We start from the raw sequence: 55,513 nt of genomic DNA, 5'->3' as shown, positions 1-55,513 counted from the left end.
CAGGCGTCCATGGTCCTTGAGCAAGGCGCTGGTGGCCTTGAAGCAACTGACCTGGGCGGCCTGGGACAGCAGCAGGAACAATGAACTGAAGGTGCAGAAGGCCAGGCTGAACGGACCGCCCCCGACCCCTTCCAGGGTGGCGAAATCCGCCTCGGTCAGGGGAATGCCGGCCGCACCGGGCTTGGCCCGCAGCTTCTCCAGCATCGACGGTGATGCATCGACGCCATGCACCTGCACACCGCGTGCACGCATCGGCAAGGCGAAACGCCCGGTGCCGATCCCCAGCTCCAGCACCGGCTCGCGGGTGCCGGCCATTGCCACCAGGACCTCGATGGCATTGGCCGGAGCATCGCCGTACAGGTCGTCATAGATATCGGCCAGGGTTTCGCCGTAAGTGCTGGCATCGTTCATGTGCTCATTCCACTCTGTGGTTTTTTCAGGGCAATAAGGTCCCGTGCGGGGGATATGATCCCCCGCAGGAAACAACCGTTAGTTAGGTGTTCAGTTCAAAAGACTATTGAGTGATTGCTTGCCTTACATAATCAGCAAGATGCTTCTTTTGAACATCCGATACAGCAAACAACTTGATATGCCTGCGAAACTTTCCAGAGCCTTCGAGCACCCCGTGCGGGTCTTCGAACAGATAGCCCTGACCAAACTCCACCGATACATGGTCGGTATAGGCATAGACCCCGCAGAACGGCGCTGCACGGGAAAACATGATGCCCCCGTACTTGACCATTTCCTCGACGCCGCCGCAGGTTTCCTCCACCACCTGGCGCACACGCTGGACGATGTCCAGCAAGGCTCCGTGGGTGCTGCCGATGTCCTCGAGCAACGCCAGGACCGCATCCTCGGTTTTAACCATGACCGCGTACTCCCTGGCAGCCCGCAACCTCAAGCCCGGTGCTCACTGGCCCACCGGAGTGCACAACTCGACCAGGGTTCCGGCCGGGCAACGCACATAGGAAACCACCTGCCCCCAAGGCTTGTGCTGAATAGCCGCGTGCTCGGTGGCGCCGGCGGCCAGGGCCTTGGCATGGGCCTTGGGCACATCATCGGTGACCAGGGCGATCTCGATGCCCAGAGGTTTGTGCTGAGGGCTGCAGAACTGGTAGCCGCCTTCACAATTGGAGTCCGCCAGGCCGCGGCTGGCGAAGGCCAGGGTCGTGGCGCCACTGTCGAGTTCACCGTAATCACCGGACTCGTCGAGGAAACGACGGGAGAAACCGAAGGCGTCCTCGAAGAAACGGATCGAGGCTTCAACATCGGGAACATAAACAATCGTGTATCCAAACTTCACAGTGTCACTCCTTTAATTACCCTGTTTATGAGGCTCCTGGCGCCTGGGTGGCAGCCTTGGAGCCGAGGCGAATTTTCCCGGTTAGCGGGGCGATCCGCCAGTGCAGAATCAGCCTGGAACAGCACTTTCAGACACTCCACATCATGGCCCGCAGCCACTAGTGAGCCGCCTGCCGGGGTGGCCACTGGGCGCGCACGCCTGTGTTCACCAGCGTTCATGTCCCTGCCTGGCGGTCATCCGCCGCGCTGACTTCGCGCACCGCCGCCGCCAGGCTCAGCAAAATCTGCTCCAGGGCCGCCCCGGAAAGAATGCTGTAGTGGTCACCAGCCAGGGTCAGGCAATGGGCGTCCCGGTCCTGTCCGGCCAAGGGACGCAGCCCGCTGGACGGCTGCTCGACGCTGGCCTGCAGGTGCCAGGTCGGGCAAGCCGGCGCTCGGTAGCGATAATCGAGCAAGGCGGCGTAGTGCCGACAGAACAAGGCAAAGCGTTCCTGGGTGGCGCTCTCGCAGACTTCGGCTACCGCCTGGCCCGTGGCCTGGATCTGGGCGCAATGCTCCAGGTCGTCCTGAAACAGTTGCTGCAACAGGCTCGGCGGCAATTGCACCACGCTGTCCAGCGGCGCGCCCGCATCGAGGGTCACCAGCGCCAGTTGCTGACGGCCGCGGTCACTGAGCAAGCGGGCCATTTCCACCGCCAGCACGCCACCGAACGACCAACCGGCCAGCACCACCGGACGTGCTGCCTGCAGGCTGTCCTGCAATTGCTCCAGGTACTCCAGAGCCTGATCCTCAAGCGTATCGAAACGCTGGCCGGCGTCGGCACACAGGCCAATCACCTGGAAGTCCTCGCGGGTGGCACGAATCATCGGCCAATAGCACGACAACGCCCCGCCCACCGGGTGCACCAGCACCAGCAAGGGTTGCGGCTCACCGCTGCCGGCGCAGAAATCCACCCGGTTGCGGTGCCGCCGGCCCGTGCCCTGCACATGCCCGAGCAAGGCACTGACCGAGGGATAGGCGTAGATGTCCGCCAGGCTCAGGTCCAGCCCCAGCTCAGTGTTCAACCCCAACAGAATGTGCACCGCGTGCAGTGACGAGGCGCCCATGTCGAACCATGAATCAGCCGCGCCACGTACCGCCGGCAACACCCGCTGGACGCAGCTCAGCAGCAGTTCCTGCCGGGCCGAGAAGCCCACCTCCTGCACCGGCTCGCCGGGCTCGCAAAGCCCTGGCAGCAAGGCCACCAGCGCCCCCCGATCCACCTTGCCGTTGGCGCTCAGCGGCATCTGCGCCAGCGCGAACAACTGCACCGGCAGCATGTAGGGATTGAGGTACTGCGCCGCGAAGGCCAGCAACTGCGGGCCACTGGGTGCCGGCTGACCGGCGACGAAAAACCCGTACAAGGCCCCGGCAGCGTCTACACACACCGCCACCTGTTCAACCCCGGGGGCGCGTCCCAGCACCGCATCGATCTCCGCCAGTTCCACACGCATGCCATTGAGCTTGACCTGCAAGTCCTCGCGGCCGAGAAACTCGATCTCCCCGTCCATTCGCAGCCGTCCCATGTCACCGGTGCGGTAGACCCGCTGCTGCAACCCGGGCTCGATGAAGAAGGCCTGCTCGGTCCGTTGCCGATCATGGATGTAGCCCGCTGCCAGGCCGTCGCCGGCGATGTACAGCATGCCCTTGACCCCAGGCGGGCAACGCCGGCCCAGCGCGTCGAGAATGTAGAACCGCTGGTTGCTCAGCGGTCGGCCATAGGGAATGCTCGGCCACTCGGGGTGCACTTGCTGGACCTCGAAGCAGTTGGACCAGATGGCCGCCTCGGTGGCGCCCCCCAAGGCCACGAAGCGCGAACCCGGTGTAAGCTCCCGCAGGCGCTCGGGCAACCCCAGGGCGATCCAGTCGCCGCTGGCCATCCACAGGCGCACACTCGCCGCCGGCGTCGGCAGGCCCACCGCCCTGGCGTAGCCCAGGGCCATTTCCATGATCGCCGGGACCGAGTTCCAGACAGTCGCCCCATGGGTCCGTGCCGCGTCGAGCCAGGCCTGGGGCTCGGCCCGCTCGCCATTGGCCGGCAGGATCAGCGCACAGCCGCACAATGCCGGCATGAACAGGTCGAACACCGACAGGTCGAAGCTGAACTCACTAACCCCCAGCAGCCGGTCCTGGGCGTCGATGGCAAAGCGCTCGCGACAGTCCAGCAGGGTATTGAACGCGGCGCGATGGCTGACCGCTACCCCCTTGGGCGTGCCCGTGGTGCCGGAGGTGAACATCAGGTAGGCCAGGGAACTGTCCACCGCCGGATAAGCCGGTGCGATAGCGGCGCCCTGCGCCTCCGGCGACGCCAGCCAGTGCCGGTAGTCGAGCGACCAGTTCACCGGCGATGCGAGCACCGCCGCGATGTCCGCAGCATCGTCGCCCAGCACCGTGGTGGCCGCTGCCTGGGTGATGATCGAATGCACCCGGCGCACCGGAGAACTCTTGCTCACCGGAACATAGGTCGCCCCGGCCATCAGTACCGCGTAGATCGCCACCACATTGGCGCTGTCCCGACTGCCGCGCACCACCACATGGTCACTGGGCCCCACGCCGTTTTCATTCAGGTGGCTGGCCAGACGACTGGCCAGGCGCAACAGCTCGGCAAAACTCAGACTGCTGCCAGCGCTCAACAGCGCCGGCGCATCCGGGCGCAGCGCCGCTTGCCTGGACAGGCCCTGATGCAGAGCCTGCCGAGGCAGCGGCCGCGTGCAGTGATTGAAGGCATCGACCCGGGCCAGCAGTGACTCAGGCAAGGCCAGCTCGGTCAGCTCCCAGGTCGACGGCTGGTTGGCCAGGCGCTCCAGGGCGCCATGAAAATGCTCGAAGGCCTGGGCGACAAGCCCGGGCTCGAACAAGCCCTCGCGCTCGTCCCAGGACAGGCACAGGCCCGCCTCGCTTGCGAAGGCCTGGGCGTCGATCCAGATCTGCGGCGTCATCATCGCGTGATCGGTCTGTTGCAGCGGTGGCGCCGGCAGGTCCATTTCCAGCAACGAGGAAAACACATAAGGCATCGGCGGCTCGCTGCTGTCGAGACGCTGGTCGTGTTCGCGAATCCATTCGCGGACCACTGACACGCCATCGTAGGCGGCATGCTGCAGCGCACCGTACAGGTCCTGCTGGACTCGCTGGGCGCAGGCGGCAAAGGCCAGGGGTTGGGATGGCAGATCGAGCAGCAGGGTATCGGCGAAATTGCCGATGGTGCGGGCGAACTCCGGCCCCAGCAGCGTCCGAGTGCTGTACATGACGCTGCAGGTCACCGTGGTCCTGCCCGACCAGCGTGCCAGGGTCTGCAGATACACCGTCAGCAGGACCGCATTGAGCGACACCCGATGATGCCGTGCCGCCGCACTCAGCGCCTGCTGCAGCGCCGGCGTCAGGACCACCCGATGCTCGATGAAGCGCGCCGGTGTTGCACTCGCCTGCCGACGCCGAGCCAGCGGCAGGTCCGGACCCGCAGCCAGTTGGGGAATCTTTTGCAGCCAGTAGTGCCGGGCCTTGAAACGCGCCAGGCGTTGGGCCCGGCTCCACGCCGCGACTTGCGCCGGGGCATAGCCCTGCGCTTGCAGAGGACTGTCTCCGGCGACCAGTGCCAGCAAGTCACCGATAAAAATCTGCACCGCCGGGGCATCGAACAGCGCCAGCCGATAGACCACATGCAAACAGCGCTCATGGGGACCTGCCACCAGCACCAGGCGAAACAGCGGCTGCTCCGCGGTCAACGGCGCAATCGGCATGGCGCTGTTCGCCAGGGCCGTGCAACGCCGTGGGTCCGTCCCCTCTGCAGCGACCTGCTGCTCGACCATCAGCTGCGGCGCGACCAGCGGCTTGAAGCGCGGGGCCTGGGCGTCCAGGGTGTACGCCAGGATCGGGTGCAAGGCCAGCAGGCGGGGCAATGCCGCTTGCAATTGCGCGGCCGTGGGCACCGCGCCGGCATAGACCAGGTGCAGATAGGCAGCACTGCCCTGGCTGAAAGCCGAATGCTCACCCAGCCAGTAGGCCTGGCGCAGCCCGCCAAGGTGAGACGCCAGTGGGTCCGTTGGGGCCAGGTACGCCAGCAAGCGACTCCTCTCATGACCCACTAAATGGCGGATATCTTCAGGCAGTCCGTCTGCGCCGCAGTAGTAGCGCAGGCGCCCGCCATCTTCATAGAGGTGCACACCGCGCTGCTCCCAATGCTCGATCAATGTCGCCATCGCCTGGCTCATAGTTCGCCCTCGCAGATTGCCCCGGCACGCCGGCCGGCCGCCCCCTGCAGCACGGCGGCAACAAACTCGCCGAGGGTCGCGGTGCCGACGATCAGGGTCAGGTCAATCCCGTCCTCGCCGCACAGTTGCGGATGCAGCTGTTCGAGCAGTGCACACAGTTGCAGGGCCTGCAACGAGCTGCCCCCGATGGCGAAGAAGTTCTGCCCGGCATGCAACTGCTCCTGCGCCACCTTCAGCAAACGGGCGCAGAGGCCCAGCACGTCGTCCATCACCTGAGTCTGCAGCGGTACCGCCGTTGCACTACACATGGCGGGCTCCCACCAGTGCCGCGGCGGCCAGGGCATAGCCATCAGTGCCCAGACCGGCAATGAAGCCGTGGCACAGGGGCGCCAGCAACGAACTGTGACGGAAGCTCTCGCGGGCAAACAGGTTGGAAATGTGCACCTCCATCCAGCGCCCCGGGTAGTCCTGCAAGGCATCGCGCAAGGCCCAGCCGGACATCATCAGCGCCCCCGGATTGATGATCATCGCCTCGGCCTGATGCTGGCTCTCGATGAAGTCGATCAACTCGCCCTCATGGTTGCTTTGTCGGGCCAGCACCGTCCAGCCACGGGAGGCGGCGACCGCGGTGACCTCAGCGGTGATCTGGTCCAGGGTCTTGGTGCCATAGACCTGCGGTTCGCGCAGCCCCAGGCGCCCCAGGTTGGGGCCGTTAAGCAGGAGTAATGTCGGCATGGCGAGCCACCTCCAGCAAGGCCAGGATCTGGCCTGGCGCAGTCAGTTGATAGGTGCTGGGATAGCGCCGGATCTCCTCGCCGGGATGATCCCAGAGCGCCAGCGCGGTCTGCATGCCCGACGCCTGGCCGCACTGCAGGTCAGCCAGGGCATCGCCCACGAACAGGCAGCTCGCCGGGTCCAGATGCAACTGTTCGACAATCATCCGGGCCATGTCCGGCGCCGGCTTGGGATTGGCCACGTCGTCGCTGCCGACGATGCAGGAGAAATACTTCAGCAGGCCCAGGTACTCGAGAATCGCCACCGTGCGCCCATGGTCCTTGCCCGTGGCGATCGCCATGGGAATGCCCCTGGCATGCAAGCTCGCCAAGAGTCCCCCGACGCCTTCGAACACGCGGATGCGCTGCATTCGCGCGTTGCTTTCACGCATGAACACCGGGTGCATCTGCGCCGGCAGCCCCATGATCTTCATGATCTGCACAAAGCTGCGTCCCAGGTGCTTGCAGTACTCGCTGAACGGTGGTGGCTCGACGTCCGCCCCTACCACCTGGGCATGGGCCGCGTGGTAGGCCTCGCGAATCACTTGCTTGCTGTCGATCAAGGTTCCGTCGAGGTCGAAGATGACTGCACGGATGGGCAATTCAGACATGGCTCGCAGCCTCCATCGCCGCTTGATGATTCAGACCTCGATCCACGGTGGCCGCCATCGACTGCACCGCCAGGGGCAAGGGTGAGAGGAATGCCGCAACCCGGGTGAATTCGCCGTCAGGGTCTTGCAGCACCCGTTGATAATCCAGTTCCAGCAGTTGCATGTTCGGCCGCGAACGGACCCATGCCAGCACCTGGGCCACATGCTCGCGATACAGCCGCGCCAGTTCCTCGACCTCCTGCCCTCCCCAGACCTGACCGCTGTGGTGCTCGGCCATGTCTCGCTGGGAACGGATCACCGCATCGATATCACGGTGCATGAACAACACCCGATACCCGTGGGTCGCTGGCAGGTGCTGGAGAAAGCGCGACACCAGCTTGACCGCACGGCCGCGGGCCTGGTCCATCCACCCCAGGTAGCCGTCGCGGGACTTGACCGCTTCCCATTCGAAATAGCCATGGGGATTGCGTTCATCGCCCTGGCGCAGGTTGTCAGTCAGCGGCGCCAGGCCGGCACTGGCCAGGGCACGCATCATCATAGAGGTGCCGCTGCGCGGCAGCCCGGAGACCACGGACACGAAGCCGCCATCGCCAGCAACGCAGTCCGGTACATTCATGCATTCATATTGCTTAAGCATCCCAGCTCCTTACTCGTTCTTTCCCGGCTGCCCGGTATCCCGGACAGCGGCCTGCGGGCTGCACTGGACCAGGCCCAGGCGGTTGCCGAACGGGTCCTCGATCACCGCCTTGTAACTGCCCCACAGGGTCGGCCCTGGCGCCTCGACAAGGGTCACCTGCGGCGGCATCCGGGCAACCAGCGCATCCAGCTCAGGCACCATCAGGTCAAGCATGCTGGCCGGCGACGGTCGGGCCATCAGCGGGTCTTCGATCAGGCCGAGTCCGGCACCGCCCTGCTCATCCACATCCAGGCTGATCCAGCGGGTCGGGGCAAAGCGCCGGCTGACCTGCAGACCCAGGACCTGCACATAGAAGGCTTCGGCAGCCGCCAGGTCGGGAACCGCCAGGGTGGCGAAACACAGGGTCGACTGATTCAGCATGGCTGGCACTCGCGGGCATCCTCGGGCAGCGGCCGGGCACCGACCTGGAACTCGAAACCCACCCGATGGCGAATCAGGGCACACACCACCGAGGCCTCGATGCTCGCCGCCAGCTGTTGCATCAGCGTCGCCAACTGGGCGGCCGGCCAGCCTTCGACTTGCAGTTCAAGCTCGATGTCCTGTAGGTGAACCGGGGTCGGCGCCACTTCACACATGCCGCGGATGTCCACCATGGCCCGCACGTCCAGGTGCACCGCACCCGGCAACTGCTGGCGACGGTTGAGCTGCGCCAGGACATCGGCGGCAATCGCCATCAGCAGGTATTCCTGGGGGTTGGGGCCCCAGTCGATACCGGCCAGCTGCTTGGGCTGGTCGATAGGAAAGCTGCGCAGGTCCTGAGGGTCCTGGTGGACGAAGTCCGCCCGCAGTTGAGTGCCATAGAGCCACTGGCAATCCAGGGACAGGGCCTGGGTCTTGGTCTGGACCGCCGCAGTATCCGCAGGCGCCTGCTCGAAGGGGCAAAACCTGTGCCAGGGGCCAGCGCCCTCGGCATCCACCAGACGTGCCGAAAGCCCCAGGGGCTGGACGAAAGTCTGGTGATTGGGACTGTGGCTCTTCACCGCCTCGATCACCTCCAGGGCTTCGCTGATCTTCTTGTCGGTGCCCGAACGGATCTCGTAGCGCACTTGGGGAGCAGCAGCGGCCGCTTCCTGCAGGATCGCGCTGGTGGTCATGGACAGATGATCGACCGTGGTCCGTCGCGCGGAAAACCCCGACACCGCGGACACCAGGAAACAGCCGGAGAGCGCCGCCAGGGCCAATTCCTGGGGCCAGGCCGGGTCCAGCAGCCCTTGGCATTGCAACGCCGGGCTGGGGCGGATCGGTACTTCGAAATGCCGCGGCGCGCGCAACAGGCCGATCAAGGCCGGAGCCACGCCGGCCAGCATGCCGCCGGCCGGCGAACAGTGCGCATAGGCGGCGTAACGGAAGATCGCCTGGGCCGGCTCTTGCTGGATCTCGTGGACAATCTCACTGAAGCCCGAGATGTTCATTCCGTTTCTCATGGCTGACTCCTTCCTTGGTAGACCTGACGCAACGCCTGCTCGAGATCGGCACACAGGTCATCAGGGTTCTCGATTCCCACCGACAGCCGGACCAGCCCGGGGTTGAGCCCGATCTTTTTCTGCTGCTCGCGAGTCAGGCCGCTGTGGGAGGTGTTGAACGGCAGGCTCACCAGCGACTCGACACCGCCCAGGCTGGTGGCACAGGTGATCAGCTTGAGGTGTTCCAGCAGTTGCAGGGCCGCCGGATCGCCGCCCCGCAGCTCAAAACCGAGCATGCCGCAGGTGGCCTGGGCGGCGTACTGGTACAGATGGGGGTGGGCATACTCCTCGGCATAGACCGAATGCACCGCGGTCACCTGTGGATGGCGTTCGAGAAAACGCGTCACCTGCCGGGCCCCTGCGGCATGAGCCTGCATGCGCACGGCCAGGGTCTTCATGCCCCGTTCCAGAAGGAAGCACACGAAGGGGTCCAGGTTACCGCCAAAGCGCAACAGCTGTGCCCAGACCCGGTCCACCAGCTTGCGACTGCCCGCAACCGCGCCACAGGTGGCGTCACTGTGCCCGTTGAGGTACTTGGTCGCCGAGTGGATGACGATATCGGCCCCCCACTCCAGGGGACGGCAACTGATGGGTGAAAGGAAGGTGTTGTCCACCACCAGAAGAATGTTCTCCTGCTTGCACAAGGCAGCGATGGCCAGCAGATCGATGGCCTTCATCAGCGGGTTGGACAGCAGCTCGAAAAACATGATCTGGGTCTGCGGGCGGATCGCCCGGCGAATCGCCTGCAGATCCAGCGGGTCGACATAGCTCACCGAGCGCCCGGCCTGGCTGATGTCGGCGTGCAGCAGGCTGTAGCTGCCACCGTAGAGATCGTAGGAAGAGATGATATGGCCATTGCGGTTGGTCAGGGCGAACAGGGTCGAGGCGATCGCCGCCATGCCCGATGACAGAACCAAGGCACTTTGCGCCCCCTCCATGGCCGCCACCTTCAACTGCACCGACCACTGCCCCGGGTTGCCGTAGCGGCTGTAGGTGGGAATGTCACGCACGTAGCCTTCCAGGAACGACTCGTAGGTGGACTGGCTGAAGCGAAAGGTGGTGCTGGGAAATATCGGCGTGCCCACGGCCCCGGTCACCGGGTCCTCGTAGGTGCCGGCGTGCACGCAGAGTGTCGCCGGGGCCTCGCCTTCGGTCAGCCAGCGATTGTTCTCCATCGCCGGCCCGGCCAGACGCTGGCGGTTGAGCTGGTTGAGCCAGGGCAACTGGGCATCGGTGCCGGGACGATTGGCAAACATTGCCTCAGTCTTTTTTGCATCGTTCACACGAATTCCCTCGTCGTTCGGTTCTTCCGGGCGGCCCGGCGGGCGCCGGGCCGCCCAGGTCGGCGCGCACTGCAAAGCGCGCGGCCGACGTTGGCAAAGAGACACATGCCGTCATCGTCCTCAGACGACCCGGGCCTGGGTCTTGTCGGCGACGAAGGCTTCCAGGCGCTCCAGCGAGTTGACCAGTTCAATGGACAGCTCGTTGTCCTCGATGGAAAAGCCGAACTCGGTTTCCACCTGGATCAGCAACTGCAAGGCGTCGATCGAGTTCAGGCCCAGGGTGCCGATCAGGTCGCCCCCCGAAAGGTCTTCGCGGCTCAGCTCACGGCCCACGGTGCTGGAGAACACTTTGATCAAGCGGTCGGTATCGGTCATTTTCTAGCTCCTGCTGAATAACATCGTGCATTGATAAATCATCGATTCGCGGCGCCAGATTTGCTCGCCGACGAACCCCAGGCGCGCCAGCGCCGCAACCACCTCGTCCTGCCTCGGGTACTGGCAGCCGCCATGGGTCAGCCAATCCACGCCGACAGCTGCCGAGGCCGTGTCGCAAAAGAAAATCTCGTCAATGATCAGCCGGCCACCTGCCCCCAGGCGCTCCAGCAAGGCAGGCAGGGCCTGGGCTACGCTGGGCTGGTGCAAGGTGTTGTCGAGCACGATGACGTCGAACCGGCACTCATCGAGCTCGGCCAATGTCTCCCGGCTGTGCACCGGAATATCCGCCGCCACAGGGTTGAGCCCCCCCAGTGGCACGATCCGGCTGGCGTTGCAGTCAAGGCGTCGGCGACCAAGCAACGCCTGGGTGTACACCGCGCCGGTGGCACAGACATCGAGCAGGCGAATGGCGCCCGTCGTGTGGAGCAAGGCCTTGCGCCAGGTCAGTTGCGCAGCCAGTTGCTTGTCCGCCCCGGACACTGCGCGCTGGTAGCGCCGAAGCAATTGCGGATGCTTGGGACTCTGCTCGAAAGCGCGCCGGTCGAGGCCGTCATGCAGCACCGCCAGCAGCTCGTCCAGACGGTTCCAGTGGCGGTTGTTGAAAGCTTCCAGATCGAGCACCGGAGCCAGGGCCTCAAGGTCCTGCGCATGCGCCTCGACGCCTGCGGCTTCCTGCACCAATCCGTTGGCCTGGGCGGTGTCGAAGGCCACCGCCAGAGTCTGCGCATGCAGCCCGGTACGCTGGGCAATCTGATCGACGCTCAAGCCCTGGGCACTGAGTTGCAAGGCGCCGCAATCCCACAATGCCAACAGCAATTGCGAACGCTTGTAAGCGTGGGCCGCGTCGAGCAATACCCGGCTGGCAGCCGGGCGGTAGCGGCGACTGAGCAGCGGCTTGCCATTACTGCTACGAGCAATCAATGCCGTGCGCTCGAAGCGGTCGGGGACCTTGGCCGAAGCCAGGTTCGCCTGACAGTATTCGCGCAGCAGTCCCGGGTTCCAGGGCCGCTCGGCACTCCAGACCACGAAGGCGAAAATATGGTCGTTGCCTGCCCGGGCCGACTTCACTGCCCGCACCGAGCAATCCAGTACGTCGGGGTGGCTGGTCAGTACCGATTCAATCTCGAACGGCGAAATCCAGCGTTCGCCCCGACGGATCGCACTGCTTTCACGACCGACAATGCTGTAGCCGGCCGGACTCTGTTCGGCGATGTCGCCGGTGTCGTAAAGGCGGCCATCCTCCAATCGCACCTTGAGGGCAAACGGCTGACCCGCCGCCGGCTCCACGACTTCGATCCCCGGCATTGGAAAGCCGATGGACAACGGCGGCAATGGCGCGACGCCGGCAAACACGGCACCGCTTTCGGTACTGCCATAGTTGCGCGACAGTCCGATGCCGAAGGCCTGCTGGAATTGCTGGTCGAGCTGTCCGTCCACCGGGCCGGCGCCGGACATCACCACCTTGAGCTGGGGCGGACGCTCACCCTGGCCAACCCGCTGGGCCATCAGGGTCGCCAGCATCGGCGTGACCACGCAATGGCTGGCGCGCAGACGCAGCGCCTGCAGCGCCGCCCCCAGTTCCGTGGGCTTGCAGATTTCCACCTGGGACCCGGCCAGCAACGCGCCCCACAACCAGCCCAGTGCATAGGCGTGATACACCGGGGCAATGAACAGTACCCGGTCCTCGTGGCTCAGTTGCAACAGCCGGCAATAGCGCAAGCCTTCGTCGCGCCAGCTGTGCAGGTCGCGAAAAACCAGCGACGGTTCCCCCGTGGTGCCCGACGTCAGCAGATAGATGCCACGCCGGTGTGGCTGCACTGCCGGATCGCCAGGCAGTGCAGCGCCAGGCTCAAGCGATGTCACCCGCAGTTCGCCCTGCTCCAGATGGACGCTGTGGCTGATCGCCCCCTGGGCGGCATAGCGCTGCAGTTCCTGGGGCTTGGCATCGCTGGCCACCAGCAACGGCGACAAGCCCTGCTCCAGCAGCACCAGCAACAGCGCGGCATGCTCAAGCGTACTGTCGAACACCAGCAGCAGGCGCTGCTGGCCGCTGCTGGCCAGTTCACCAAGCTGCCGGGCCCACTCACTGCGCCGGGTTGCCGGCAGCGAAGCCAGTACCGGCCCCGCGCTCAGTTGGGCAAACCAGCGGTCATCGGTCCGTGACTCAGGCGCCATGTTGATACGCTTCCTTGGCTTGTTCGAGCAGCTTCCTGACGGCCTGGGGCGCGTAGGAAGGCGCACGGCACAACTCGTCCAGGCTGATAGCGTCTTCGAAATACAGGCTCAGGGTGTCCCAGGGCGTGAAGCACCCCTTGCAGGCATCCAGCCGTGGTCGTTCAGCCAGCAGCAACTGATAGAACGGTGAGCGGTTCACCGGCGCCAGAGCCTTGTTCCAGTCCTGCTCCAGCACGTTGCCCATGTTGTGGAACCAGATGTTCGGACAGGGCGTGGCCACGCCGTCGCTGAAGGTCGACAGCACCAGGCGCGGCAGGTGACAGCGCCAGGTGCGCCGCCCCTGGTGATAGAACGAACTGAGGCGGTCCAGGTAGGCCTTGGGTGGCAGGATCTGCGGGTAACGCTCGCGCAGCTCGAACAACGCGTCGATGAAGGGATACTGCTCGGGGCGCACCTTGAACTTCTCGCTGTCCGGGCCGCGGACGGGGAACGGAAACAGCTGCGGCGGGTTGTCTGCAAACCCGGAGCACCACTCCACGAACTCGCGCATATACGGCGCACTGCGGTCATTGAGCACGCCGTAGACTTCCAGCGGCAGGCCGGCCTCCAGGACCATCGCGATACGCTCCATGATCATCTCGTGGATGCGTGGCGACAGGACCCGATAGCTGTTGCCCTGATAGTTGCTGCTGTCGAGTGAGATCTGCACCACGACATTGCCCAGTTGGGCCAGGCGCCGCACTTTGTCCCGGGTCAACGGCAGGCCGTTGGTCTGTACAATCAGCACTTCATGCAGGGGCGACATGCTCTCGATGAAGCTCATGATGCCCTTGATGATGAAAATCTCGCCGCCGGTGAGTTTCAGCAGCGGTGGCTTGAAGGTGCGGTTGACCCGCTCGACGATGGTCTGCAGACGCCGGCCCAGGTCACTGTCTTGGCTGTAGACGTCGTGCACCGGCGGCTGGAAGATCAGCTTGCCTTCGTGGGACGACTTCATGTTGCTCTGCCCGGTCAGGCAGTAGGTGCACCCCAGGTTGCAGGAGTCCTCGTTGATGACCAGGTCATTGCCCAGCAACTGGCTGTGACCGAGAAAGTTCACCGGTTCGGCATTCGTCATGGCTCAAGCCCCTTTGCTGAACTGGATGTCGCGCAGGCTCAGCCCGGCGCGGTGGAGTTGCATGCTGATACCCAACTGGACCTGGCGCAGCTCGCCGAGCTTGACCCGGTAGAACTGCTCGACCTGGGGTCGCCGTTCATGGGCATAGGCCTCGTCGAGGGTCCCCTGCTCGGCCAGGTCGGTCATCTCGGAAATCAGCGCATAGTTGAAATCGCTCATGAGCCGGCGCAATTCGGCGGCCTTGGCTTCGCCGGCTTCGAGAATCGCCATGCCCCGGGCGTCGCCGAGCACCGCACGCCGCAAGCGCGACATGAAGGTGTGCATGACAATGTCGTAGGTCTCGAACTCGAACACCGCCGGTTCCTTTTCGATGACCATTTCCGAGGCGTACTTCTCGCCGTAGAGCAAGGCACTGATGGTCGACAACTGACGCACTCGCGGGTCTTCGAAGTCGTAGCTCAGGGCATTGAGCGACACATCGAAGTCGTCATGCAGCTTGCCCTCGGCGCGCAGGGTCTCGACCGCCTCCGCCCCGGGATAGAGCTCCAGGCGCACGGTGTAGCGGCGCAGGTTGTAGCCCATGTATTCGCGCAGGAAGAGGTTGTTGTCACGGATCTCCTGGAAGGTCGACCAGGGGTGATAGGCAATGAATCCGAAGGCCACGTAGATGCCGGCACCACGCACCAGCTCGATGGCCCGCTTGTTGTCCTCGACCGTGGACTTCTTCTTCCAGCGGTCCAGGCCGATCTGTGAACCCGACTCGATGCCGATCAGCACCTTCTCCAGGCCGGAGCGGTACAGCAGGTCCAGCAGCGGCTGGTCTTCGGGGTGCCAGTTCTTGGCCTGCATGCAGCAGTTGTAATAGATCTTCAGCCCACGATCGAGCACGCCCTGGGCGATGTCGGCAATCCGCTGCTTGGCGAACGGCGCACCGCCCGGGTCTTCGAAGGTCGAGTCGACGAAGTCGAAGGTGTTGAAGTTGTACTTGTGATAAAGCCGCTCGATTTCATCGACGATATTGTCCGGGGTCCTGGCCCGCCAGAGCTTGCCGGGGTTGATCTTGTTGCCGGCGTGAGGCGCGTTGCAGAAGGTGCAGCGCGCAGTGCAGCCACGGGTGGTGGCCAGGCGCAGGTAGGGCAGCTTGCCACTGTTGAGCTCGAACTGATCCCGCGCCGGCTCAGGCAGCATGTCCAGCTCCGGCACCGGCTTGCCAATGGGGTTGTCGATGACGAACCCGCCCTCCTCGCGCCAGCTCAGGCTCGGCACCCGGGCGTAGTCGCCGTGATCCCAGAAGGCCTCGACGTAGCGCACCAGCGGCACGTCGCCCTCACCGCGCACCAGGGCGTCAAGGAAGCTCCAGTTGGGGTTGCTCAGCAACTTGGAGCCCAGGAAGGTGGCCAGCGGGCCACCGGCCAGAAACGCCACCTGCTCGGGCAGGGCCGCACGCAATGCCGAACCGAAAGCGGTGGCATGACTGACGGTGACCGTGGTCAGGGAGAAACCAATGAGGTCGGGCTTGAAGGCCACCACTTCAGCAATGGCAATCTCGTCGCCGTGCTGGATCGACTTGACCTCGACCACCTGGCACTCGGCTCCCAGGTCCCGCAGGATCGACACCAGGTAACTGACGCCCAGGTGTTCGGAACTCATCACCAGGTCGCCATCGAGCAACACCGGAAAGCACACGCGCATCGGCTGCGGCTTGCGGAAGTCGACAGTGGAATGCAGCGGATTGGTCGGTGGCGCGTCGATCGGCTCAGCCAGGTTGGCGAGCGGAATCAACCCGTCGGCGGCGTTGGTGAACTGCACGGTTTCCATTAAAAATACCCAATTTGTTGTAATTGGCTGTCCATGAAGCGCTGTTCTTCTTCACTCATTCGTTGCCCGCCACAGCCTTTGCGGCCGGGCTCGCGCTGCGGCTCGTGGGCCGGTTCCAGCAACCAGTGGCCTTCCAGTCCTTCAGGGACCGGCAGCCCCAGATGGGCCAGGATCGTCGGGTAGATGTCTTCGATCCGCGCTTGCAGCGCGGCGTCCTCGGGAAAGGTCGAGCCACGGATAAACACGATGCCGTCGGGCCGATGCACGCCACGCTGGGCCGGTGTACTCCAGACCCGGCCGGTAAGTGCCGGCGTCGGCATGACGCTGAAATCCCTGGGGATCAGCAGGTAGTCGGGAGCGTCCTGCAGGCGTGCGCCGGCATACACCTGATCGGCCTTGACCAGCGTGAACCAGGGGCGCCCCTGTTCGTCGAGCACCTGCGCCAGGGCTTGCTGCAAACGCGCTTCGGCCTCCGGCAACTGCTCGGCGCGCAGCACCCCCTGGGCCTCGCGCCCCATCAGATTGGCATTGACACCGAAGCAGCCAGGGGTGGGCATGTAGAACTCGGTGCGCGACCAATCCACCACACGTCGGTAGCTTCCGGGGGCGTCGAACCAGGAACGCGCCCCCGGGTCGTCGTGGGAGGCCTCGGCGCCCGAGCCCTGGAGTTCATAGCGGGTCGCCAGCAGGCCCTGTTGTTCGAGGAACTCGTGCACGCTGAAGTCCGCTTCACACAGGCCAAAGCCATGGTCGGAAGCCACCACCACCAGGGTGTCGTCATCGGCCAGGGTCAATACCATGCCCAGCGCCTGATCAATATCGATATAACACTGTTCCACTACTGAACTTGGCGCCGAGTGATCGCCCCAATAATAGTGACTGACGCGATCAACTTCGGTGAAGACTACAAACAGTGCATCCACTGGTCGGGCCTGCTGCAGAAAACAGCAAGTATCGGCACGCCCCTTGATAAACTTTCGCGCCTGCTCACAGTAGTCTTCCTGACCGCGATACATAGTGACAATGTCTGAATGATAGTGCAGTCCCGCCTGCATCAACTCATGCATCAAGTTGGCGGGCGAGGTATATCTAAGGGTTTTGGCCAATGGCCAGCTGATCATATAGCCGCCCTGAAGATCTGCCGGCGGATGAGTCATGGGGATGTTGTAGGCACCGACTTTCAGCCCCTGGCGTTCCAGGGTCAGCCAGCAGGGTTCACGCCCATAGTCGGCAGCGTTCATTGCCCGGAAACGATAGTCCGCAGACTGGGTCGACCAGAACTGGTAGATCCCGTGTTCACCCGGAGAAACCCCCGTAAACATGGAGGCCCAGCCCGGTGCCGTGTGCGGTGGGAAGGTCGATTGCAGTACCCCATGGGAGGCGCGCCGGCGCAGTGCGCTGAAGTTCGGCAGCAATCCCCGAGCCATCAGTTGCTGGAGGACAGCATGGGACGCCCCGTCGATACCGAAGACCAACAACTTCAACTTCTGATCTTCCATGATCACCCACCTCCGACACTAAAGTTCAACCAGATAAACTTTCATCAACATTGCAGAACAACATTTCAAACAGCAGCGACGTATAAGAAGCGCTATTGCGACGCCATTCGAAAACCAACCGACAAAGTTCGAGACCCACAACTACCAGGCACAGCCGGAACAGCAGCGAAAACAAGCTAACACCGACATCAAACAAAGAACTCCGAAAATAATTTCAGACTTGTAACAAAATCAATCCGAGTATGAATCGATATTTCCAGCAACTAATAAAGGAACAGATTCGCCCCCGGACAGCACGGCGACGCCTGCCGATGGCGATAGCTGAACCGATGAGTGAGTTGATCAAGGCCCATGAATCATTGCCGGTGCCGTGCGCCGCCTTGCCTCGGGGCCTGCGCGCCAGGTGCTGATCGCTCCGCCAGGGCCTGCGAAACAATTGGTATCAACCTCTTACATACTCAAATAACCCGCCGGCAATTTGCCTGGAAATCGAGTACCGGCTATCCCATCATCGGCGCCTGCAATCAGGCCTGCGCAGCCTGTCACTCACCGACCCGCGCCATCCGTACTGGTGTCGAAACAGGGAAGTCCTATGAACCCGAACGCCAATGCTTTTTTTGGCAGGCACACGCTGGGCGAGCTCTATCAGATCGCCCCCGAAAAGCTCAATGACCTGGATGCCTTGACCCAACTGCTGTGTGCCGCTTCCGCCGAAGCCGGCGCGACGGTCTGTGGCACGCTGACAAAACGCTTCGAGCCACAAGGCGCAACGGTCCTGGTGATGCTGGAGGAGTCCCATGCCTCCTTCCACACCTACCCCGAGCATGGCGCGCTGTTTCTCGACATTTTTACCTGCGGCACAACCTGCGACCCGGTCAAGGCATTCGACTACATCTGTTCGAACCTGGGCTGCGATGTACGGGCGATGAAGATCGTTGAGCGGGGAGCGACGCAAGCATCCCCTCACCTGCCAGCCAGCCATGCAGCGCCGGTGGTACGGCACCAGGCAGAGTCGGTCGATCCCTAGGCTTTGTACGAAGAGCCTTGATACTCGGTGATGCTGCGTGGAAAACGGCCTCGTGCGCGAGTCCGATCGGAAGGCTCATCTACACCCCGTAAAGTCGAACGCGCCCCCCCGGCCGTTCCTCGACCGTTTTCGCCTTGCCTGACCTTCGTCTTGAAACTTTTCGTACAGAGCCTAGCGAACGCCGGCCCGAGCTGAAGCCCCGGGCCTCATGCACCGCCGACAGGGGCTGCCGGCACCTGTGCCCGGTGTCTACTGGGGTTCTGTAAAAAAAATCAGACACTTCTGGCAACCAGAAAGCACCGCTCTAGCTCGCACCTCTCCCCGTGGGTGCAGGGCACCCGCCAGGGCACTGGAGCCGTTTACCCCCCTTACATTGGCGGACGGATTCTTGCAGTATTGATCCGCCCTGGGACAACGGCTCCATTGCTCTGCCCCAGCAGCGCCCGGTTCCCATAACCAATAACTACAACGAACTCGACAGCGAGATCACCCGGCGATGTACCCCCTGAGCCCGTTTCACGGATTCGACAGATCAGCTCCCGCGCCCCTGCCCTGTGGCCGCGGTGGTGATGTCGACGCTCGGCTCTCGCTGCCCCGCTCACGCCCCGCCACGCCTCGTGAGGTTCATGAGGACCGCGCCGCCGTTATCGGCTTGTACTTGCTGGGCAGGTCCTGCCCATGAAGCTAATGGTCAACCTGCCCATGGCCCTGTGCCGCTCCCGTCTGCGCCACTCCTCACGTCCTCCGGATCGCTCGCCTGCGGCCTGATCGCGCGCCTCTGCGCGTAACGCCCCAGAACTGATTTCTGCCCTTGCAACCGAGCCGCACACGGCGTTGTTGCAGGACCTGAAAACCTGCGCGCCCCAATGGCGCAAGCGAGAATCCTGATGAAATTTGCCGCCCTCGACGAAGCCCGTGACTTCCTGGCCGCCAACCCTGACATCGACATGATCGAGCTGTTCATCCTCGACGCCAACGGCGTGCCCCGAGGCAAGCTGCTGCACCGCGAAGAACTGCTGGCGGTGTATGAAAGCGGCCGGCCCCTGCCCAGCACCATCCTCGGCCTGACTCTCAACGGCGACGACGTGGAGAACTCCGGCCTGGTGTGGGACGTCGGTGATATCGACTGCCGCGCCTACCCGCTGGCCGGCAGCCTGGTGCGCCTGCCCTGGCGGCAGATTCCCACCGCGGCGGTGCAGGTCAGCATGCATCCGCAGGAGGGCATGCCCGCCAGCATCGCCGACCCGCGCCACCTGCTGATCAAGGTGATCGACAGCCTCAAGGCCGAGGGTTACCACCCGGTGATGGCCTGCGAGCTGGAGTTCTACCTGCTGGACGCCAAGCGTGACGGCAACGGCCGACCGCAACCGGCCCTGGACGCCGACGGCGGTCGTCCGCGCAGCACCCAGGTCTATGGCCTGCGCGAGCTGGAGCAGATCGAGCCGTTCCTCGCCGATCTCTACGCCGCCTGCAAACTGCAAGGTATTCCGGCACGCACGGCGATCTCCGAATACGCCCCGGGCCAGGTGGAAATCACCCTGGAACACGGCGATGCCCTGCAGGCCATGGACCAGGCGGTGCGCTACAAGCGCCTGGTCAAGGCCGTGGCTCACAAGCACGGGATGCAGGCCACCTTCATGGCCAAGCCCTTCGATCACCTGGCCGGCACCGGCATGCACATGCACGTGAGCATTGCCGATGCGGCGGGCCGTAACCTGTTCGCCTCCGAGGACCCGGCCGGCACCCCGCTGCTGCGCCAGGCGGTGGGCGGGATGCTCGCTTCCCTGCTGGAATCGCTGCTGCTGTTCTGCCCCAACGCCAACTCCTACCGGCGCTTCCAGGCCAACAGCTACGCGCCCCTCGCGCCGACCTGGGGCGTCGACAATCGCACCGTGAGCCTGCGGGTGCCCGGTGGCCCGGCCAACAGTCGGCACATCGAACACCGCATCTGCGGCGCCGATGCCAACCCTTATCTTGCGGCGGCGGCGATCCTCGCCGGCGTCCATCGTGGCCTGCGCGAACAGCTCGATCCGGGCGATCCAGTGCAGGGCAATGGCTACGCCCAGGCCACCGAGCTGCTGCCCACCGACTGGCTGACCTCGCTGATCGCCCTGGAGCAATCGGCCTGGGCCCGGGATGCCCTGGGCCATGAGTTCCTCGGCGTGTACCTGGCGGTCAAGCGTGCCGAATACCGCCAGTTCATGGCCGAAGTCGGCGAGCAGGACTGGCGCTGGTACCTGACCCAGGCCTGAGCCCAAGCACGATCTGCGACGCCTGCTGCATCCAGGCGGCAGTGGCAGATCGCCGACACGTTATCCAGCGCTGGCGGCTGCCCACAGGCAGCCGCCCGGTTGAATTTTTTAAGGATATTGTTCATGACAACTGCTCTCGATCCGCGGACCCCGGCAGCCGAGCGCTGCCCCAGCTACTACAGCGCCACCCTGAACCAGGAAACCCATTACCCGACCCTGCAAGGCAGCCATCAGGTGGATGTGGTGATCATCGGCGGCGGCTTCACCGGCGTCGCCAGCGCGGTGGAATTGGCCGAACGCGGCCTGAAAGTCGCCATCGTCGAAAGCCACAAGATCGGCTGGGGCGCCACCGGGCGCAACGGTGGCCAGGTCACCGGCAGCCTTTCCGGCGATGCGGCCATGCGCAAGCAGATGCGCCGCGAACTGGGCGACGAGGTCGACGATTTCATCTGGAACCTGCGTTGGCGCGGACACCGGATCATCCAGCAACGGGTGGAGAAATACGCCATCGCCTGCGACCTCAAGCACGGCCACCTGCACGCGGCCTACAAGCCTAGCCACCTGCCCGGCCTGCGCGCCGACTACGACGAAGCGCTGCGCCGCGGCATGGGCGACGAAGTCAGCCTGCTGGACCGGGCCCAGGTGCGCGGCCTGCTGGAAAGCGACCTCTATCACGGCGCGATCAAGAACACCCGCAACCTGCACCTGCACCCGCTGAACCTGTGCATCGGCGAAGCCCGGGCCGCCGAAAGCCTGGGGGCGCTGATTTTCGAGCACAGCGAAGTGCTGCAGATCGTCCACGGCGAACACCCGGCAGTGATCACCGCCCAAGGCCGAATCGACGCCAAGCAAGTGCTGCTGGCCGGCGACGTCTACCACAAGCTGGAGCCGAAGAAGCTCAAGGGCAAGATCTTCCCGGCCATGGGCGGCATCGTCACCACCGAGCCGTTGGGCGACCTGGCCAAGCGCCTGAACCCCGAAGACCTGGCGGTCTACGACTGCCGCTTCGTCCTCGACTACTACCGCATGACCGCCGACGGCCGCCTGCTGTTCGGCGGCGGCGCCAACTACAGCGGCAAGGACTCGCGGGACATCGCCGGCGAACTGCGCCCGTGCATCGAACGCACCTTCCCGGCGCTCAAGGGCGTGGGGATCGACTTCCAGTGGAGTTGCGCCATGGGCATCGTGATCAACCGCATCCCCCAGTTGGGCAAGCTTTCGGACAACGTCTGGTACTGCCAGGGCTACTCCGGGCACGGCGTGGCCACCAGCCACATCATGGGCGAGATCATGGCCGAAGCCCTGACCGGCCACCTCGGCCACTACGACACCTTCGCCGCCTGCCAACACATCCGCGTGCCCTTTGGCGACCAGTTGGGCAACCCGATGCTGGCGGCGGGCATGTGGTACTACCAGATGCTGGAGAAACTGCGCTGAGGGTTCGGTCAATAGGCCTCCCTCTGGTCAATGTCACTGGCCGCAACTACCCAAAGCCCAACCGATTCCGTACCATCGCGCCGCTCACGAGCGGCGCCAGGGAAGGCCATGTACAGACACTCATGCCTCCCTCCCTGCCTGCGCCTTGTCCAAAGTCACTTTCAGGGTTCCCCATGTTCCGCGTACTCAAGGCTTCGTCCTTGCTGCTGGCCACCAGCATAATTTCTGGCTGCATCAGCCAACCCGCCGCCATCGTCAGCGCCCCTCTGCAACCCGCAGCCAACGAACCCACGACCTATCTGGTGGGCGCTATTGGCCCGCAGTACCTGGGCGGCGGCGGTGCCGCCACCAACCTGCGCCTGCTGATTCGCAAGCGCGGCTCAATCAATGGCGCCGCGGCACTCTGGGAGGGCGACCCACGGCCAACGCCTGAGGACATCCATGAACCCCGCGCAGCCGGCAGTGTATTTGTCATGCCGCTCAAACCGGGTGATTACGAGTTCTACAACTTCCAGTTCTGGTCCATGGTCTACACCCCGGGGCTCGGCTCACGCCTGCAATCCCAGGAAGCGCGCGAAGAGTTCGTACTGCCGCTGCGCCTGGAGGCGGGCAAGGCGTATTACATCGGCGAGTTTCGCTCGGTCTGCAGCCAAGTGACCCAGTGCTTCTTTGCCTGGAGCAATCAGATGCCCCGTGACGCCGTGATTGCCCAGCGCCAGGTGCCGGGGCTGCCGGACCTGCAATGGATGCCGCTGGATCTGGACAAGGCCAAGCCCTTCATCCTTCCCGTCGACAAGCAAACCAGCCCAGCCAACGCCACTGCGGAGATTCATCCATGAAATCCTGCCTGACCCTTTGCGCCCTCCTGCTGCTCGCGGGCTGCACGGCAACCGACACCTTGCCGGACCGTCCGCTGACGGATGGCCAAGCCTATTTGATGCCCCTGCATGTGATGGTCGATGACCCATTGCGCGCCGCTGAGTTACGTAACGCCTTGCGTGCCACCGGGGTGTTCGCAGATGTCCAGACCGGCGCCGGACAAGCTGGCGACTACAGCGCCCGCATTCAGTTCAAGTCCGAGCGGGACATGCCGCCTATGCCGTTGATCTTCCTCAGTGCCGCCACTCTGTTCCTGATGCCGCTCTCCAATGGCATCGACACCCACACCGACATCAGCCTGCTGCACGAGGGCAAGCTCCTCAAGCGCTACAGCTATCGCAACCTGACGCATAAATACACCTGGTTGCTGGATCAAGGCGGTGAAATGCAAGAACAGAATATCCAGCGCATCGCCCGCGCCTTTGCTGGCGACCTGCGTCAGGATCAACTGTTGCCAACCGCGAGTCAGGCCCAATGAACCCCATAGGTTTGACCACCCTGCTGTGCAGCGCACTGATCATCACCGGTTGTGGCACCCGAATGGCACCGCTGGACTACCGCAGTCAACATCCCTATGTACCGCTGACCCTGGACCTGGGCCCGGTGAAAAGTCGCTTCGACGAACAGGAGCAACGGGAAACCATCGCCGCCCTGCGTCAAACCGGAGCCTTCTCCTTTCTCGATGGTGGCTACAGCCGCAGCGGTTACCGCCTGCTGATCAGCGAGCCAGGCGGCAAGAGCGCGGGGTTGCTTGGCGCGTTGAATGCCATCACCCTGCTGACCTTCCCCATGCCCTACTCCTACCAGAGCAACTTGCGCGGCAGCCTGCTCAAGGACGGCCAACTGCTCAAGACCTACGACTACCGTCGTGAAGGCTATAGCGTAGCGGCCTGGTATGTTCCGCCGGTGCAGGTCGAAAGCCGCAGACAGATGCTCGATGAACTGCTGCATGACTTGGAAAAGGACCGTTTGATTCCTCAGGAGAACCCACGCTGATGACTGCCAGCCTGTACCGGGGCGGCTGCCTGTGCGGGCAGATTCGCTTCGAGGCCCGCGGGCCTGCCGCCAACCCCCACACCTGCTCGTGCAAACTGTGCCAGCGCCACAGCGGCGCCCTGACCCTGGCCTGGGTCGAGTTCCCCAGCACCCAGGTGACCTGGACCGGCCCCGCCGGCGCTCCGGCGACCTTCAGGTCTTCGGACTATTCGAGCCGGGCCTTCTGCCGGGCCTGCGGCAGCTCCCTGGGGGCCATCGATGATCAACCGACCATTGCCTTGCTCCTGGGCTGCTTCGACGACAACCGCGACCCGGCGCTGATGCCGCACAGCCATTCGTTCAGCGACCGCTGGCCCGAGGGCTGGCAGCCCGCGCCGACAACGCAGGATAAAGGTGGACAGCATGAGTGAATCACCGTCGCACTGCTGCGCGCCCCTCGCCTCGAATGTCTGGACCTGGTACGGCCAGGACGAGTACCGAAAGATCATCCTGCTGGGATGAGCTGGGCCCGGCCCTGGAGTTCCTGGCCTCGGAGGCCGACCGCCAGCGCACGGAGGTCGGCTGCTGCGCCGAGTGTGGCCTGTGGTCCAACCACCTGGATTATCTCGAGGGCTTCGTGAAGCACTTTCCGGCGTACCTGGCGCCCACTCTGCACCCGCGCCTGCAAACCCTGTTGAGCGGCTGTGAAGCGCTGTGCCGAGAGGCCTACGGGGTAACGCTGGAGGACAACGGCTTCAAACACCCGCAATGGCTGCCCCTGCGCCAGGAAGCGCGCGAGTTGCTGGGCATGCTGGGTTGGCAGGACGTGCGCGAGCATATGCCCGAGCTGATTGAAGAATGCCGGGCGAGCTTGAGGAAATGGCCGGATTGAAGGGCGGGTGGCCGCGCTTGGCTAGCGCGGTTGTTCGCTGGCAAGCCAGCTCCTACGGCCGGGGGTGATGGAGTAGGAGCCGGCTTGCCGGCGAAGGCGTCGGCTCAGGCGGGACTGCTGGGCAAGGCGCGTTTGTGAGCGGTGCGCCGGTAGGCGCTTTCAATCAGTTGGCGCACGCTATCGGGCACCGGTTGGCCCATCAGGTAGGCATCGATTTCTTCGTAGCTGCAACCGTAAGCCGTTTCGTCCAGCTTGCCCGGAGCCAGTTCCTCCAGGTCCGCAGTGGGCGCCTTGTGCACCAGATGGCCTGGCGCGCCGAGGGCATCGGCCAGCAGCCGCACTTGGGTCTTGGTCAGGCCCGACAACGGGGCCAGGTCGCAGGCGCCGTCGCCGTACTTGGTGAAGAAGCCCATCAGGGCCTCGGCAGCGTGGTCGGTGCCCACCACCAGGCCGTTGCTGAAGTTGGCCACGGCGTACTGCGCGATCATCCGCGCCCGGGCCTTGACGTTGCCCTTGGCAAAGTCCGTGAGGGCCGCCGAGGGTTGCAAGCCGTCGATCCGCACCTGGCTCATCATTCCATCGACGCTGTCGGCAATGTTGCAGGTACTGACGCTGTCCGGGCGAATGAAGTCCAGGGACGCCTGGGCATCGCTTTCGTCCGCCTGGCTTTTATAGGGCAGGCGCATGGCGATGAAGCGGACCTCATGCCCTGCCCCGCGCAGTTGCTCCACCGCCAGTTGGCACAGGCGGCCGGCCGTCAGGGAGTCGACTCCGCCACTGATGCCCAACACCAGGGTCGTGCAGCCGGACTCGCGCAGCACGTGCTGAATGAAGTCCACGCGCCGGGCGATCTCGGCGGCCTCGCCACCGCGCACCAGTTGCCGGTCGATGCCCAGTTCCCGGGCGATACGTTCTTGGGTTGGGTTGCTCATGTCAGGCCTCCAGGGGCGAGTGGGCAAGATCGACGTTGAACACCTGGGCGGCGTAGCGCAGGAACGACGGGTCTTCACAAACGTTCTTGATCGGGTCGTCGGAGAACTTCACCACCGGTTCACCATGCACCCGCACCAGTTTCATCACGATGCTCAGTGGCTCCACGCCTTCGACGTCGCAGGCCAGGCTGGTGCCCATGCCAAACCCGAACCTGGCCTGGCCACGCACGTGGCGCAGGATCGGCAGGCATTTCTCGAAGTTCAGGCCATCGGAGAACATCAGGTCCTTGGTCCGTGGGTCGATGCCCAGTTCGCGGTAGCGGGCCAGGACCTTGTCGGCCCAGAGCAGCGGGTCCCCGGAATCCTGGCGCAGGCCGTCGTAGAGCTTGGCGAAGTACAGGTCGAAGTCCTTGAGGAAAAAGTCGGTGCTGATGCAGTCGGTCAGGGCGATGCCGAGGCGTCCGCGATACTCGTGCACCCAATTCTCCAGGGCGGCGTTCTGGCTCTCACGCAACCGCCCCAGTTGCTGGTGCACCATCAACCACTGGTGGGCCATGGTGCCGATCAGCGGCAGGTCGAACTCATAGGCCAGGTGGGCATTGCTGGTGCCGACGAAGACCCCGGGAAAGTCGCTGCGCATGATCTTCACCACTTCGCGCTGGGCCTTGAACGACAGGCGCCGGCGGGTGGAAAAATCCGAAACGCGGAACTCGGCAAGCTCGTCGCGGCTGGCGTTTTTCTCCAGCCATTCAAACTTCTGGTAGAGCCGGCGAGTGACATCCTCAAGCTCCACCTCGGGGTATTTATCGCGGTTGCGCAGCTCGCTGACCATGGCCAGTACCGGCTGCTCGAACATGATGCAGTGCAGCATCGGACCACGGACGCGGATGCTCAGTTGGCCGTCGACCGCCGCCACGTGGATGTAGCGCAGGTTGAAGCGGAACAGGCCGAGGAACTGTTCGAAGTCCGGGGTCAGGTATTCGCGGAAGCGCTTGTTGAACAGAAAGCGCTGTTCGCCTTCGCGCATCTGCAGGCCGGCGAGCTTTTCCAGTTCCTGGCGGATCTCGGGGATCAGGTGCACCAGGGACTCTTTGGAGCGGACGATGAACTGATATTCCACATCGACATTGGGGTGCTGGTGCAGCACCGCCTGCATCATGGTGAAGGTGTAGTAGTCGGTGTCCAGCAGGCTCTGAATCACGCCGTTGTTACGGTCGAATGCACTTTCCATGATGACTCCTCAGGCCTTGGCCAGTCTGGCGGTTGCTTCGCGGGTCGCGGCCACCGCGATGCCCGCTCGTTGCATGTCGTCGATCGCCTGGGTAGCACCCTCGGCGCTGATGGCGCGACAGGCCGGCAGGTGAATGATCACCTTGAAGCCGGCGGCGGCCAGTTGCAGGGCGGTGGTCTTGACGCAGAAATCCAGGGCCAGGCCGCCGACGATGACTTGTTGCACGCCCTGGCTGTTGAGGTACTCGATGACCCCGGTGGAGAGCTTGCCGTGCAGGTCGTGATAGCAGGCGCCATAGGGGTGCAGGTCCGGCTCCACGCCCTTCCACACGAAGTAGTCGTAGTCGTACGGCGTGGGCAACTCGTCCAGCAGGGTGAAGCCTGCGGTGCCCGGTACGCAGTGGCTGACCCAGGTCAGGTCGGCGTGTTCCAGGCCGGTGGGCTGGAGCATCTGTGCGTGCTCGGCCACCACCCAGGGAGCCTGGGGGCTGTGGGCGTCCTTGCTGCCGATGCGCAGGCTGGCCAAGGTCGCCATGAAATTCAGCTCGCCGCCGATGCGATCGCCTTCGGCCACGGGCAACTCGTTCGGGCACAGCGGGGTAAAGCTCTTTTGTGCATCGACATCGAAGGAAGCGGTCTTCATCGTTTGGCTGTTCATGCTGGGTCTCTCCTCTGCATGGAGCACAAAGTACATGTCATGTACTTTCATGGCAAACCCCTATGGATTTTATTTCTATCAGTCGATCTTCAACCAATCTGCACTAACAAGGTGCAAAAGGAGATTCTCCGCCGACAAAAGCAATGCTAAGGTACACGTCATGTACCAAATGAGGAAAAGCAGATGTTTGAACTGGCCCTCTATGGCGGCGCCTTCAACCCGCCCCACGCCGGACACGCCCAGGTGATGCTCGAAGCCGCTCGCCACGCCCGCCGGGTACTGGTAGTCCCGAGCTTTCGCCACCCGGATGGCAAGCGCATGGCCGATTTCGAGCAACGGGCCAACTGGTTGCAGGCGATCACCACGCACTTGCAGCCCGAGTGCCAGGCCGAGTTGGCGGTCAGCCGCCTGGAGCGGCAGCTGGCCCTGGTCGATCCGGGTCCGGTCTACAGCTTCACTCTGCTGCAACGCCTGGCCGACGACCTGGCCCTGGACGGCAAGCGCATCGCCCTGGTGGTGGGTGAAGACGTGGCGCGGCAGTTGCCCAGGTTCCATCGCGGCGAAGAATTGCTGCAACGCTTTTCCATCCTCTGCATCGAGGAACAGCCCGGGGTGCGCAGCAGCGTATTGCGCCAGTGCCTGGCCCGCGGCGAAACACCGCCCAGCCAATGGCTGGCACCGGGCATGAATCCGCTAAACTACGGCCTCTACGCCGTCCACGGAAGTTGATATGCACGATCGCACCACCCTCCCCAGCGCCTACCTGCACACCATTGACCTGTGCCTGCTGCGCTACAACCGCGAGCGCTGCGAGCTGGAAATTCTCCTTCACCAACGGGACAGCGAGCCATTCGCCGGACACTGGGCGCTGCCGGGCATCGTGGTCAACGGCGATGTCGAGGACCGCAGCCTGAATGACGCGGTGGAACGCCTGCGCCGATCAAGCAAAGTGGACATGCCCCTGGCCTGGCTGGAACAGGTGGGCACCGTCGGCGACGCCTTCCGCGACCCGCGCTGCTGGTCGTCCTCGACCTTCTACCTGGGGATCGTCAGCGACCCGGTGCAGCCGGGCCCGCAGCAGGGTTTCTTCGCCCTCGGCGAGGTGGCCAGCGGCGCCTTCAAGTTGCCGTTCGACCACAACAGCCTGGTGGCCCAGACACGGGAGCGGCTGTTTTCCAAATCCCTGTACAGCAGCCTGCCGCTGATGTTTCTCGGCCAGGAGTTCAGCGCCCCCGAGGCGGTGAGCATCTTCTCCCGGGTGCTGCAACGGCCGGTGCTCAAGACCAGCATCCGCCAGCGCCTGCTGAAGATGAGCGAAGCCGGTTACCTGCAGGAAACCGGGCGCAAGAAAAGCGGCGATGGCGGCCGCCCGCAAGCCACGGTGGAAAGCCTCAAGCCCACCGAGCTGTACCTGTTCGATCGTTGTTTCCTGGAGTAATAGCGCCCATGAGTTCCACCCCCGACAACCAATGCCTACTGCAAACCCCCTACTTCAAGGTGGTCCGCGAAAACGGCTACTTCATCATCAAGGAAGCCCAGGCGGTCAACGGCGTGGTGGCCGTGCCGACCCTGGCCGATGGCCGGCTGATGCTGGTCGAGCTCAAGCGCCGGGCCATTGGCGGCCAGTCCATCGAGTTTCCCCGGGGCGCCATCGATGCCGGTGAAAGCGCCTGTGACGCGGCGGCCCGGGAACTGCTGGAAGAGACCGGCTGGCAGGCATCGCAGGTCCGCCAACTGGGCTTGCTGCACAGCAACACTTCGCTGATCGCCAGCGCGGTGGCGGTGTGTCAGGTCGAAATCGCCGAACAGCAGACCACCGCCACCGATGGCGAGGTGGACCATGTACTGTGGGTCAGCCGCCAGGAGTTGCTGGCGATGATCGCCGCCGGCCAGATCACCGACGCTCACACCCTGTCGGCAGCAATGATGTTGCTGGCCGCCGAGTCGGCCTGACGCCCCCACTTCTCCAGGGCGAAGTCGACAAAGCTGCGCAGCTTGGGCAGGCGATAGCGGTCCTGGGCATACAGCAGGTGCATCGTCCGAAACGGCAACTGATAATCCTGCAGCACCGGCACCAGCCGGCCCTGCTGCAGGTCCTCCTCCACCAGCGCATCGGGCATCATCACCAGCCCCAGCCCACCCCGCGCCGCCCGGTGCAACCCGGACGAAGTGTTGGTCAGCAACGAGCCGGACACCGGAATCAGCACATCCCCCTCGGGCCCGCGCAATGGCCATTGCGTGGCGGTGGAACTCCACTCGTCACCGGCCGGGTAGGCAAATGCCAGGCAGTTGTGCTGCTGCAGATCCTCGGGAACCTGCGGGGTGCCGCAACGCTCCAGGTACTCCGGAGCGGCGCAGATGGTCAGGGTGTAATCCTGCAGCGGCCGGGCAATCAGCGCTGAGTTGTCCAGGTTGCCCAGACGCACGGCCACATCGAAGGCGCCGTCGCTCAAGTCGAAACGCTGATTGGCCAGGGTCAGTTCCACCTTGACCTGCGGACAGCGCTCCCGGAACTCGCTCAGGGCCGGAGCCAGGCGCTCGGTGCCGAAGGTCAGCGGCGCGGTGATGCGCAAGGTGCCGGAGGGCTCGCCTTGAGCCTGCTCCGCCAGGCGCTCGGAGTCTGCTACCAGGCCCAGTACCGCCAGACAACGCTGGTAGTACTCGGTGCCGAATTCGGTAAGGCGCTGGCGTCGCGTCGTGCGGTTGAGCAGGCGCACTCCAAGGCGCTGCTCCAGGGCCCGCAAGTGATTGCCCACCATGGTGGTGGACATTGCGCATTCCCGGGCGGCGGCCGTCATGTTTCCCGCCTCCACCACCTTGACGTACACCGACATTGCCTGGAACAGATCCATTATCAACCCTGACTTCAAGATGATTAAAGAAATGGCGAGTTTATCTAGCCTGAATGGCTAACGATACTGGCAGCACACCCCCTGAGATGGAGTCGCCCGCCATGACCGCCGCCTGCCTGATGAGCACCTACCAGCCCCTCGCCCTGAGCTTCTGCAAGGGCCTGGGCAGCCGCCTCTGGGACCAGACCGGGCGTGAGTACCTGGACGCCATCGCCGGAGTCGCGGTGACCGCTGTCGGCCACTCTCATCCACGCCTGGTCAGCGCCATCCGCGAACAGGCCGGCCTGCTGCTGCACAGTTCCAACCTCTATGACATCCACTGGCAGCAGCAACTGGCTGCCAAACTGACCCAGCTGAGTGGCATGGAGCGGGTGTTCTTCAACAATTCCGGGGCCGAAGCCAATGAAACCGCCCTCAAGCTGGCGCGCCTGCACGCCTGGCACAAAGGCATCGAGCAGCCCCTGGTGGTGGTCATGGAAAACGCCTTTCATGGCCGGACCCTGGCCACCCTGGCCGCCAGCGACGGCCCGGCAGTGCGTCTGGGCTACGGCCAGTTGCCGGACGGTTTTCTCAAGGTGCCGTTCGGCGATCTGGCCGCCCTGGAATCGGTCGTTGCCAAGCACGGTCCGCGCATCAGCGCGGTGCTGATGGAGCCGATCCAGGGTGAAAGCGGCATCCAGCTGGCTGCGCCCGGCTACCTCAAGGCCGTGCGTGAGCTGTGCACCCGGCGCAACTGGCTGCTGATGCTCGACGAGATCCAGAGCGGCATCGGCCGCACCGGGCGCTGGTTCGCCTGCCAGCACGAAGGCGTGGTACCGGACGTGATGACCCTGGCCAAGGGCCTGGGCAATGGCATTCCCATCGGTGCCTGCCTGGCCCGGGGCAAGGCCGCCGAACTGTTCACCCCAGGCAGCCATGGCAGTACCTTCGGCGGCAATCCCCTGGCCTGCCGGGCGGCCTGCACCGTGCTGGACATCATCGAGGAACAGCAGTTGCTGACTAACGCCGAGCAACGCGGCGCCCAGTTGCTAGGTCGGTTGCGGGAGGAACTGGCGGGACATCCGGCGGTACGGGAGATTCGCGGGCTGGGGCTGATGGTGGGTATCGAGCTGGTGCAGCCGGCCCAGCAGTTGGTGCAGATCGCTGCCCGTGATCATGGCCTGCTGATCAATGTCACCCGGGGCACGACCATCCGCCTGCTGCCCCCCTTGGTGATCGATGCCGCAGAAGTGGAGATGATCGTCGACGGGCTGCGCCAGACCCTCGAGGCGCTGTCATCGCGCCACGACTGACGCGATGACGCTGGGCAAGTTCCGGGGCGCGCAGCGCCTGCCCCGGGCTAGCCGGCTATGCATTTCAGTCGTCCAGCGGCTTGGGCGCCGCCGCCGGCTTGGCCGCCTTGCCGGCCTTGGCACTGGCCGGTTTGGTTTCTGGCTCGGGAGCCGGAGCTGGAGCCGCGGCCTGTTTCTCTGCCGCCGGCAACTGGTCGACCGCGCTGAAGACTTCCTTGAGCTCGATGCTCCCGGAGTGCTCGAGCTTTTTCTCGCCGTCCTTGCCCACCAGGATCACCTTGGTCTGGGCCCCCGCCCCCAGCTTGAGGCTGCGGATCAGGGCCATGGTGGATTGCGGGTCGATGTCCTTGCCATCGCGCTGGCCGATGGTGTTGATCACCGTGTACAGGACCATGTTGCGTTCGTTGAAGGCTTGACGGGTCGCCGGCTCATCCAGGGACTTCTTCAGGCTCACCAGGGTCGGGTCCACGGTGCTGGGGGCGATCACGATCAATGGCCGTGACTTGCCCAGGTCCTGAGCCAATGGGCCGTCGTTGTCGGCCGCCAGGACCGGGCCGGCGACAGCGAGCAGAGTAGCGAGGGTCAATGACCGAATGAACATGCGTCTCTCCTTATGTTTTCCACGCAGTAATGATTGCGCATTGCAGGAAAAGGTCCAGGCCGGGACTCAAAATCTGACATTTTTTTGCCCGGCCGGCCGGGCCTGTGCCTCGTGCTCTATAGGCGGCGGGAAACAAGGGCTACAGGGTTGGCAGCGATCATCGAAGTGCATTCCACGGTAAGGTTTTGTTGCATATAAGCGGGCTGTACGGAGTATCGGAACAGCGGTTGCGCCGAAACTTTCATGCCCTCCTCCGGCAGCAGAATATGCCGTCTTTCATACCACCGTCCCTGACCCGCTCGTACATCAAGCGTATTGAACGGCCGCATTTTAAAGTTGCTTGCAAAGTGCCATTTTGCAAACGCCAGAAAACAGGCACAACGGTTCGCTGACCTTTAACCACCCTTTCTATATGGGGGCTTTCGATCTTTCAGCATCTCGCTGAACTCACCCAGCAATGCAAAGGGAACAACGCATCGAGGCACAGACTGATATCAGCCGAAAGTTGCAACTCGCTCTGCAGTTCAATGCACAGAACAATGATCTGGAACAAATAACGCAATGAACGCCGACTTGTTCTTCCATTGCCGACCGAACTATAGTGCGGCGCGGCACGGACAGCCCGTTACACCACCCTTATTGCGCGGCAACTCGTTATATTCCTGAACGTTATCCAACGGCGGTTTTTTCGAATGAGCGTCCGACCCCGATGATCCCTCTCCTCGTCTGCGATGACTCGAGCATGGCCCGCAAGCAGGTGCTGCGGACCTTGCCCAGCGAGTGGCGGGTGTCCGTGACCCAGGCCTGCAACGGCCGCGAAGGCCTGGAAGCCCTGCGCCGGGGGCTGGGCAAGGTGGCGTTGCTGGACCTGACCATGCCGGTGATGGACGGCTACCAGGTCTTGAGTGCGGTACAGGAAGAAGGCATCGACGCACAGATCATCGTCATCTCCGGCGACGTCCAGGAAGAAGCGGTCCGTCGCACCCGCGAACTGGGGGCCCGGGCCTTCCTGAAGAAGCCCTTCGATCCCCAGCAGTTGCGTGCACTGCTCAACGAACTGCAACTGCTGGACAGCCCTGGCGCATCACCCGTCGCCCCCCTCTCGCCGCCACCCCTGGTAACCTTTCGCGACGCGTTCCGGGAAACCGTCAACGTCTCCATGGGCTACGCCGCGGCGCTGATCGCCAAGGTCCTGGACGTGTTCGTGCACCTGCCGATCCCTCACGTCAATGTGCTGGAGGCCGGCGAACTGCAGATGCTCCTGGCCGATGCCAATCGCGCCCGGCAACTGACTGCCATCTGCCAAAGCTATATCGGCAGCGGCATTGCCGGCGAAGCGCTGCTGATGTTCTACGACTCGGAAGTGGCCGACATCGCCCAACTGATGGAACAGGGCACCGATCCCTATCAGGAAATGGAAGTGCTGATCGACCTGTCCAGCGTGTTGATCGGTGCCTGCTTGAGCAGCATTGCCGAGCAGTTGGATGTGTTCTTTTCCGTGGGTCATCCCCAGGTGCTCGGCGAACACACCACCATCGATGAATTGATCGTGCTCAACCAGCAACGCTGGAACAGGACCCAAGCGGTGGAGATCAGCTACAGCCTGGAAGAACAGAACATCCACTTCGACCTGTTGCTGCTGTTCACCGAGAGCTCCATGGCCTTGCTGGAACAGAAGCTCGCCTACCTGATGAATTGAGCCATGCCCAAACGAATGGATTTCAGTGAACTGCACTGGCTGCTGGCGGTAGTCCAGAGCATCGATGTGGGGATCGTGGTGCTCGATCTGGAGTGCCGGGTCCAGGTGTGGAACAGCTTCATGGAGAACCGCTCCGGCGTGCCGTCCAAGCAGGCCATCGACCAGTCCTTTTTCGAGCTGTTCCCCGAGGTCGAGCGACCTTGGTTCACCCGCAAGGTCGGGCGTGTGGTGGCCCTGGGCACGCCGGCCTTCACCATCTGGAAGCAACGGCCATACCTGGTGCATTTCAACAACTACCAGCCGATCACCGGCCAGGGCGAGTTCATGTACCAGAACACCACGCTGCTGCCGCTGCGTTCGTCCAACAGCGAGATCCATCACGTCTGCCTGGTGATCTACGACCTCACTGACGTGGCGATCAACAGCCTGGCGTTGCAGAAGGCCAACCAGCAGTTGCAGCACCTGTCACGCGTCGATCACCTGACCCAGCTGTTCAACCGCGGCCACTGGGAACAGCGCCTGGCGTTCGAATACAGCCGCCACGGCAACGCCATTGCCCTGCTGATGCTGGACATCGACCACTTCAAGTCGATCAACGATCGCTACGGGCACCAGGCCGGCGATGCAGTGATCAAACGCGTGTCGCAACTGATCCACGAGCATGTGCGCGACAGCGATGTGGCCGGGCGTTATGGCGGCGAAGAGTTCGCCATCCTCCTGCCCCACACCGATCTGGCCGGTGCCCACACCCTGGCCGAGCGCCTGCGCCAGTCGGTGGAAGCACAACAGGTGATCCACAACGGCCAGGCCATCGCCTTCACCATCAGCCTGGGCATCGCCTGCCTCGACCGTCCGGCCCGGGACCACCGTTGCCTGATCGAGTGGGCCGACCAGGCGCTGTACGCCTCCAAGCACGCCGGGCGCAATCGGGTCAGCACCTACACGCCTTGAACAGCAGGACTCGGGCGCCTTGAACAAGGGCACTCAGGCCCCTTGAAAAAAAGCCGCCGCCAAGGGATAAACTGCGCGCTTTTCCGGTCCATCCCCCGGTCTGCTACGCCTTTTCCAGCGCCACAAGGAGTCCTGCGCGCATGTCCCAGTCGAATTCGAACCTGTCCCCGCAACAGCAATGGCAGCAAGCCGTGCTGACCTATGCCCGCGACATCAACCACTATGTCGAAACCGGCACCCGCGAGGGCTGGAAGGGCTTGAAGGAACCGAACATGCCCGACACCGAGCACCTGTTGCAGGACTGGCAAGCGGCCCTGGAAGCGAGCAATCAGGCCCCCCATGATGAGGCCGCGCGCCAGGCGTTCCGCCAGGACTGGCCACCGGCACACTTCCCACTGACGCCACGCCTGGAAAGCCAGGGGCGGATGATTCCGACCCTGGCCCTGTTGCCGGACGGTAGCCTGCTGGCACGCATCGGCGCGCCCTACGAGGCCGGCTTCGTGGTGCATATCGACGATGCGCGGATCCAGACCCTGGAGCAGGTGGAGTGCTTCGGCATGTGCCCGCAGCGGCGTTATTTCGCCTGGGGCCGGGCCGACGGCATCCAGGTCACTGACGGCTGGAATGGGCCTCAGGTGGCCAGCTTTCCCTGGCCCGCCCCTCACGCCGGCCTGCCGGCAGGTCTGGAGCTTGAAGACAGCGGACGCCCCTCTGCCACCAGCCTGATTCCTTTCCCTGACGGGCGCCGGGTGCTGCTGGTGAGTGCCGACGGCATCTTCGTCCTGGCTGCCGATGGCGCCACCCGCCTGCTGCGCAGCCTTGAGGACATCCAGCAGGACCTGGCCGACGGCGTCGCCGCCGAAGACCTGAGCATCGGCCTGAGCATGGAACATGGCGCGGTGTCGCCCGATGGCCAGTGGATCGCCATCGGCGAGCAAAGCGGGATGCACCTGGTGTTCGATGCGAGGTTGCAACAGGTCGCGCAGATCGGCCCCGCCAGCGAGTACCCGCACTTCGCTCACTTCAACCAGCGCGGCGACCGCCTGCTGCTCAATGCCTGCCACTTCTATGGCGGCGCCAGCGTGGGGGTGGCGGTAGCCGACCTGCCGGGGCTCTCCACCGACTTCTACAGCGACGACCCGCGCACCCCGGTGCTGCAAGAAGGCGCCCGGGTGTATGCCGCGGCTTCACGGGGCGACGAGTTCATCATCGGCGACGCCTACGGTTACCTGCGGGCCATCAGTGAAACCGGCGAAGAACGCTGGCAGCACTACATCGGCTCGACCCTCACCGCCATGGACATCAGCGTCGACGGCAAGACCCTGGTGGCCGCGACCTATGCCGGGATCATCGTCCAGATCGCCCTGGATAGCGGACGACCGGACTGGCAGATCGGCACCGGCGAGCACCACGAGCTGCGGCGCTGGCTGTTCTGGAAGGACTTCGCCAAGCCGCTGCTGTGGTGAGTGGGTTTTAAACCGGCGGGCGCGAGAAACTCACCCGCAGTTGCAGGTGATCCGGATCATCGATCGCCCGCAGGTACTCCTCGACACTGACCTCGCCAGCACTGGAGCGCGCCCCCGAGACCGGCACATGGCCGGCCAGCAGCTTGTGCACCAGGGCCACCGCAGCGCAGCTGGGGATCTCCGGGCCGTGATCGTGGGTGGCGGTCAACTGCGCGTACATCGACAGCGGCTGACCGTCCTGGCCCAGGCCATGCACGTCCACGTACAGGGCACTGAGGCCGTCGCCGAAACCTTCAAACCAAGTGCCGCAACGATGCAGACGCGCAGCCCAGGGCGCCGGGTCGGCGATCAGCCCGAGCTTCACCGCCTGGGCCAGCAGGGCGTTGGCCAGCCCGGCGACCTTCAGCCCGGCACCCGCCTTGAAGCTCAAGGTGTGGGCACCATAACGCTCGGCGAACAGGTCCAGGTCCGGTACATCGACATTGGCCACCAGCCGCGTGCCCAGCCTGGGCAGCTTGCGCAAGGTCAGGCCCTGCCAGCCGATCACCGGGAGCGGCTGGCCGTCCTTGAGTTGCAGGATCGGCCGGCCGGCGTAGGCCAGTACACCCTGGATGGTGGACAGGCCGGGCATTTTCGCCGAGGAGGAAATACCGTGCTCGATCCGATCGATGCGGGAGAAACGCTCACGGTGCTCATCGATGATCGCCGTCGACAGGGTCGGCACCGAACTGCATCCGCTGAGGAGGGTCACCCCGGCGGCCCGAGCCGCCTCATCCAGGGTGCCGATACCGCGCACGAACTGGCGGCAGTCGGCCAGGTCGCAGTAGTTGACCCCAGCCTCGATGCAGCCCTGGGCCACCGCGTAGGACTGGCCCTGGAACGGCCCTGCGGTGTGGATCACCCAATGCACATCCAGGGCCTTGAGCGCCGGCACCCACTGCGGGCCCATGGCATCGCCGCACCAGCCTTCGCAGGGCTGTCCAGCCTCGGCTTGCAGCGCCTGAACCTTGGCCGCGAGCTTGCGCGGGTCACGCCCGGAAATCAGCAGATGCACCCCGGGCGTCTGGATCAGATAGCGGCAGACGATGCTGCCAAAATTGCCATAACCACCGACCACCAACACCCTGAGCGTCATTACTTGCATCCTTGAACCAAGCCATTGCGCAGCTGCCAAGCTGCCATTCGAAGCGCGGCAGCTTGGTGGATTTGCCAGGGATCGACAAGCCCCCGGTTGCCCGCGGCGGCCTCCTCAACCGCCTTCGGCGAAGCGTCGTAATATTCGGTTAGAAAAAAAATGCCAATGCCGGTCCGGCATAATGCTATGCAAATTCCTCATCAACTCGGGCCTTGGAGCGTGTTAGCCTCGTCCCGCTATGTCGGCTTCGCATAATAAACTTGCCGGTTCACGCAACCGAGTGAGACCCAGACGCCTTGTTACCCCCCTTTGCTTCACCTTCATCTGCCCAACTAACGTTTCGCTGTGAGCCCTTCAATCATCGGCTCGCCAAGGGAACTGATTGCAAAATCTGACTCGACCTCAAGGTCGATCTCTCGATCCTATCTCGGAGCTGTTATGTCCAGGCTTTCCCATCAAGATTTGCGCCGCGGTTTCCGTGAACTGATCGCTTCCAACTCCTGCTACCACACCGCTTCCGTGTTCGACCCGATGTCTGCCCGTATCGCCGCCGACCTGGGTTTTGAAGTGGGCATCCTGGGTGGCTCCGTGGCTTCGCTGCAAGTGCTGGCGGCCCCTGACTTCGCCCTGATCACCCTCAGCGAATTCGCCGAACAGGCCACCCGCATCGGCCGCGTGGCCCAGTTGCCGGTGATCGCCGATGCCGACCATGGTTATGGCAACGCCCTCAACGTGATGCGCACCGTGGTTGAACTGGAGCGTGCCGGCATCGCCGCGCTGACCATCGAAGACACCCTGCTGCCCGCGCAATTCGGGCGTAAATCCACCGACCTGATAGGCGTTGCCGAAGGCGTCGGCAAGATCCGCGCCGCCCTGGAAGCCCGGGTCGATAACGAACTGGCGATCATCGCCCGGACCAACGCCGGGATTCTTCCGGTGCAGGAAATCATCAGCCGCACCCAGCAGTATCAACGTGCCGGCGCCGACGCCATCTGCATGGTGGGCATCCGTGATTTCGAGCAACTGGAACAGATCTCCGAGCACCTGAGTGTGCCGCTGATGCTGGTGACCTACGGCAACCCGGCCCTGCGCGATGACGCACGCCTGGCGGAGCTGGGAGTGAAAATCGTGGTGGACGGCCACGCCGCCTACTTCGCCGCGATCAAGGCCACTTACGACTGCCTGCGGGAACAGCGGCAGATCTTCACCCAGGCCTCGGACCTGAGTGCCACCGAACTGGCTCATACCTACACCCAGCCCGAGGACTACATCGTCTGGGCCAAGGAGTTCATGAGCGTCAAGGAGTAACACCGGCGATGGGCCGGGGTGAGGCGCAACGCCTCAACCCTGGGCCGATTTCAGCGCGCCTTCCACACAATCGAGGATCTGCCCGATGGTCCAGGGCTTGCGAATGAAGGACACCGGATAACGCACCCCGGAACTCTCGGGGGTCTCGAACCCCGACATGACCACAATGGGCAGCGACGGCCAGTGCTCACCGCACAGGTTGCTCAGGCTGGCGCCATTGAGCCGGCCGGGCATGGTGATATCGGTCAGCAGCAGGGCCACGTCCGCGGCATGTTGCTGGAGGAATTCCCAGGCCCGGTCGGCACTCTCCATGGCCTCGGTGGCAAACCCCTCGTCCTGCAGAATCTCGCACAGGAACTCCAGCACCGTCGGTTCATCCTCCACCACCAGGATCAAACGGGAGGTGGCGTCTGGGTTGACGGACGAGGCTGGGCACATGGGGTAACACTCCCTGAAGGTTTGAGGACTCTACGGACAGGACCGCTGACAAGAGTTATGAGCGGCGGCTTGACGATAAATTCATTCCCGATGCGCCCGCAGTGTTTTTTTCGGACAGGTCCGAACCGGCTGGCGATAATGCGACCCCGATATCAGCGTAACAAGGGAGACAGGTCATCCATGGAGTTCGATCCCCAACGCCTGGCCCAGGCCCGACACCTGGTGGTGTTCAGTGGCGCCGGAGTCTCGGCCGAAAGCGCCATCCCGACCTTTCGCGACGCCCTGACCGGATTGTGGGAGAACTTCGACCCGGCGCGGCTGGCCACGCCCCAAGCCTTTCGCGAGGACCCGGCGCTGGTCTGGGGCTGGTATGAATGGCGCCGCATGAAAGTGCTCCAGGCCCGACCCAACCCGGCCCACCTGGCGATTGCCGAACTGGCCCGGCGCGTACCGCGCCTGACCCTGATCACCCAGAATGTCGATGACCTGCACGAGCGCGCCGGCAGCCCCTCGGTGCTGCACCTGCACGGCAGCCTGCATCACCCCAAGTGCTTCGCCTGCAACCGCCCCTTCAGCGGCAAACTGCCAGAACCCCTGTTGCCGGAGCAGGGTTGCAGCCTGGAGCCCCCCCGTTGCACCGGCTGCAACGGCAAGATCCGCCCCGGGGTGGTGTGGTTCGGCGAAGCCCTGCCACCGCACATCCTCAAGGAGGCATTCAAAGCGGCAGGCGAATGCGACCTGCTGTTGTCGATAGGCACCTCGGGTCTGGTGCAGCCGGCGGCGCAGATCCCCAAACTGGCGCTGGAGCAAGGTGCCTGCGTGGTGCACATCAACCCGCAGCCCCAGGCCTGTACGAAGCCTGAGGAATACAGCCTGGTGGGCAAGGCCGGAGAGATTCTGCCGCAACTGCTGCGCCAGGCCTTTGCCTGATTTTCTGGCGGCTCAAGCCGAGCCACCATTTCTGTTCAAGGACGCTTTCACATGCTGCAATCCCCCGACTCTTCATGGTTTGAAGCCGCCTGGGCACAACGTGAAGAACAACTCTACCCGGCGCTGTTCGGCGACCTGGGCCCAGGCATCTACCCCCTGGACATGGCGCTGTTCAGCGAGGTCTTCGGTCAGACCGAAATTGACCCGCGCTGGCTCAGCCACGGAGTCTTCGAATCTCCGCCTACCACCACGCGCAGCAGTTGGCTGTACGTCACTTCAGGGCTGTCCAATGCCTGGGAAGATGCGCAACCCGAAGCCGATGGCTGGTCCGGGATGGGCCAGGAACTGCTGCTGGAAACCCGCGAGCAGGCGCCCTGGGCCCTGCACCTGCTGCGTAAATTTTGCGCCTATCAACTGCTACTGGCCGCCGGCCGTTTCGGCGAGCAGCAGCCTCTGGGCGAATGGGACCGCATGCGTACCGGGCAACCCATCGACGGCGGCGACAGCCTGTTGCAGGCATTGCTGTTCGTTCCCGCGCCGGCTTTTTCCGGGCCTCATCAATTGCTGAGCGGACGCTTCGAATTCCTGCAGATCGTCGGTCTGACCCTGGACGAACACGCCTGGGGCCAGAGCGCGGGTTATCCGGCCCTGCAGCAACGCCTGACCCAGGCCGTAGCCTCGCCGGTGATGGATCCGGCACGGGCCAGCGTCTGCTGAGGCTCGATGAAAATTCACCGCGACCGTGACGGATCGTCATTTTTCCAGCCACAGCGGGCCCGCTTGAGGTAGATTCAGACAGCGAACAATCTCGCGACGACGTTTGCTTTCTTGCCCTGCCGCTGGAAACCAAGCCCCGTACCGGTGGCTCTTTCACTGCCCCGCCGTTTTTTCGCCACTGACCGCACATGGCGCGGTGGCGCCGATTTCAGGAAATGGATTAATGCCGCAAAGACAAGTGATCAATGCTTCGGTGAGCCCGAAAGGCAGCCTGGAGACCCTCTCGCAACGTGAAGTGCAACAACTCAGCGCCGCCGGTTCCGGCAGCATCTACACGCTGTTCCGCCAGTGCGCCCTGGCGATCCTCAACACCGGCGCCCACGTCGATAACGCCAAGACCATCCTCGACGCCTACCACGATTTCGAAGTGCGCATTCACCAGCAGGACCGTGGCGTGCGCCTGGAACTGCTGAACGCACCGGCCGACGCCTTCGTCGATGGCGAGATGATTGCCAGCACCCGGGAAATGCTCTTCAGCGCCCTGCGCGACATCGTCTACACCGAGAACGAACTGGACAGCCAGCGCATCGACCTGGAGAGCTCCCAGGGCATCACCGACTACGTCTTCCACCTGCTGCGCAACGCCCGCACCCTGCGGCCCGGCGTGGAGCCGAAGATGGTGGTGTGCTGGGGCGGCCACTCGATCAACACCGAAGAATACAAATACACCAAGAAGGTCGGCCACGAACTGGGCCTGCGCAAGCTGGACATCTGCACCGGCTGCGGTCCGGGCGTGATGAAGGGCCCGATGAAAGGCGCCACCATCGCCCACGCCAAGCAGCGCATGAGCGGCGGCCGCTACCTGGGCCTGACCGAGCCGGGGATCATCGCCGCCGAAGCACCGAACCCCATCGTCAACGAGCTGGTGATCCTGCCGGACATCGAGAAGCGCCTGGAGGCCTTCGTGCGTGTCGGCCACGGCATCATCATCTTCCCGGGGGGCGCCGGCACCGCCGAGGAATTCCTCTACCTGCTGGGCATCCTGATGCACCCGGACAACCGTGAACTGCCGTTCCCGGTGATCCTGACCGGTCCCAAGAGCGCAGCGCCCTATCTGGAGCAGCTCAACGCCTTTGTCCTGGCGACCCTGGGCGAAGCGGCGCAGAAGCACTACCAGATCATCATCGACAACCCGGCAGAAGTGGCCCGGCAGATGACCGAAGGGCTGAAGACCGTCAAGCAGTTCCGCCGCGAACGCAACGACGCCTTCCACTTCAACTGGCTGCTGAAGATTGACGAGGGCTTTCAGCGCCCCTTCGATCCAACCCACGAGAACATGGCCAACCTGCAACTGAACCACGCCCTGGCGCCCCACGAACTGGCGGCCAACCTGCGCCGAGCGTTCTCCGGCATCGTCGCCGGCAACGTCAAGGACCAGGGCATCCGCCTGATCGAACAGAAAGGTCCCTACAGCATTCACGGTGACCCGGCGATCATGCAGCCCCTGGACCAACTGCTCAAAGCCTTCGTCGAGCAGCACCGCATGAAGCTGCCAGGCGGCGCGGCCTATGTGCCGTGCTACCGCGTAGTGAGCTGATCCCCAGCCCCTTCGGTGGTTGAACAGCGCCGCGCGTTCCCTGGGAGCGCGCGGCTTTTTCTTGCCCGGCATTTGCCTCACGCGCCAGGCCGCCCCCTCGGCTTTGTGCTAGCTGAAACCCGGCAAAGGATGGCCGGGCTCCGGTAGGATGTGGCGCCAACCATCAAGGAGTGATTCATGCCAGCACCAGACAGTGAGACGTCCGCCCGGTGGGAAGCCTTCTACAAGACTTTCGAGGGTCGCCCTCCTTCGCCCCTGTTGTGCCGCGCCCTGGCCTTGAACCTGCCCGACATGGACCACCCTCTGGCCATCGACCTGGGTTGCGGTTCGGGCATCGAGACCCGCTTATTGCTGGAGCGCGGCTGGAGAGTGCTGGCCATCGACCAGGAAGCGAGCGCCATCGAGCGCCTCAAAGAACGCGCCGGAACCCTCGCCGGAGGTCACCTACGTGCCGTCCAGGGGCAGTTCGAAACCCTCAATGAACTGGCGCCGGCCCAACTGATTCACGCCGGACTGGCCTGGCCGTTCTGTCGCCCCGACGCCTTCGCCCGGTTCTGGCAGGTGCAAGTCGAGGCCTTGCAACCCGGCGCGTTGCTGGTGGGCCAGCTGTTCGGTGAGCGGGACCAATGGGCCACGGCGCCAGACCTGACTTTTCACTCCCGCAGCGCCGCACAGGCACTGTGCGCCGGCCTGCACATCGAGCATTTCGAGGAAAGCGAAGGGCTGGGCAAGAGCCTGCGCGGTCCCAAGCACAACCACAGGTTCGACCTGATCCTGCGCAAACCCCATACTCCTTGAGCCTTCGCCAACCATTCTTCGGGCTGTTGCAATCAATCATCGGAGCACCTGCAACGCCGACCTGACGGGCGTTGCAGGGCGCCTGGAATTTTTCTGTTTTTTTGCGCCATCGGCGCCGCCGCCAAGCAATTCCCCCCTGGGTAATCTCGATTCACTGCCAGTTCGGCAGTCATCCAACGGAGATTACCCTCATGTCGAAAAACAACCCTTCCGCCAACCCGTCGCCGATGGACCAGGCGTCGGCCTCGCGCATCACCAGCAGTGCCGCCAAGGCCGGCAAGGGCCAGGTTACGGCGGACAGCTTTGCTGCCCGGGCGCAACGCGCTGCCGCGAAAAACACCAACCCTTGAGCCCGACAGCGCCCCCGTCAGTATTGGCTGGCGGGGGCCAGGCCAAGGAGGCCGCCATGCCCCACTACAGTAATGACAAAGACATCGCCAGGCTGGTCAAACAACAATTGCGCCAAGGCTGGCTGTTCCATCGTGGCAAACGCCATGGGAAGCTCACGGCCCCAGGTAAGGGGTCGATCCCGGTGCCCTGCACGCCGAGCGACTGTCGGGCGCTGCTGAACTTCAAACTGATGTTACGGAGGCTCGAATGCCGCTAACCCAATCCCCCTTTCCCAGCCTGGGAGAGTGCTACCAGTTGCTCACGGCAGCCTTCGATACCAAATCCACTGACGCCGCGCGCCGCAAGCAACTGGTCGCCTTGGCCGAGAGCGATCACGACTGGAGCCTGTTTCCCAAGCTCAAGCGCGAGCTGCTGATTGAACCCTTGAGTCAGCTGGACCGTGACTTTGCCCTGTACCTCGAAGCCTTCGTCGATTATCTGCAAGCCCACTACCTCGATCTGGTCAAGAACCTGGGGCTGGATAGCCTGAGCCGCCAGCAGGCCCTGCCAGCGCTGGTGGAACACTACGCCTCACCGGTCGGCGACTTTCTCCAGCAATTGCAACGGCGTTTCAGCGGCCCGCAACTGCCACAGCTGCTGGACAAGGATCAGTTTCCTCTGGGGGTGGTCCTGCAATGGTTCGAACAACAGAGTGGGGATTCGGCCCAGCAACTGGCTCAACGCCTCTATCCCGACAGCAAGGATGCCCGTGATCAACTGGGGCGTTGGCGCAAAGGGCCCCGACAGGCCGATCTGTCGAGTCTCAAGACACTGCTCAGGACCCTGGAAAAAGTCAGCGACAAGCCACAGTTGGTGGCCGACCTGGGACCCTGGCTGGTGACGGCCCGAGCCCTTGGTCACTTCGACCAGCAATTGCTCGCCGTCGGCCTCCCGGGGTTCAGGCAAAAAGTGCTGCACACCCTGCTGCTGGGGCCCGCGGCACAAAGTGGCCGCCAGTCCCTGGAGCGCCTCAACCTTGAGGCCGGGCAACGCCTGAACATCCTCAAGCCCGGCGCCCAATGGCTGCGGGAACACCTGACGCCGACCCGGGGCAAGGCCGCCGGCAGCCAGGCTCAGGCACGGCAGATGCTAGACGACTTCATCAAGCTGCAGGAGCGCCATGATACGGACGGCCGGACCGGATATTTCAGTGCCTGGTTCGAAGGCCGCTGGCAATTGCTGTCGGGCAACTACTCCACGGCCATGAGGCATTACGACGCGGCCCTGTCAGCAGCCCTGTATCGCGCCGGTCGCTTGCAACTGAACCTGCTGGAGGAGTGCCTGAGCCTGGCGGCGATGCTGCAAGACCGGCCCCGGCTCAAGCGCCTGAAGCACCAGGCGCTGATACTGGGACTGTTCAGTTCCCTGGGCCTTGAGCAAGGCCCGGTGATCAGCGACTGGGAAATCAGCCAACTGAAGCAGCTGTTTACCCGACTGTTCCCGGCGCCAGGCTTCTTCCCGGAGGCCGAAGACCACAGAGCGCAACCGCAGTGGCCGATCCTTGCGTTCGACCCCGCCGAGACCGGGAACATCAAGGTCGACCTGCAACGCCCTGACCGGGTTATTGCGATCTACACCATCGATCGGCAGAAACGTCGGTATCCGCAATTGCTCTGGTTCGCCTCCGAAGGTCAGGCCGTGGCGGTCCGTGCCCTGTTGCAGCATGGCGCGAACGTCAACCTGAAGGACGAGGCCCAAGGTTCAGCGCTGCTCTGTGCCCTGCAATGCGCCCATGACCGAGGAGATCGCTCGACCCTCGACCTGCTGCTGGACCAGCCTCACGAGGCCGCCACCCTCGACCAGTGCACCCGCAAAAAGCGCCTGACCCCACTGATGCAGGCCATCGACATGGGCGACGCCAAAGTGGTGGCCAGGCTGCTGCAGATGGGGGCCTCGGCCAATGCTCCCGGGCTCTACCCGGAGCAGACGCCGCTGTACCACTGCCTCGGCAAACTGTGGCAGTTGCAACAACCGGGCAAGGCCATGGACAAGGTACAAAGCCTGATCAAGCAAGCAGACGCGGTGAGCCAAGAGGTGCTGCGCCGTCAGTTGGGCAGCAGCGCTGGAGCCTTCGGCCAGCGCGCGCTCATGGACCCCGATCAGCCGTCGCATCAAGCGATTCTCAAGACCCTGCTGGCAGTGGAACGCGAACGCTGCGATCCCCGGCAGTTGATGCAAATTGCCCACCTGCTGTTGCGTCATGGCGCTGACCCCAATGCCTCTCATGCCTATCCCTGCCCGGGCCGTACGCCGCTGATGCTGGCTGCCGAAGACGATCAGCTGGAACTGTTCAAGGCCATGCTCGCTGTCGGTGGCGACCCGCTGCAACAAGATGAACAAGGCGCCGACTGCTGGAAGATCGCCTTGTGTCACCAAGCCCGGCACGTGCTGGCCTTCCTGCGCGCATCACAGGGTTGAAACCACTCGCAGGCCCATTTTCAAAGTACAAGCCCGGGCTGGTTTGACAGCCTCGCAGTCACTATGAAATAGTTTTCCAACAATATGGAACACAATTCCACTTTTTATAATTACATCGAAAAGGCCTGTCATCGTGAGCGAAGTTACCGCCGCAACCCTCCCGCCCCTGGATTGTGACCTGCTGGTGATCGGCTCCGGCGCTGCCGGCCTGGCCTGTGCCGTGACCGCCGCCTGGCATGGACTGAAGGTGGTAGTAGTGGAAAAGGATTCCACTTTCGGCGGTGCCAGTGCCTGGTCCGGTGGCTGGATGTGGGTGCCGGGTAATCCCCTGGCGCGCCGCGCCGGCATCCATGAAAACCCGCAGCAACCGCGCACCTACCTCAGGCATGAACTGGGCGAAGGCTACGACGCCGGACGCATCGACGCCTTTCTTGATAACGGCCCACAAATGGTGGCGTTCTTCGAACAGCACACCGCCCTGCAGTTCGTCGACGGCAATGGCATTCCGGACATCCACGGCCAGGTGCCCGGAGCTGGCATCGAGGGTCATCAGGTGATCGCCGCGCCCTATGACGCCCGGGCCATCGGTCCCTTGCTGGCGCGCCTGCGCCGGACCCTGCGCGAGACCTCGTTCCTGGGCATGCCAATCATGGCCGGGGCCGACCTGGGCGCCTTTCTCAGCATGACGCGCTCGTTCAAGTCGCTGTTGCATGTGGGCAAGCGCTTTATCCGCCATCTGCGGGACTTGGCGCTGCATGGCCGAGCCATGCACCTGGTGAACGGCGTGGCGCTGATCGGCAGGCTGGCGAAGTCGGCCCAGGACCTGGGAGTGAATCTGCTGGAGTCGTCGCCGGCCCGCTCGCTGCTACAGGACGATCAAGGGGTGCACGGCGCCCTGGTCGACACGCCTCAGGGGCCGCGGGAGATCCGTGCCCGTCGCGGCGTGGTCCTGGCGGCCGGCGGTTTTGCCCAGGACCCGGTTCGACGCCAGGCGCTGTTTCCCCGGGCGCCTGGCCCCGATGAGCATCTGGCCTTGCCCCCCTTGAGCTGCTCGGGAGACGGCATTCGTCTCGGTGAGGCCGCCGGTGCCGTGCTGGCCACCGACCTGGCCAGCCCGGTGGCCTGGGCCCCGGTATCGCGGGTGCAACACGCCGACGGCAGCATCGGCCACTTTCCCCATATCATCGATCGGGCCAAGCCCGGGGTGATCGGGGTGCTGGCCAATGGCAAACGCTTCGTCAACGAGGCCGACGGTTACTACGACTACACCGCGGCCATGGTGGAAGCGGTTCCGGCCGGCGAGGAAGTGGCGTCCTGGCTGATCTGCGACCACCGCTTCCAGCGTCGTTACGGACTGGGTTATGCCCGCCCCTTCCCCCTGCCCGTGGGCCATCTGGTGCGCAACGGCTACCTGCAACGGGCCGACTCCATCCAGGAGCTGGCACGGCGTTGCGGCATCGACCCACAAGGCCTGGCCGCCACGGTACAAGCGTTCAACCAGCATGCCCGGCAGGGTCAGGACCCTGAGTTCGGTCGCGGTTCGACGCCCTACAACCGCAAGCAGGGTGACGCCCTGCACCCAGGGCCTAACCCCTGCGTGGCGCCTATCCAGCAAGGGCCGTTCTATGGGGTCAAAGTGCTGCCCGGCAGTTTCGGCACCTTTGCCGGGCTCAAGACCAGCCCCCAGGCCCAAGTACTGGATCAGGCCGGGGCGGTGATCCCGGGGCTGTATGCCGCGGGCACCGACATGGCCAGTGTCATGGGCGGCTTCTACCCGTCCGGGGGCATCAACCTGGGGCCGGCCATGACCTTCGGCTACATTGCCGGGCGCCATGCCGCAGGCGTCAGTGACTATGAGGTGATCCTCGAACCGGCCCTTGGCGCAGGTTCCGGACAATGCGCTGCGATGCATTGACCTGGCGCCGCGGGTTCATGGGCTCCAGCCGGGGCCCTGCTCCACCAGGGGCTGCGACGCCTGCAACTGCGCCTCGATCTGCCGCGCCAGGTAATACACCCCGGCCATGACCCCGTGCTCAGGATCATGCAACTGCTTGAGCCAGGCCTGATCGAAGGCCACGCCCAGATCGCGCCGGGTCTGCGCCTGCAGGTCCTCGCGCTCATTGCTCTGGACCAGGGCCCGTACGCCCGCCACCCCCACGGAAATCAGCGCTCCGGCCACCCGCCCCACCGCGGCGGCCACGGCACCGGCCACACCGCGACTGGCGAACTGGGCCTGAAGTTTCTCGCTGGTGACCTGGGCCACCTGGGACACGCCCGGCGCCGCCTCCCCCTGATCGGTCGCCGGCCCGGCATGAATCTGCTGCAACAGCGGCGCATAGGCCGGCAGACGGGCCACCGGCTCGACCTGCAACAGCTGCTGCAACGAAGCGCGCTGCCCGGCCTGGGGCCCAAGATCGATGGCGATGATCCGCGCCAGATGCTGATCCAATTGCGGCACGGGCAACTGGTGACGCACAGTGCTGAGCTGCACCTGCTGACGCAGCAACTGCACATAGAACTCCATGGCCTCGCCGGTAATGCCATCGGCATCGATCTCCAGCGCCACTGGTGCCAGGACCCGCTGCTGATACTGTTCCTGCAGGTAAACGGCCAGGCGCCTGGAAGCCTGAGCGTCATCGCCCCGGTCGTTCAGGGAATACCAACCGACCTTGAGCGCCAGCCATTCCTGGGTCCAGTAGCCACTGAACCAGGGAATGAAGTGTTCGTCGGTCTGCTGATAGATCCGTGTGCGCCAATGCTCCATGGAGCCCTGGGCATAGACCTCAGCCTGCTGGGTGGCGGAGCGTGAGGCGTTCAGCAGTTCCCCGTCCACCTGACGCCAGACGGCCGGACTGACCGGCGCCTGGGCGACGGGTTCGGCGACACGGCTGGCGCAGCCAGGAAGGAGCAGTACCAGCACCGCCAGCCCCAGGCTGAACAACCAGGACCTGGGGCGACAGCAACGCAGCGCCAGTGAGCACAAGGCAAGTCCCTCCCTGAAGGCAAGGCAAGGCCAGGCCAGACTCGACCGTCCGGCCTGGCCTACTTGCAGTATAGGTAGCGCCACTGCGAGACCCGGGGCGTTTTGCCAGGCGCTCGTGCAATCGTTACGGCATCGGTATATTGCCCGGGGCGCCTGCGCCACGGACCTGCCTCCCCCCTACAAGGAACCTTCATGCTCTACCGCATCGCCGCTGACAGCCTGGTGCTGTTTCACCTGTCATTCATCGTCTTCGTGCTGCTGGGAGGCCTGCTGGTGCTGCGCCATCCGCGGCTGATGCTGCTGCACCTGCCCGCCGCGGCCTGGGGTGTGGCGGTGGAAGTCCTGCACCTGGAATGCCCGCTGACCCGCTGGGAAAACCTGTTGCGCCACGCCGCCGGCCAGGATGGCTACGGGGCCGGGTTCATCGAGCACTACCTGATCCCACTGATCTACCCCGCCGGGCTGACCCCGGGCATCCAGCTCTGGCTGGGCAGCCTGGTTCTAGTGATCAACCTCTCGGTCTACGGCTACCTGGCACGGCGCTGGAGCCGTACCCGACACGCCTGAAGCCTCCCCCCTTGTGACCGCAGCGGCGAACTGGCCCGCACCTTGGCGCTCTAGGACGGATCGGCCTCGCAGGCCTGGGTCAGCGCCTGCCAGGTGGCCTGGTCGGCAGGGATCAAGTGCTCGATGCGCAATGACGCCACAGTGATGTCCTGGGGCATGCCAAAGGTGGTGAAGGTGGAAAGAAAACGCAGTTCGCCCGTGGGCCCGCGCACCCGAGTCAGCAGCAACGGCGTGGCCAGGCTTGCAGCACCCGCCGCCTCGCCGGGACACGGCAGGCTCGCCAGCAGCGCCACCAGCCCTGGCTGTTGCGCCGCCTCCCGGGCCGCCCGCTGCCAAGCCACCTGACGGATCTCTTCGGCATTGATCAGGCAGTCACCAAAACCACCGGGCAGCAGCAGGCTCGCCAACAGATTGAAGCCTTGCTCCAGCGCCGCCGCCGGCAGTCCCAAAAGCCCGAACAAGGCCGTGGTGGCGCGATTGGCGGCCAGTACCTGCCAGCCGCTGTCGATGACAATGGCCGGCGCCGGGTTGTTGGCCTGGAGCAGGTGCATCAGCGCGGCGCGCACCGGCTCCAGGCCCGGATCGTCCAATGGCAAAGCGGCATAACGGGGGGCATAGCCGGCGGCAAGATACACCCGGTTGCGTATTTCCAGTGGGGTATCCAGGGTGCTCAGCAAGCCATGCAGCAGCGCCGGGCTGGGCTGGGCCCGGCCCGTCTCGACGCAGCTCAGGTGCCGTTGCGACATGCCCACCTGCAACGCCAGATCCAGCTGGCTCAAGCGCGCTTGCCGCCGCAGCTGGCGCAGTTGCGCGCCGACCGGCAGCGCTGGCGCGGGAACGCGTCCAAGGGGTTCAATCATCGGGTTCCGTCATCCTTTGGGTGGGTTAGCCGTTGGCGGACAGCTCAGCGAACAGGCTTGAAAAAGATCAGTTCGGGATCATCCTCGTCCAGGTTCTCGACCACCCCACTGGGGCGAAAACCCGCCTTGGCCAGCAACCCCTGGGCCGCCAGATTGGAGCGGTTGGTGGAGGTGAACAACTTGGTCGTCCGACAAGCCCTCTCGGCGGCAGCGAGCAGCCGTTGTGCCACCCCCTGACGTTGCTGCTCGGGCGCCACAACCACCAGGGAAACGAACCCCTGCTCGAAAAAATCATGCTTGAGCAGCACATAGCCGGCGACCCTGTCGCACGCCACCTCGACCCACACCTGGCCCCGCCCGACCGCCTCACGAAGCGCCTGGCCTCGGCTGGCATGAGCTTGCGCGTAAGCATCAAAGCCAAGCATGGCCGGCACATCCTCAGGCAGAGCCTCACGAATCAACCGCGGGATACCTGGTTGAGGAAGCTGTTGGTTGTCACTCATCGCTACTCATTCCTTGAGGGTGTTGGTCGTCCGGTGCGGCCCAGCTGAGCGCTTGTGCCCCACGCCTGTCTATGACCTGGGAGGTCATTGAGTGCTCCGGGGGTTGCCACTTAGCCTGTTCGCTCCCCGTAGTTCAAGGAGTTTAACAGTGAGAAAAACACTCTGGCGCCTATGCCTGGCCTTGTTCGCCGGCCATGAACTGGACGCCGTGGCCCAAGCCGAGTGGCGCCTGCTGTATGGCTTGCGCGACCTCGATCCGGCACTGGGCCAGCAGTGGTTCATTGCGCTGCATGTACCGCTGTGCGTCGCACTGATGTGGCTGATCGGGCACCCGCGCCAGGCCATGCGCCGGACCAGCCGGCAACTGCTGGCCGCGTTTGCCGTGGTTCACGCCGGGCTGCACTACAACCTTCAGCAGCACCCGCTGTACCTCTTCGACTCGCTGCTGTCGCAAACGCTGATCTTCGCCTGCGGTGCCACCGGCCTGCTCTACCTGATGCTGGACCTGGGCCGGCAACGCTCCCCGTGCAACGACTGATCACTTCCCTGCTCAAGGAACCCACCATGCCCCGTCCCTACCTCGCGCTGCTGACCCTGCTGGCCTTCAGTGCCTACACCCTGTTCACCCTGCTCCAGGCACAGCAGTCGCTGCTGCAATTCGGCATGCAACTGCTGTCGCAACCCGACACTGCACAGGTGGTCATCGACCTGTACTTGATGGCGCTGCTGGCTGGACTGTGGATGCTGCGAGACGCCCGGGCCCGCGGACGCTCGGCGCTGTCGGTGCTGCCCTACCTGCTGCTGACGGCGGTCTTCGTCTCCATCGGCCCGTTGCTGTACATCGTGGTCAACGGCTTTGGCCGAGGCTCGCCCCGCAGCGCCTGAGCGGCAACGGCCTCAGATCAGCCGCTGGATCTGCTTGTGCCGCCAGACCAGCTTGAAGTAGCCGGTCTGCAGCACCAGCATGCTCAGGTAGGCCACCGGGAACGCCATCCATACCCCCTGCAGGCCGAAGTGCGCGTCCAACAGATAGGCCATCGGCAACTGCACCCCGAGGATGCAGAAAATCGAGATCGCCACCGGCATGAGCACCGTGCCGCTGGCGCGCATGATGCCACCCACCACCGCCTGGAAGCCGAACACCAGGATGCTCCAGAGCATGATGTGCAGCAGGTGTTCGGCCTGCACCAGGGCTGTGGGGTCGATGATGAACAGCCCCAACAGCCAGTGGGAAATCAGGTAGCCGAGCAACACCAGGGCCCCGGTCAGGCACAGGTTGATCGCCAGGCCCGTGCGCAGGATCGGGGTGATGCGCTCCAGGCGCCCGGCGCCGATGGCCTGGGCCCCGAGGATCGACGCGGTGATGGCGATCGACAGCGCCGGGAACTGCACATAGTTGACGATCTGGGTCACCGCGCCGTAGGCCGCCGTGGCCTGGGAACCGTGGCGGTTGACCAGGGCCAGGATCACCAGCTCGGAGAGCGAGATCACCACCATCTGCACCCCGGTGGGCAGGCCGATGCGCAGCACCTTGGCGAGGATCGCCCGGTCCAGCTTCATCGCCGCGAACAGCGCCCGATCCGGCGCCAGGGGATGGGCCCGGCCACTCAAGCGCCAGACCAGGAAACCCATGGCCAGGATATTGCCCACCAGCCCGGCGAAGGCCGCACTTTGGATGCCCATCGGCGGCAGGCCCAGCCAGCCACGAATCAGCGCCGGAGTCAGCAGCAGGCCCACCAGGGTCGACACGATCAGCGCCAGCAGCGGCGACAGGGTATCGCTGACGCCCCGCAGCAACTGGGTAAAGAGCACGAACACCAGCAGCAGCGGCATGATCAGCATCATCACCCGGGCATAGCCCACCGCATCGTCCAACACATCCAGCGGGGTCCCCAGCCCCTGCAATGCCGGCCGCGCAAACAGCATGCCCAGCAGCGCACCCAGCAGGCCGATCAATGCGCCGAGCAACAGGGTGCTGCCGGCCACCGCCTTGACCGTGCCCAACTCCCGGGCGCCCCAGGCCTGGCCGATCAGCACCGAGGCCCCCGCGCCCAGGCCGATCACCAGGGCAATGAAGAAGAACACGATGGGGAACATCCCCGACACCGCGGCCAACGCCTGGGTCCCCAGCATCTGCCCGATGTAGATGCCGTTGAGCGTGCCGGAGAACGACTGCAGGAAGTTCGACAGCACCATGGGCAAGAGGAAGATCAGGTACACCTGCCAGAGCGGGCGCTGGGCGGGAATCGACATGGGGCAGGCAACCTCGGATCAAGAGGACGAAGGGCCGCGAAGCAGTCCGTGGTACGGGGCTCGCGTCGGTCCTGGAAGGTGCAGCAATGAAGGCCGCACGCGACGCTCCGGCAGCGCAGCGGCCCGAGGTTTGTATCAGCGGTTGACGTCCACCACCACCCGCCCGCGGACCTTGCCTTCGAGCAGTTCGCGGGCGACGGTCAACGCCTCTTCCAGGCCCACTTCGCGGGTGATCCGCTGCAGGTGCTGCTGGTCCACCTCGGCAGCCAGGCGCTCCCAGGCATGCACCCGTTCGTGGTAGGGACGGGTCACGCTGTTGATCCCCAGCAAGCTCACACCCCGCAGAATGAAGGGCGCCACCGAAGCCGGGAAATCCATGCCCTGGGCCAACCCGCAGGCAGCCACCAGACCATCGGCGGCGGTGCCGGCACAGACGTTGGCCAGGGTGTGACTGCCCACCGAATCGATGGCCGCCGCCCAGCGTTCCTTGGCCAGCGGGCGTCCCGGTTCGGACAGTTCGGCACGCTCGATGATACGGCTGGCCCCCAGCGTCTTGAGGTAGTCGGCCTCTTCCGGCCGCCCGGTGGCGGCAATCACCGAGTAGCCCAGGCGCGACAGCAGGCTGATGGCAAAGCTGCCGACGCCGCCGCTGGCACCGGTGACCAGCACTTCGCCGTGCTCGGGGGTCAGGCCGCTGCGCTCCAGGGCGATCAGGCACAGCATGGCGGTGTAGCCGGCAGTGCCGATGGCCATGGCCTGGCGCGCGCTGAAGGCTTCTGGCAGGTGGATCAGCCAGTCCCCCTGCAACCGGGCCTTCTGCGCCAGCCCGCCCCAATGGCTCTCGCCCACGCCCCAGCCATTGAGCAGCACCTGCTCCCCCGGGCGAAAGCGCGGATGGCTGCTGGCTTCGACGGTGCCTGCCAGGTCGATTCCGGGGACCATGGGAAACTGCCGCACCACCGGGCTTTTGCCAGTGATCGCCAGGCCGTCCTTGTAGTTCAGGGTGCTGTAGGCCACCCGCACCGTGACATCACCTGCCGGCAGTTGCACCTCCTCCAGTTGGCTCAGATGGGCGCGATAACCTGCAGTGTCTTTGTCGATCACAATGGCCTTGAACATCACGGACTCCTGTTGGCAAGGGAGGCTGCAGCGCTGGCTGCAACGGCGTAGAACGCGAACGCGCCATCCTACGCAAGCCTTCGGAAGGCGTCCATGAACCCCCCTGCCCGCCGCAGAATTGCTCCGCTGGCCGGGCCGGTGCTACCGGTCATTGATCCCCTCTCACCCCAGTCCCCGCCGGCGACGCTCGCAATGGCCCGGGCCGCACCCAGCGTCCCCTATCGCAACGTAGCCCAGCGCGACTGGCCTGCCAGAACGGCGATGAGGGGCCTATCGGGCGTGGCAAAAACGCAGCATGCAGCGTTACCATGCCGCGGTGTTTCTACCCTGACCGAACGGATTCTCGACCTTGTCTCACCTACTGGAAAAAGCCGCCGCACGCGGCGATCTCGCGGCCATCGAGCGCCTCCTTGATGCTGGCGCGGACCTTGAATGGCAGCACAAGGGCACCGGCCGCACGGCCCTGCTGGCCGCCACTATCGCCGGGCACCGGCCGGCCGTGGCGCTGCTGCTGGCACGCGGCGCGAATGTCCAGCAACCGTGCAAGGCCCTGGGCTACAGCCCCCTGGCCTGGGCCGCCAGCCAAGGTGATAGCGCCATGGCCGAGTTGCTGATAGCCCATGGCGCAGCGCTCGAACACGCCAGCCCCGAACTGCAACGCACTGCCCTGATGAACGCCGCCCAGGCCGGGCACGAGGCAATGCTGAGCTTGCTGCTCAAAGCCGGCGCCGATCCCCAGCGCCTGGACTTCCAGCAGCGCAATGCCTGGTCCCTGGCCGAAGAGAAGGGCCATACCCAGATCATGCAACAGCTGGCGCAGGCCGGTGCCGGAGCGCCGCCAGCATCCGCGGCGGCCCCTTGCCTGCCCTGGCCGCCACTGGCACCAGGCGATGACAACAGTGGCGATCCGGTCACCCAGGTGCGGGCCTATACC

The 55,513-nt window shown here is 64.2% G+C and carries 56 protein-coding genes (2 of these 56 only partly in view); 28 read left to right on the top strand and 28 right to left on the bottom strand.

Going from position 1 to position 55,513, the window contains the following annotated elements; genetic code table 11:
* The 16 genes from ACMGF8_RS17800 to ACMGF8_RS17725 form a co-directional block, all read right to left on the bottom strand.
* Positions 1-411, bottom strand: partial view of a class I SAM-dependent DNA methyltransferase gene (locus ACMGF8_RS17800; RefSeq protein WP_115582208.1) — the 5' portion only. 330 nt of this gene lie to the left of the window's left edge; 411 of the gene's 741 nt are visible here — the first part of the coding sequence; it begins with the start codon at positions 409-411; its stop codon lies beyond the left edge, outside the window.
* Between the two features lie 103 nt (positions 412-514).
* A complete protein-coding gene (locus ACMGF8_RS17795) occupies positions 515-868 on the bottom strand; it encodes a DUF1801 domain-containing protein (protein WP_102864585.1) in 354 nt (117 codons plus the stop codon).
* 42 nt (positions 869-910) lie between these two features.
* Positions 911-1,303 (bottom strand): VOC family protein, encoded by a 393-nt coding sequence (locus ACMGF8_RS17790; RefSeq protein ID WP_102864339.1) that lies wholly within the window; start codon positions 1,301-1,303, stop codon positions 911-913.
* Between the two features lie 214 nt (positions 1,304-1,517).
* Positions 1,518-5,537, bottom strand: coding sequence for a non-ribosomal peptide synthetase (locus ACMGF8_RS17785; RefSeq protein ID WP_207167572.1), 4,020 nt, complete (start codon positions 5,535-5,537; stop codon positions 1,518-1,520).
* Positions 5,538-5,545: 8 nt separating this feature from the next.
* Entirely contained in the window at positions 5,546-5,857 is a 312-nt protein-coding gene (locus tag ACMGF8_RS17780) for a phosphopantetheine-binding protein (RefSeq protein WP_162884136.1), read from the bottom strand.
* A complete protein-coding gene (locus ACMGF8_RS17775) occupies positions 5,850-6,284 on the bottom strand; it encodes a type II 3-dehydroquinate dehydratase (protein ID WP_102864336.1) in 435 nt (144 codons plus the stop codon). The genes ACMGF8_RS17780 and ACMGF8_RS17775 overlap by 8 nt, the downstream gene beginning before the upstream one ends.
* A complete protein-coding gene (locus ACMGF8_RS17770) occupies positions 6,262-6,933 on the bottom strand; it encodes an HAD-IA family hydrolase (protein ID WP_102879858.1) in 672 nt (223 codons plus the stop codon). The genes ACMGF8_RS17775 and ACMGF8_RS17770 overlap by 23 nt, the downstream gene beginning before the upstream one ends.
* The gene (locus ACMGF8_RS17765) at positions 6,926-7,570 is read right to left on the bottom strand and encodes a sulfotransferase family protein (RefSeq protein ID WP_102864334.1); all 645 of its coding nucleotides are present in this window, start codon (positions 7,568-7,570) and stop codon (positions 6,926-6,928) included. The genes ACMGF8_RS17770 and ACMGF8_RS17765 overlap by 8 nt, the downstream gene beginning before the upstream one ends.
* A 9-nt stretch (positions 7,571-7,579) precedes the next feature.
* A complete protein-coding gene (locus tag ACMGF8_RS17760) occupies positions 7,580-7,990 on the bottom strand; it encodes a VOC family protein (protein ID WP_102864333.1) in 411 nt (136 codons plus the stop codon).
* On the bottom strand, positions 7,984-9,054 hold the full coding sequence (locus ACMGF8_RS17755) for an OsmC family protein (RefSeq protein ID WP_110595803.1): 1,071 nt from the start codon (positions 9,052-9,054) through the stop codon (positions 7,984-7,986). Before ACMGF8_RS17755 ends, ACMGF8_RS17760 begins: the two co-directional genes overlap by 7 nt.
* Positions 9,051-10,349: a trans-sulfuration enzyme family protein gene (locus ACMGF8_RS17750; protein ID WP_102864331.1), complete on the bottom strand. Its 1,299-nt coding sequence runs from the start codon at positions 10,347-10,349 to the stop codon at positions 9,051-9,053. The genes ACMGF8_RS17755 and ACMGF8_RS17750 overlap by 4 nt, the downstream gene beginning before the upstream one ends.
* A 147-nt stretch (positions 10,350-10,496) precedes the next feature.
* Entirely contained in the window at positions 10,497-10,751 is a 255-nt protein-coding gene (locus ACMGF8_RS17745) for an acyl carrier protein (protein WP_102879862.1), read from the bottom strand.
* A 3-nt stretch (positions 10,752-10,754) separates the two neighbouring features.
* Positions 10,755-12,986 carry an ANL family adenylate-forming protein gene (locus ACMGF8_RS17740; protein ID WP_115582206.1) on the bottom strand — a complete coding sequence of 744 codons (2,232 nt, stop codon included), beginning with the start codon at positions 12,984-12,986 and terminating at the stop codon, positions 10,755-10,757.
* Complete coding sequence (locus ACMGF8_RS17735) at positions 12,976-14,103, bottom strand: radical SAM protein (RefSeq protein ID WP_207167570.1); 1,128 nt, start codon at positions 14,101-14,103, stop codon at positions 12,976-12,978. The genes ACMGF8_RS17740 and ACMGF8_RS17735 overlap by 11 nt, the downstream gene beginning before the upstream one ends.
* 3 nt (positions 14,104-14,106) lie before the next feature.
* Entirely contained in the window at positions 14,107-15,921 is a 1,815-nt protein-coding gene (locus ACMGF8_RS17730; protein ID WP_102864327.1) for a B12-binding domain-containing radical SAM protein, read from the bottom strand.
* Positions 15,921-17,420 (bottom strand): alkaline phosphatase family protein, encoded by a 1,500-nt coding sequence (locus ACMGF8_RS17725; RefSeq protein WP_416756903.1) that lies wholly within the window; start codon positions 17,418-17,420, stop codon positions 15,921-15,923. The genes ACMGF8_RS17730 and ACMGF8_RS17725 overlap by 1 nt, the downstream gene beginning before the upstream one ends.
* A 592-nt stretch (positions 17,421-18,012) precedes the next feature.
* On the opposite strand from ACMGF8_RS17725, the gene speD reads away from it, so the two are divergent.
* The 8 genes from speD (at position 18,013) to ACMGF8_RS17685 (ending at position 24,882) form a co-directional block, all read left to right on the top strand.
* On the top strand, positions 18,013-18,447 hold the full coding sequence (speD, locus tag ACMGF8_RS17720; RefSeq protein ID WP_102864325.1) for an adenosylmethionine decarboxylase: 435 nt from the start codon (positions 18,013-18,015) through the stop codon (positions 18,445-18,447).
* An 887-nt stretch (positions 18,448-19,334) separates the two neighbouring features.
* Positions 19,335-20,699 carry a glutamine synthetase family protein gene (locus ACMGF8_RS17715; protein WP_305948428.1) on the top strand — a complete coding sequence of 455 codons (1,365 nt, stop codon included), beginning with the start codon at positions 19,335-19,337 and terminating at the stop codon, positions 20,697-20,699.
* A 123-nt stretch (positions 20,700-20,822) separates the two neighbouring features.
* Positions 20,823-22,136 (top strand): NAD(P)/FAD-dependent oxidoreductase, encoded by a 1,314-nt coding sequence (locus ACMGF8_RS17710; protein ID WP_250330421.1) that lies wholly within the window; start codon positions 20,823-20,825, stop codon positions 22,134-22,136.
* Positions 22,137-22,309: 173 nt separating this feature from the next.
* Entirely contained in the window at positions 22,310-22,975 is a 666-nt protein-coding gene (locus ACMGF8_RS17705; protein WP_115582202.1) for a hypothetical protein, read from the top strand.
* Positions 22,972-23,493 (top strand): hypothetical protein, encoded by a 522-nt coding sequence (locus tag ACMGF8_RS17700; RefSeq protein ID WP_060838788.1) that lies wholly within the window; start codon positions 22,972-22,974, stop codon positions 23,491-23,493. The genes ACMGF8_RS17705 and ACMGF8_RS17700 overlap by 4 nt, the downstream gene beginning before the upstream one ends.
* Entirely contained in the window at positions 23,490-24,011 is a 522-nt protein-coding gene (locus ACMGF8_RS17695; protein WP_060838787.1) for a hypothetical protein, read from the top strand. Before ACMGF8_RS17700 ends, ACMGF8_RS17695 begins: the two co-directional genes overlap by 4 nt.
* Positions 24,011-24,421 carry a GFA family protein gene (locus ACMGF8_RS17690; RefSeq protein WP_102864320.1) on the top strand — a complete coding sequence of 137 codons (411 nt, stop codon included), beginning with the start codon at positions 24,011-24,013 and terminating at the stop codon, positions 24,419-24,421. The genes ACMGF8_RS17695 and ACMGF8_RS17690 overlap by 1 nt, the downstream gene beginning before the upstream one ends.
* A 206-nt stretch (positions 24,422-24,627) precedes the next feature.
* Positions 24,628-24,882, top strand: a complete 255-nt coding sequence (locus ACMGF8_RS17685) for a hypothetical protein (protein WP_416756902.1) — start codon at positions 24,628-24,630, stop codon at positions 24,880-24,882.
* A 104-nt stretch (positions 24,883-24,986) separates the two neighbouring features.
* Here the strand turns inward: ACMGF8_RS17685 and nadE are convergent, their stop codons facing one another.
* The 3 genes from nadE to ACMGF8_RS17670 are packed head-to-tail and all read right to left on the bottom strand — an operon-like array spanning position 24,987 to position 27,702.
* Positions 24,987-25,814 (bottom strand): ammonia-dependent NAD(+) synthetase, encoded by an 828-nt coding sequence (nadE, locus tag ACMGF8_RS17680; RefSeq protein WP_250330419.1) that lies wholly within the window; start codon positions 25,812-25,814, stop codon positions 24,987-24,989.
* Between the two features lies 1 nt (position 25,815).
* On the bottom strand, positions 25,816-27,045 hold the full coding sequence (pncB, locus tag ACMGF8_RS17675) for a nicotinate phosphoribosyltransferase (protein WP_060838784.1): 1,230 nt from the start codon (positions 27,043-27,045) through the stop codon (positions 25,816-25,818).
* Positions 27,046-27,054: 9 nt separating this feature from the next.
* Entirely contained in the window at positions 27,055-27,702 is a 648-nt protein-coding gene (locus ACMGF8_RS17670; RefSeq protein WP_110595813.1) for an isochorismatase family protein, read from the bottom strand.
* Positions 27,703-27,885: 183 nt separating this feature from the next.
* On the opposite strand from ACMGF8_RS17670, the gene ACMGF8_RS17665 reads away from it, so the two are divergent.
* The 3 genes from ACMGF8_RS17665 to ACMGF8_RS17655 are packed head-to-tail and all read left to right on the top strand — an operon-like array spanning position 27,886 to position 29,655.
* Positions 27,886-28,431: an adenylyltransferase/cytidyltransferase family protein gene (locus ACMGF8_RS17665; RefSeq protein WP_102864316.1), complete on the top strand. Its 546-nt coding sequence runs from the start codon at positions 27,886-27,888 to the stop codon at positions 28,429-28,431.
* Position 28,432: 1 nt separating this feature from the next.
* Positions 28,433-29,140: an NUDIX hydrolase gene (locus ACMGF8_RS17660; protein ID WP_416756901.1), complete on the top strand. Its 708-nt coding sequence runs from the start codon at positions 28,433-28,435 to the stop codon at positions 29,138-29,140.
* An 8-nt stretch (positions 29,141-29,148) separates the two neighbouring features.
* Positions 29,149-29,655, top strand: coding sequence for an NUDIX hydrolase (locus tag ACMGF8_RS17655; RefSeq protein WP_416756900.1), 507 nt, complete (start codon positions 29,149-29,151; stop codon positions 29,653-29,655).
* On the opposite strand, the gene ACMGF8_RS17650 is transcribed toward ACMGF8_RS17655, so the two are convergent.
* Positions 29,607-30,554: a LysR family transcriptional regulator gene (locus tag ACMGF8_RS17650; RefSeq protein WP_102864313.1), complete on the bottom strand. Its 948-nt coding sequence runs from the start codon at positions 30,552-30,554 to the stop codon at positions 29,607-29,609. The two genes, ACMGF8_RS17655 and ACMGF8_RS17650, sit on opposite strands and share 49 nt — an antisense overlap.
* A 101-nt stretch (positions 30,555-30,655) precedes the next feature.
* Between ACMGF8_RS17650 and ACMGF8_RS17645 the strand changes: the two genes are divergently transcribed.
* Positions 30,656-31,846, top strand: a complete 1,191-nt coding sequence (locus tag ACMGF8_RS17645; RefSeq protein ID WP_416756899.1) for an aspartate aminotransferase family protein — start codon at positions 30,656-30,658, stop codon at positions 31,844-31,846.
* 64 nt (positions 31,847-31,910) lie between these two features.
* Here the strand turns inward: ACMGF8_RS17645 and ACMGF8_RS17640 are convergent, their stop codons facing one another.
* On the bottom strand, positions 31,911-32,447 hold the full coding sequence (locus ACMGF8_RS17640; RefSeq protein WP_102864311.1) for a DUF4174 domain-containing protein: 537 nt from the start codon (positions 32,445-32,447) through the stop codon (positions 31,911-31,913).
* A 709-nt stretch (positions 32,448-33,156) separates the two neighbouring features.
* Between ACMGF8_RS17640 and ACMGF8_RS17635 the strand changes: the two genes are divergently transcribed.
* The 3 genes from ACMGF8_RS17635 to ACMGF8_RS17625 all read left to right on the top strand — a co-directional run bounded on the left by ACMGF8_RS17635 (position 33,157) and on the right by ACMGF8_RS17625 (position 36,563).
* A complete protein-coding gene (locus ACMGF8_RS17635) occupies positions 33,157-34,146 on the top strand; it encodes a response regulator (protein ID WP_102864310.1) in 990 nt (329 codons plus the stop codon).
* Positions 34,147-34,149: 3 nt separating this feature from the next.
* The gene (locus ACMGF8_RS17630) at positions 34,150-35,097 is read left to right on the top strand and encodes a diguanylate cyclase (RefSeq protein ID WP_416756898.1); all 948 of its coding nucleotides are present in this window, start codon (positions 34,150-34,152) and stop codon (positions 35,095-35,097) included.
* A 140-nt stretch (positions 35,098-35,237) separates the two neighbouring features.
* Positions 35,238-36,563 carry a hypothetical protein gene (locus tag ACMGF8_RS17625; RefSeq protein ID WP_296409184.1) on the top strand — a complete coding sequence of 442 codons (1,326 nt, stop codon included), beginning with the start codon at positions 35,238-35,240 and terminating at the stop codon, positions 36,561-36,563.
* Between the two features lie 7 nt (positions 36,564-36,570).
* Here the strand turns inward: ACMGF8_RS17625 and ACMGF8_RS17620 are convergent, their stop codons facing one another.
* Positions 36,571-37,698, bottom strand: coding sequence for a saccharopine dehydrogenase family protein (locus ACMGF8_RS17620; protein WP_416756897.1), 1,128 nt, complete (start codon positions 37,696-37,698; stop codon positions 36,571-36,573).
* Positions 37,699-38,136: 438 nt separating this feature from the next.
* Here ACMGF8_RS17620 and ACMGF8_RS17615 point away from each other — a divergent pair, with 438 nt between their 5' ends.
* The gene (locus tag ACMGF8_RS17615) at positions 38,137-39,006 is read left to right on the top strand and encodes an isocitrate lyase/PEP mutase family protein (protein ID WP_102864306.1); all 870 of its coding nucleotides are present in this window, start codon (positions 38,137-38,139) and stop codon (positions 39,004-39,006) included.
* Between the two features lie 33 nt (positions 39,007-39,039).
* Here the strand turns inward: ACMGF8_RS17615 and ACMGF8_RS17610 are convergent, their stop codons facing one another.
* A complete protein-coding gene (locus ACMGF8_RS17610) occupies positions 39,040-39,444 on the bottom strand; it encodes a response regulator (RefSeq protein ID WP_102864305.1) in 405 nt (134 codons plus the stop codon).
* Between the two features lie 180 nt (positions 39,445-39,624).
* On the opposite strand from ACMGF8_RS17610, the gene ACMGF8_RS17605 reads away from it, so the two are divergent.
* From ACMGF8_RS17605 to ACMGF8_RS17570, 8 genes are all read left to right on the top strand, one after another.
* Complete coding sequence (locus ACMGF8_RS17605; RefSeq protein WP_207815270.1) at positions 39,625-40,374, top strand: SIR2 family NAD-dependent protein deacylase; 750 nt, start codon at positions 39,625-39,627, stop codon at positions 40,372-40,374.
* Between the two features lie 51 nt (positions 40,375-40,425).
* Positions 40,426-41,091 carry a suppressor of fused domain protein gene (locus tag ACMGF8_RS17600; RefSeq protein WP_416756896.1) on the top strand — a complete coding sequence of 222 codons (666 nt, stop codon included), beginning with the start codon at positions 40,426-40,428 and terminating at the stop codon, positions 41,089-41,091.
* A 223-nt stretch (positions 41,092-41,314) separates the two neighbouring features.
* A complete protein-coding gene (gene ppnN / locus ACMGF8_RS17595; RefSeq protein WP_102879885.1) occupies positions 41,315-42,688 on the top strand; it encodes a nucleotide 5'-monophosphate nucleosidase PpnN in 1,374 nt (457 codons plus the stop codon).
* Between the two features lie 177 nt (positions 42,689-42,865).
* Positions 42,866-43,486, top strand: coding sequence for a class I SAM-dependent methyltransferase (locus ACMGF8_RS17590; RefSeq protein WP_416756895.1), 621 nt, complete (start codon positions 42,866-42,868; stop codon positions 43,484-43,486).
* A gap of 191 nt (positions 43,487-43,677) precedes the next feature.
* Positions 43,678-43,836, top strand: a complete 159-nt coding sequence (locus tag ACMGF8_RS17585) for a hypothetical protein (RefSeq protein WP_180988598.1) — start codon at positions 43,678-43,680, stop codon at positions 43,834-43,836.
* Positions 43,837-43,892: 56 nt separating this feature from the next.
* Positions 43,893-44,093: a hypothetical protein gene (locus ACMGF8_RS17580; protein WP_102864300.1), complete on the top strand. Its 201-nt coding sequence runs from the start codon at positions 43,893-43,895 to the stop codon at positions 44,091-44,093.
* A complete protein-coding gene (locus tag ACMGF8_RS17575) occupies positions 44,084-46,294 on the top strand; it encodes an ankyrin repeat domain-containing protein (protein ID WP_416756892.1) in 2,211 nt (736 codons plus the stop codon). The genes ACMGF8_RS17580 and ACMGF8_RS17575 overlap by 10 nt, the downstream gene beginning before the upstream one ends.
* A 133-nt stretch (positions 46,295-46,427) precedes the next feature.
* The gene (locus ACMGF8_RS17570) at positions 46,428-48,209 is read left to right on the top strand and encodes an FAD-dependent oxidoreductase (RefSeq protein WP_416756891.1); all 1,782 of its coding nucleotides are present in this window, start codon (positions 46,428-46,430) and stop codon (positions 48,207-48,209) included.
* A gap of 15 nt (positions 48,210-48,224) precedes the next feature.
* Here ACMGF8_RS17570 and ACMGF8_RS17565 read toward each other — a convergent pair whose 3' ends face one another.
* A complete protein-coding gene (locus ACMGF8_RS17565; RefSeq protein WP_243433705.1) occupies positions 48,225-49,277 on the bottom strand; it encodes a hypothetical protein in 1,053 nt (350 codons plus the stop codon).
* A 192-nt stretch (positions 49,278-49,469) separates the two neighbouring features.
* Between ACMGF8_RS17565 and ACMGF8_RS17560 the strand changes: the two genes are divergently transcribed.
* On the top strand, positions 49,470-49,844 hold the full coding sequence (locus ACMGF8_RS17560) for a DUF2784 domain-containing protein (protein ID WP_102864296.1): 375 nt from the start codon (positions 49,470-49,472) through the stop codon (positions 49,842-49,844).
* A 50-nt stretch (positions 49,845-49,894) separates the two neighbouring features.
* Here the strand turns inward: ACMGF8_RS17560 and ACMGF8_RS17555 are convergent, their stop codons facing one another.
* Positions 49,895-50,704: a helix-turn-helix domain-containing protein gene (locus ACMGF8_RS17555; RefSeq protein ID WP_102864295.1), complete on the bottom strand. Its 810-nt coding sequence runs from the start codon at positions 50,702-50,704 to the stop codon at positions 49,895-49,897.
* A 44-nt stretch (positions 50,705-50,748) separates the two neighbouring features.
* The gene (locus ACMGF8_RS17550; protein WP_416756888.1) at positions 50,749-51,207 is read right to left on the bottom strand and encodes a GNAT family N-acetyltransferase; all 459 of its coding nucleotides are present in this window, start codon (positions 51,205-51,207) and stop codon (positions 50,749-50,751) included.
* Between the two features lie 148 nt (positions 51,208-51,355).
* Between ACMGF8_RS17550 and ACMGF8_RS17545 the strand changes: the two genes are divergently transcribed.
* Complete coding sequence (locus ACMGF8_RS17545; protein WP_102864293.1) at positions 51,356-51,745, top strand: DUF6713 family protein; 390 nt, start codon at positions 51,356-51,358, stop codon at positions 51,743-51,745.
* Between the two features lie 26 nt (positions 51,746-51,771).
* A complete protein-coding gene (locus ACMGF8_RS17540) occupies positions 51,772-52,092 on the top strand; it encodes a DUF2834 domain-containing protein (protein WP_159897965.1) in 321 nt (106 codons plus the stop codon).
* 12 nt (positions 52,093-52,104) lie between these two features.
* Here the strand turns inward: ACMGF8_RS17540 and ACMGF8_RS17535 are convergent, their stop codons facing one another.
* Positions 52,105-53,460: an MATE family efflux transporter gene (locus ACMGF8_RS17535; protein WP_207167532.1), complete on the bottom strand. Its 1,356-nt coding sequence runs from the start codon at positions 53,458-53,460 to the stop codon at positions 52,105-52,107.
* 135 nt (positions 53,461-53,595) lie between these two features.
* Complete coding sequence (locus ACMGF8_RS17530) at positions 53,596-54,579, bottom strand: MDR family oxidoreductase (protein WP_102864290.1); 984 nt, start codon at positions 54,577-54,579, stop codon at positions 53,596-53,598.
* Positions 54,580-54,928: 349 nt separating this feature from the next.
* On the opposite strand from ACMGF8_RS17530, the gene ACMGF8_RS17525 reads away from it, so the two are divergent.
* Positions 54,929-55,513 carry the 5' portion of an ankyrin repeat domain-containing protein gene (locus ACMGF8_RS17525; protein ID WP_305948413.1) on the top strand. 351 nt of this gene lie beyond the right edge of the window, so the window shows 585 of its 936 coding nt (coding positions 1-585); its start codon is at positions 54,929-54,931; the stop codon falls past the right edge of the window.

The organism is Pseudomonas sp. BNK-7, assembly GCF_048072025.1.
Taxonomy (GTDB): domain Bacteria; phylum Pseudomonadota; class Gammaproteobacteria; order Pseudomonadales; family Pseudomonadaceae; genus Aquipseudomonas; species Aquipseudomonas danubii.
Note: the sequence above shows the minus strand (reverse complement) of the source record. Positions and strands in the feature narration are given on the sequence as shown.

What these genes read in the sequence shown, in the direction of transcription:
- ACMGF8_RS17795 (WP_102864585.1), bottom strand. Translation starts at nt 868, where the DNA reads ATGGTTAAAACCGAGGATGCGGTCCTGGCGTTGCTCGAGGACATCGGC.
- ACMGF8_RS17785 (WP_207167572.1), bottom strand. Translation starts at nt 5,537, where the DNA reads ATGGCGACATTGATCGAGCATTGGGAGCAGCGCGGTGTGCACCTCTAT.
- ACMGF8_RS17780 (WP_162884136.1), bottom strand. Translation starts at nt 5,857, where the DNA reads ATGTGTAGTGCAACGGCGGTACCGCTGCAGACTCAGGTGATGGACGAC.
- ACMGF8_RS17775 (WP_102864336.1), bottom strand. Translation starts at nt 6,284, where the DNA reads ATGCCGACATTACTCCTGCTTAACGGCCCCAACCTGGGGCGCCTGGGG.
- ACMGF8_RS17770 (WP_102879858.1), bottom strand. Translation starts at nt 6,933, where the DNA reads ATGTCTGAATTGCCCATCCGTGCAGTCATCTTCGACCTCGACGGAACC.
- ACMGF8_RS17765 (WP_102864334.1), bottom strand. Translation starts at nt 7,570, where the DNA reads ATGCTTAAGCAATATGAATGCATGAATGTACCGGACTGCGTTGCTGGC.
- ACMGF8_RS17760 (WP_102864333.1), bottom strand. Translation starts at nt 7,990, where the DNA reads ATGCTGAATCAGTCGACCCTGTGTTTCGCCACCCTGGCGGTTCCCGAC.
- ACMGF8_RS17755 (WP_110595803.1), bottom strand. Translation starts at nt 9,054, where the DNA reads ATGAGAAACGGAATGAACATCTCGGGCTTCAGTGAGATTGTCCACGAG.
- ACMGF8_RS17750 (WP_102864331.1), bottom strand. Translation starts at nt 10,349, where the DNA reads ATGTTTGCCAATCGTCCCGGCACCGATGCCCAGTTGCCCTGGCTCAAC.
- ACMGF8_RS17745 (WP_102879862.1), bottom strand. Translation starts at nt 10,751, where the DNA reads ATGACCGATACCGACCGCTTGATCAAAGTGTTCTCCAGCACCGTGGGC.
- ACMGF8_RS17740 (WP_115582206.1), bottom strand. Translation starts at nt 12,986, where the DNA reads ATGGCGCCTGAGTCACGGACCGATGACCGCTGGTTTGCCCAACTGAGC.
- ACMGF8_RS17735 (WP_207167570.1), bottom strand. Translation starts at nt 14,103, where the DNA reads ATGACGAATGCCGAACCGGTGAACTTTCTCGGTCACAGCCAGTTGCTG.
- ACMGF8_RS17730 (WP_102864327.1), bottom strand. Translation starts at nt 15,921, where the DNA reads ATGGAAACCGTGCAGTTCACCAACGCCGCCGACGGGTTGATTCCGCTC.
- ACMGF8_RS17725 (WP_416756903.1), bottom strand. Translation starts at nt 17,420, where the DNA reads ATGGAAGATCAGAAGTTGAAGTTGTTGGTCTTCGGTATCGACGGGGCG.
- speD (WP_102864325.1), top strand. Translation starts at nt 18,013, where the DNA reads ATGAACCCGAACGCCAATGCTTTTTTTGGCAGGCACACGCTGGGCGAG.
- ACMGF8_RS17715 (WP_305948428.1), top strand. Translation starts at nt 19,335, where the DNA reads ATGAAATTTGCCGCCCTCGACGAAGCCCGTGACTTCCTGGCCGCCAAC.
- ACMGF8_RS17710 (WP_250330421.1), top strand. Translation starts at nt 20,823, where the DNA reads ATGACAACTGCTCTCGATCCGCGGACCCCGGCAGCCGAGCGCTGCCCC.
- ACMGF8_RS17705 (WP_115582202.1), top strand. Translation starts at nt 22,310, where the DNA reads ATGTTCCGCGTACTCAAGGCTTCGTCCTTGCTGCTGGCCACCAGCATA.
- ACMGF8_RS17700 (WP_060838788.1), top strand. Translation starts at nt 22,972, where the DNA reads ATGAAATCCTGCCTGACCCTTTGCGCCCTCCTGCTGCTCGCGGGCTGC.
- ACMGF8_RS17695 (WP_060838787.1), top strand. Translation starts at nt 23,490, where the DNA reads ATGAACCCCATAGGTTTGACCACCCTGCTGTGCAGCGCACTGATCATC.
- ACMGF8_RS17690 (WP_102864320.1), top strand. Translation starts at nt 24,011, where the DNA reads ATGACTGCCAGCCTGTACCGGGGCGGCTGCCTGTGCGGGCAGATTCGC.
- nadE (WP_250330419.1), bottom strand. Translation starts at nt 25,814, where the DNA reads ATGAGCAACCCAACCCAAGAACGTATCGCCCGGGAACTGGGCATCGAC.
- pncB (WP_060838784.1), bottom strand. Translation starts at nt 27,045, where the DNA reads ATGGAAAGTGCATTCGACCGTAACAACGGCGTGATTCAGAGCCTGCTG.
- ACMGF8_RS17670 (WP_110595813.1), bottom strand. Translation starts at nt 27,702, where the DNA reads ATGAACAGCCAAACGATGAAGACCGCTTCCTTCGATGTCGATGCACAA.
- ACMGF8_RS17665 (WP_102864316.1), top strand. Translation starts at nt 27,886, where the DNA reads ATGTTTGAACTGGCCCTCTATGGCGGCGCCTTCAACCCGCCCCACGCC.
- ACMGF8_RS17660 (WP_416756901.1), top strand. Translation starts at nt 28,433, where the DNA reads ATGCACGATCGCACCACCCTCCCCAGCGCCTACCTGCACACCATTGAC.
- ACMGF8_RS17655 (WP_416756900.1), top strand. Translation starts at nt 29,149, where the DNA reads ATGAGTTCCACCCCCGACAACCAATGCCTACTGCAAACCCCCTACTTC.
- ACMGF8_RS17650 (WP_102864313.1), bottom strand. Translation starts at nt 30,554, where the DNA reads ATGGATCTGTTCCAGGCAATGTCGGTGTACGTCAAGGTGGTGGAGGCG.
- ACMGF8_RS17645 (WP_416756899.1), top strand. Translation starts at nt 30,656, where the DNA reads ATGACCGCCGCCTGCCTGATGAGCACCTACCAGCCCCTCGCCCTGAGC.
- ACMGF8_RS17640 (WP_102864311.1), bottom strand. Translation starts at nt 32,447, where the DNA reads ATGTTCATTCGGTCATTGACCCTCGCTACTCTGCTCGCTGTCGCCGGC.
- ACMGF8_RS17635 (WP_102864310.1), top strand. Translation starts at nt 33,157, where the DNA reads ATGATCCCTCTCCTCGTCTGCGATGACTCGAGCATGGCCCGCAAGCAG.
- ACMGF8_RS17630 (WP_416756898.1), top strand. Translation starts at nt 34,150, where the DNA reads ATGCCCAAACGAATGGATTTCAGTGAACTGCACTGGCTGCTGGCGGTA.
- ACMGF8_RS17625 (WP_296409184.1), top strand. Translation starts at nt 35,238, where the DNA reads ATGTCCCAGTCGAATTCGAACCTGTCCCCGCAACAGCAATGGCAGCAA.
- ACMGF8_RS17620 (WP_416756897.1), bottom strand. Translation starts at nt 37,698, where the DNA reads ATGACGCTCAGGGTGTTGGTGGTCGGTGGTTATGGCAATTTTGGCAGC.
- ACMGF8_RS17615 (WP_102864306.1), top strand. Translation starts at nt 38,137, where the DNA reads ATGTCCAGGCTTTCCCATCAAGATTTGCGCCGCGGTTTCCGTGAACTG.
- ACMGF8_RS17610 (WP_102864305.1), bottom strand. Translation starts at nt 39,444, where the DNA reads ATGTGCCCAGCCTCGTCCGTCAACCCAGACGCCACCTCCCGTTTGATC.
- ACMGF8_RS17605 (WP_207815270.1), top strand. Translation starts at nt 39,625, where the DNA reads ATGGAGTTCGATCCCCAACGCCTGGCCCAGGCCCGACACCTGGTGGTG.
- ACMGF8_RS17600 (WP_416756896.1), top strand. Translation starts at nt 40,426, where the DNA reads ATGCTGCAATCCCCCGACTCTTCATGGTTTGAAGCCGCCTGGGCACAA.
- ppnN (WP_102879885.1), top strand. Translation starts at nt 41,315, where the DNA reads ATGCCGCAAAGACAAGTGATCAATGCTTCGGTGAGCCCGAAAGGCAGC.
- ACMGF8_RS17590 (WP_416756895.1), top strand. Translation starts at nt 42,866, where the DNA reads ATGCCAGCACCAGACAGTGAGACGTCCGCCCGGTGGGAAGCCTTCTAC.
- ACMGF8_RS17585 (WP_180988598.1), top strand. Translation starts at nt 43,678, where the DNA reads ATGTCGAAAAACAACCCTTCCGCCAACCCGTCGCCGATGGACCAGGCG.
- ACMGF8_RS17580 (WP_102864300.1), top strand. Translation starts at nt 43,893, where the DNA reads ATGCCCCACTACAGTAATGACAAAGACATCGCCAGGCTGGTCAAACAA.
- ACMGF8_RS17575 (WP_416756892.1), top strand. Translation starts at nt 44,084, where the DNA reads ATGCCGCTAACCCAATCCCCCTTTCCCAGCCTGGGAGAGTGCTACCAG.
- ACMGF8_RS17560 (WP_102864296.1), top strand. Translation starts at nt 49,470, where the DNA reads ATGCTCTACCGCATCGCCGCTGACAGCCTGGTGCTGTTTCACCTGTCA.
- ACMGF8_RS17555 (WP_102864295.1), bottom strand. Translation starts at nt 50,704, where the DNA reads ATGATTGAACCCCTTGGACGCGTTCCCGCGCCAGCGCTGCCGGTCGGC.
- ACMGF8_RS17550 (WP_416756888.1), bottom strand. Translation starts at nt 51,207, where the DNA reads ATGAGTGACAACCAACAGCTTCCTCAACCAGGTATCCCGCGGTTGATT.
- ACMGF8_RS17540 (WP_159897965.1), top strand. Translation starts at nt 51,772, where the DNA reads ATGCCCCGTCCCTACCTCGCGCTGCTGACCCTGCTGGCCTTCAGTGCC.
- ACMGF8_RS17535 (WP_207167532.1), bottom strand. Translation starts at nt 53,460, where the DNA reads ATGTCGATTCCCGCCCAGCGCCCGCTCTGGCAGGTGTACCTGATCTTC.
- ACMGF8_RS17530 (WP_102864290.1), bottom strand. Translation starts at nt 54,579, where the DNA reads ATGTTCAAGGCCATTGTGATCGACAAAGACACTGCAGGTTATCGCGCC.